Consider the following 57671-nt stretch of genomic DNA (forward strand, 5'->3'; position numbering starts at 1 on the left):
CCCAATAATTCCAAAAAGTTTTTGGCGTAGGTATTAATATACACATCACCATTATTAGCAGTAATTGTTGAACCCATGCCAGTGGCATACAAACCATTATTGGCAATTGAAGCAGTTTCCGATCCACTGGTATCCATTTCGACGAGTGAATTAATATAAACTTTACCATCGATGGTGACTTTTGACCCATCAGAGGCAATAAGTGCCGTGCTATTATGATGATGATTATCACCACCAACCTTGAGATTATTTTTATAACTGAAGTTGTTTATTGAAACTGCGTTATTACTATCAACAGCCAAACCAAAAAAAGCGGTATAAGAACTATCGGTAGTATTCTGCCCATAAATATCGACGGAATAATTCCCAATGTCATATGTTTTTTGGAGGGTTTCTATTTGACCGAAATAAACTTCGAGAGGCTTGTCTGGGTTATCTACATTGATAGTCGCATTATAATTACCATCACCGGCTATAGCATCAGATAAGGCCACTGATGACGGGCCAGAGATGGTGGCTGAATAGGTAAATTCGCGCGTTTGCGCCATAGTGAATTCAGGCCAGATTATATTGCTGATAGCGACGGTTAAAAATAATGGGCGAAATAATTTAGATGCATGTTGGGAATTATGCATTTATATACTCCGTGTCATATTAACATCATACAAATACCCTATTAGCATTTATTAAAAATAGATCAGCTCTTTTGCAATGAAGCAAATATATAATAGATGAAATTAAGTTTAAAAAATGCTGATTTATTATTTTAAAATAAAAACAAAAGTCAATATTAAAATAATCATCATGATGTGAATTTACAATTCTTTATTATCATTAAGCACTTGTGAAAATTACTGGTAGGTTTTATATTTATATAACTAATATCATTTTTATTGTTGTTGCTGGGTTAATTAATTTCTTATTTAAATATTGAAATGGCCCATTTAAGGGCCGATTATAGTAATTAAAACAATCTTATATCAATAGAAGTCACTGTAACATTCTATAACTAAAATATCTTAACGCCGCGCCAGCAATAACCCGACCACCAGCCCAACAGTGGCACTAATCCCTACACTGCACCAGGGCTTTTCGCGCACGTAATCATCGGTACAACACGCCAGCACTTTTGCCCGTTTGATATAGCACTCACTGCGGCCACTCAAACGGTTCTGTACCTCCTTTAACGCTTTCTCCGCGCGGGCTTTAATTTCCTGATAACTTTCATCGGCTGCATCACCAGAAGCACGCAGTACCTCTTCCAGCGTATCGGTTAGCATGGTCAAATCGTCGTCTAGCGAAGTTTGCTGTTCTTTATCTCGGTTCATGTGGATTCTCCATGAGTGAAAAAGGTGCATCTTTTAAGCTTAGTCGAAAAGCGCCGTGCAGTATTGATTCTGGGCGGATGGGGGAACTTTCAGGATTAATCTGGGCCGGGCTGGTGTGGTAACGATAGCAAGCTAGTTGATGAGTGAGTTTGTTGAAAATACCAACAAATACTTCTCAGGCTAATCAATTACATTGAAAAATCTTTAAGTAATTGTTAATTTATCTAAATAATTCGCTATGACCTCGCCCCTCTCGCGGCCATCGAACCTCTAAAAAACACTACAAAATATAAGAATAATTTATTTTTAGCCGCGACCACTTCGCGCAATCACCCGATCCAAGAGAAACTCTCGATGGAAAAAAACGCACCCGCCACGACCATTTTAACCGATCAAAATGGAAGCGGTTTTACCCGCAGAGAACTGTTAGTGGGCCTCGCCTCCACAATGGTTGCCACTTCCTTATTGGGCTATCCGTTTTTAACTCAAGCCGAGCAGCAGACCGCCGCCGCCAACCCACTGGCTTTTGCCCAATTCTTTACATTGTCACAAACCCTGACCGAACATCAGGATATTGACCAGGGCATGTCAGCGCGGATATTCACGGCATTGCATAACAGTGATAAACAATTCTCTTCACAAATCAGTCAGTTGACGGCTCTGATGCAAGACGGGCAAAGTGCGCAACAACTACAAGCACTGGCGCAGCAGCATCAGCTACAAAAAACTGTCAGTGCAATTGTTGCTGCCTGGTATACCGGTACTGTCGGTCATGGGCAGCAAGCGGTTTTGATTGCCTATAAAGATGCGCTGATGTACCGCCCAGCCAGTGACGCCTTGGTCGTTCCCACCTATTGCGGCAATGGCCCGCTGTGGTGGACTGCCACCCCGCCGGATATCAACCTGCCAAAACCTGTCAACGAGAGCCATTCCTGATGAAAAAACCTATTTTTACTGCCGACGGCAATGCCTCGGCAGATGTCATTATTGTCGGTTCCGGCATTGTCGGCGGCATGATGGCAGACCAACTGGTTGCTCAGGGCTACTCGGTATTGGTATTAGAAGCGGGCTTGCGTATCGATCGCGGTCAGGCGGTTGAGAACTGGCGCAATATGCCTTTCGATAATCGAGCCGGCTCTGATTACCAAGGTTTATATCCACAATCTGAATTTGCCACCGCCCCACTCTACTTCCCAGAAAATAACTATGTCGAGCTGACCGGCCCCAGTGCCAGCAGCTTTAAACAGGGTTATCTGCGCACCGTCGGCGGCACCACCTGGCATTGGGCGGCCTCCTGCTGGCGGCACGTTCCCAACGATTTTCAGATGAAAACACTGTATGGCGTCGGTCGCGATTGGCCCATATCTTATGATGAGTTGGAACCCTACTATTGCCGCGCTGAAGATGAGATTGGCGTCGCCGGGCCGAACGATCCCAAGCTGCAATCCCCGTCCGAGCGTAGCAAGCCTTATCCCATGGATATGGTGCCTTGGGCGCACGGTGATATCCGTTTTGCCGAAGTGGTGAATCCACACGGTTACCAGTCGGTGCCTATTCCACAGGGGCGCAGTACCCGCCCGTGGGAGGGCCGCCCAACCTGCTGTGGTAACAATAATTGCCAACCTATTTGCCCCATCGGCGCGATGTATAACGGCATCCATCATATAGAACGTGCGGAAATGAAAGGTGCGGTGGTATTAGCCGAAGCCGTGGTTTACAAAATTGATACCAATGAGCAAAACCAGGTCACCGCCGTCCATTGGCTGGATAACAAAAAACAGTCTCATCAAGCGACTGGCAAAGTGTTCGCGCTGGCCTGTAACGGTATTGAAACCCCGCGTCTGCTGCTGATGGCTGCGAATGAGAAAAACCCGAACGGTATTGCCAATTCATCCGATCAGGTTGGCCGCAATATGATGGATCACTCCGGTTTCCACTGTACATTTTTAGCCAAAGAGCCGCTGTGGTTGGGGCGTGGGCCAGCACAAAGCAGTTGTCTGGTCGGGCCGCGTGATGGCGAATTCCGCAAAGATTACTCCGCAAACAAAATGATCCTCAATAATATCAACCGTGTATTACCCGCCACACAACAGGCGCTGGAAATGGGGCTGGTGGGCAAAGCGCTGGATGAAGAGATCCGCCGCCGGGCTGCTTATGGCGCTGATTTGTCGATAAGCCTTGAACCGCTGCCAGATCCAGACAACCGCCTGACATTAAGTAAAACCCGCAAAGATGCTCATGGCTTACCCTGCCCGGATATCCATTACGATGTCGGTGATTATGTGCGCAAAGGTGCCGAAGCCGCACATAAGCAACTGGAGCATATCGGCCAGTTGTTTGAAGCGGATGAATTCAAAATCACCACCAGCCTGAATGCCAATAACCACATCATGGGTGGCACCATTATGGGCAGCAATCCGCAAGACTCCGTGGTTGATGGCAATTGCCGCACCTATGACCATGCCAACTTATGGTTGCCCGGTGGCGGTGCTATTCCGTCAGCCAGTGTGGTAAACAGCACATTGACCATGGCTGCATTGGGGCTGAAAGCCGCCGATGATATGGCGCGTTTACTGGCGGGCAAATGATGAAAAAATTGATCGCAACCAGCCTGTTTTCACTGTTTCTATGCGCCGCTGACGTGTGTGCATCAGAGAATGCATCACTCAGCGAACAGCAGTGGATCGAAAAAGGCGAACAAGTGGCTATCGCCTCTGACTGCCAGGCCTGTCATACCAAACCTGAGGGCGGAAAACCTTTCACCGGCGGTTATGGTATCAGCTCGCCGATGGGGATGATTTATTCCACCAATATCACCCCATCCACTGTTGACGGGATTGGCAAGTACAGTGAAGCAGAGTTTGCTCGTGCTGTTCGCGATGGCATTCGTGCTGATGGCAGCCATCTCTATCCGGCTATGCCTTATACCTCTTACACCAAGCTAAGTGATGAAGACATTCACGCGTTGTATGTTTACTTTATGCATGCGGTGCCAGCAATTGATGAAGAGAATATTCCCACCGAACTTCCCTTCCCGTTCAATATGCGCTTTGCCATGCTGGGCTGGAACATGATGTTCCTGGATAAAGGCCGCTTCGAACCGGATAGCAGTAAAAGTGGTCAATGGAATCGCGGTGCTTATCTGGTTAATGGGCCAGGTCACTGTGATACCTGCCATACACCACGTAACTTATTGATGGGTGAAGATACTGGCAACGCCTTTGCTGGTGGTATGGTCGGCCCGTGGTATGCACCTAATATTACGTCAGATGCCATCAGTGGTATTGGTGGCTGGAGTAATGCTCAACTGGTGGAATACCTGAAAACCGGGCGCGTTGCCGGTAAAAATCAGGCGGCTGGCGGAATGGCCGAAGCGGTACAAAATAGCCTGCAATATCTGCCGGAAAGTGATTTACAGGCGATCGCCCTTTACCTAAAAAGCACCACACCGGTACGTGATCCGCAAGATACTCAACCCGCCGACAGTTTTGGCAAGGCGTTGAATGTCGAGATCGGTCTACGCGGTCAGCATCCGTCTACGGCGAATAACACGCTAGACAGCGGCGCTGCATTGTTCAGTGGCAACTGCGCCAGTTGTCATCAGCCCGACGGTAGCGGCAGTAAAAATCAGGCTTATCCTTCCCTGTTCAATAACACCGCCACCGGCTCTTCCAACCCGGCTAATCTGGTTTCCGCCATATTATTTGGTGTGGATCGTAAGGTTGGTGATGAGCATATATTGATGCCAAATTTTGGCCCGCAATCTTATGTTAATCCGCTGAATGACAAACAGATCGCCCTGATTGCCAATTATGTCCTGCACAGTTATGGCAATCCGGCGGTCACCGTCAGTGAAGCTGATGTGGCAGAACTGCGTGCTGGCGGGCCTGTGCCACTGCTGGCAAGACTTCAGCCCTATATGGCTCCGGCCATGATTGCGGCGGTGATGGTGCTGTTAGCATTGATATTGGTTTTAGGCAGAAAGCGCCGTAAAACAAAGAAATAGCGGTGGTAAACAGCGGCAAAGGGGTGAGCGCCCTTTGCCGCTGAACTCTCATTAAAACCGAATACAGCACGCCCCTTGCTCTGCGCCAGTCAATTGTTCGCGCAATGCAGCAAACAATTCACGACCACATCCCACATGGAAAGCCGAGATATCAGGTAATGCTGGGTGGCGAGTGGCCAGCTCGGCTTCATCCACCAGCAGCGAAAGTTCACCGCTGACACCATCAACCCGCACCCGATCGCCATTGCGAATTTTCGCCAGTAAGCCACCACAATAAGCTTCTGGTGTCACATGAATGGCCGACGGCACTTTGCCGGATGCACCGGACAAACGACCATCAGTGACTAACGCCACCTTAAAGCCGCGATCCAATAATACCCCCAGCGGCGGCATCAATTTATGCAATTCCGGCATACCAATGGCACGTGGCCCCTGATAGCGCACCACCACCACACAATCGCGGTCCAGCGCGCCGGATTCAAACGCTGGCCCGACATCATGCTGGCTGTCAAACACTACGGCTGGCCCTTCAACAATCTGATGATCATGCGGTACGGCTGAGGTTTTCATCACCGCTCTGCCCAGATTGCCACTCAATACTTTAGTGCCGCCATGGGGTGAGAAAGGTCGGGTAAGACTGGCAATCACGCTGTCATCCAGTGAGCGCTGCGGCCCATTGCGCCATTGCAACTGCCCTGCCTCCAGATACGGCTCTTGTGTATAACGTTGCAGGCCAAACCCAGCAACAGTATGCACATCCTCATGCAACAAACCGCCTTGCAATAACTCTTGTATCAACAAAGCCACGCCGCCTGCGGCCTGGAAATAGTTAATATCCGCCGGGCCGTTAGGGTAAATGCGACACAACTGCGGAATCACTTCCGACAGTTCAGAAAAATCATCCCAATCAATGATTATGCCCGCCGAGCGCGCCATCGCCACCAAATGCATGGTGTGATTGGTCGAACCGCCGGTGGCCAGAAGCGCCACAATGCCATTTACCACCACTTTTTCATCCACCAATTGGCCGACCGGCAAATAATTGCCACTGGTTGGCGTCAAGCGCGTAACTTGCCGTGCCGCCGCGGCTGTCAGTGCATCGCGCAGTGGCGTATTGGGCTGAATAAAAGAGGAACCGGGCAAATGCAGCCCCATCACTTCCATGACCATCTGATTCGAGTTAGCTGTGCCGTAAAACGTGCAAGTACCGGCACTGTGATAAGAGGCAGACTCCGCCTCCAGCAAAGCATGTCGGTCAACTTTCCCCTCGGCATACAGTTGGCGCACCCGCACTTTTTCTTTATTGGATAGGCCGCTGGCCATTGGCCCTGCTGGCACAAAAACGGCGGGTAGATGACCAAATGACAACGCCGCCATCAGCAACCCTGGCACAATTTTGTCGCACACACCGAGATACAATGCGCCATCAAACATATTGTGCGATAAGCCGATAGCCGCCGACATAGCAATCACATCGCGGCTCATCAGCGATAATTCCATGCCATCCTGCCCTTGCGTCACGCCATCACACATCGCAGGAACGCCCCCCGCCACTTGCCCGACCGCCCCCACTTGATGCAGCGCATCTTTAAGTTGTTGCGGATAATGCTCGTAAGGCTGATGAGCTGACAGCATGTCATTGTAGGAGGTAATAATGGCGATATCGCTACGCAACATATTCTTCAGAGAGACTTTATCCTCGGGCTGGCAAGCGGCAAAACCATGAGCCAGATTGCCGCAGGCCAATTGTGAACGGTGAACGGTATTTTCTTTTGCCGCACTGATGCGTTGCAGATAAGCGGTTCGGGTCGGCGCAGAACGCGCAATAATACGCTGCGTCACACGGGTAAGAGTCGGGTTCATCGCCATTCCTTATTCAGTCAGCGGAGCCAAAAGTTCAATACTGCCCGCAGGAAGGCCAATGAAATCCGCCAGTACCTGCAACAGCAAATTGTGATCATCCAAATGTGGCGCGCCGGAGACATTTACGCTGCCAATAATACCTGCTTGCTTAACCTGTAACGGGAAACCTCCACCTAGCGCGGCATAGTCACGTAAGCTGACACCATAGCGCTCCTCAAGGGAGGTTTGGCGCTGTTGCAACATCAACCCTGCGGCATAGGAGCTGGTGCCCAGTAACTCCACCACATTACGTTTGCGCCGCAGCCAGTCAGCGTTTTCTGCGCTGGTACCCGGCATGGCGTAACTAAATAAAGTCTGCCCATTGACCCGGATATTGATAGCCAGCGCTAGCCCTTGCCGCTCTGCCTGTTGCATTATTTTTTCGCCCAACTGCCAGGCGATTTCATGATTGAAATGGGTCAATTGCAGTCGTTGCTGATGCTGCTGGCTGAGGGTCAGTTGCTGTTGTAAATTCATGAGATTCTCCGGTGAACAATGGCGGCGGTCATGCCCGTGGCAATAAAGACCGCCTGGCAGCTTAAGCGCGTTTTACTTTAGCTAAGCCTTTGTCAGCAATGCCCTTTTCCTTCGCTGCGACTTCAACATCACACTCTTTTGGTAAGGTTAAGGTAATCAGCCCGGCAATAATTAATGAGCCAGCTAACATGCAAACTGCTGCACTTTGGCCGTAGAAGAAAATCATGACACCGACCAGATACGGGCCACAGAACCCGCCCAAATTACCTAACCCATTAATCACACCGCGAGCGCCACCGGCCACTTCTGGTACCGCAATACGGCCTGGAATAGACCAGAATGGGCTGGTGGCAGCTTTGAGGAAGAATCCGCACACCACCAGAGCCAGATAAGAGACCAATACGTTGTGGCGGAAAATAACGGATGTCACCAGACCAGCGGCAAAACAGAACAGAGAAATCATTATCAGCAAACGGCGTTTACCGGTTTTATCTGATAGTGAAGAAATAACATAAATACCGGCGGTGGTGGCAATAAACGGCAGAATAGCCAGAATACCAACCGAGGCCATATTACCGCCGGTCAGATTTTTCAGAATAGTCGGCAACCACAAGGTGTAGCCATAATCCCCGGTCTGATAAAAGAAGTTCAGAGCAACCAGTTTCATCAAACCTTTATTCAGAAATACCGCTTTTAATGGCGCATTAGTGACTGGCGCATCCAGCATCCGTTCTGCCCGCTCACGTGCCAGCTCGGTGACCAGATAATCGCGCTCTTTTTTCGACAGCCATTTGGCTTCTTCAGGTCGGTCACTGATAACAAACCACCACATAATCAACACCACGGCTGACAGTGAACCTTCGAGGAAGAATAGCCAGCGCCAGTCTAACGCATTGATAATAAAACCAGATAAAGGCGCAGTGAACATGCCACCGATGGGGGCAAACATCATCACGAAAGCATTGGCGCGGCCAATTTCGCGTTCCGGGAACCAGTTGCTGACCATAGTCAGCACCACAGGCAACATGCCGCCCTCAGAAACACCCAGCACAAAACGCAGGAATAATAATTGATAATGGTTAGTCACAAAGCCCGTCAGAATCGACACCACAGCCCAGACGGCAAGGGAGTAAGCAATGAATTTTCTGCCGCTGCCATGAACAGCAATACGGCCACCCGGTACTTGTAAAAATAAATAACCAATAAAGAAAATACCGCCCGCTAAACCGGCCATTTGACTGGTAATAGCCAGATCACTTTCCATGCCACCTGGTAGTGCAAAACTAATATTTACCCGGTCCATAAAAGAAATAATACAAGCAATCATTATTGGCACAATAACGCGGAACCAACGGGCATTAGGGATCTTACTGTCCATATAAACACGCCTCTTTCTCTAGCTGAATAATTCCCACACCATTCAGAAAATAGCGTAGAGAATGCCGCCAACAAATTAGGGTAATTTGCCAGTTATTTAAAATGCACGATGTGGTCTTTTATTTTTATTATAATAATTTGAGGATCAATTTAATTAACCCTCACTTTTTCTTAATTAGTAAGTAATAGCAGTAGGTGCTTTCTCACCCGCAAAGTGAGCTTGAATATTTGAAAATACAATATCACTCATTTGAATTCTGGTTTCGATGGTGGCACTGGCGATATGGGGCAGTAATACTACATTATCCATTTCGATTAATGCCTGCGGCACATTAGGCTCATCTGCAAAAACATCCAAACCTGCCCCACCAATTTCTTTCTGTTGTAATGCACGGATTAAATCATCCTGATTGACCATACTGCCACGAGCAATATTAATCAGCAGAGCATGATTTGGCATCGCAGCAAAAATGGTTTTATCAACCAGACCAACGCTGTCTTTACCACCCGATATGGCTATAACCAGAATATCGCTTTGTCTGGCAAGGCTGATTAAGTCCGGAACATGCTGATATGGCAGGCTTTCGATGTGGGCGGTGTCGGTATAAGCAATTTGCATATCAAAACCGGCTGCGCGGCGGGCAATAGCTTGACCAATGCGGCCCATACCAAAGACACCCAGACGTTTGCCGGTCACTTTAGAGGCCAATGGTAAGCTGCTGTGTGGCCACTGACCGGCACGCAGGAATTTATCTGCCTGACAGAGACGGCGCGATGTGGCGATAATCAGCCCCAGAGCGGTATCGGCGACATCATCAGTCAGCACACCTGGAGTGGTGGTGACGATGATATTGCGCTCACGGGTATAGTCTAAATCGACCGCGTCAGTCCCTACGCCAAATATTGAGATAATCTGTACTTCAGGTAATAACGCCAATACTTTGTTGGTCACACCGATATCACCACGGGTCACAATACCCTTAATATTCTCGCCTTGTTGGGCAAAAAATTCAGCAGTGTCCGTAACTTCAAAGAGCTTATAAACAGTAAAATTCTGTTCCAGTTTCTCAGTCAAATAGTCCATTACCGGGGCAATAATTAATACGGCCTGTTTGAAAGAAGATGGTTTGCTGTTTTTCATAACGAGTACCTGATCATGTCAATAAATCAAAAACCAAAAATGGCAGTGGATAGTCATCAGATGATTAAGCCATTTAGCGAATGTCGTTATAAGACCCGTTTTCAATGTTTTATTTTGTGATGCAGGTCACTGTAAATCATGTTAAGAAAACATGTTACCGGTAACGTGATCGACCTATCATTGCTGGTGCTGAATTGTTTCAGCTAAGAAAATCAGCGTTAATGATTTATGTAATGCCTTAATGAAAATGTTATGGATTGGCATAATTTGTTATGCCAAGAATATTATTATGACAGATTATCAAAGAGGAACATTAGCTGCCATTCAATAACGCAATGGCAGTTGTGGGCAATTTAGAGGTATTTCAGCAACAGCAGAAATCTTAGATAGTTCCACCGAGTGAAATACGATAATGCAGGTCAACTTGTTCAATTGTCGGAATTTTTTTGATTTTCTTAATCAAGATTTCAGCGGCCACGTTGCCCATTTCAAAACGTGGAGTGGTAACACTGGCCAGTACTGGAGTGGTCGCCTGGCCGATATCCAACCCATGAAAACCGGAGATCGCCATTTCTGCTGGTACCGCCATGCCCAATTTCAAGCATTCTTGTAACACGCCTACCGCCATATCATCATTGGTACAGAAAATAGCATCGACTTGCGGATACATTTGTCGTGCCAATGCCAACATCCCGGCACCAATAGAGACGGATGAAACTTTATTAGGCGTAATATGTAGTGGTGCCAACCCCGCGTCCGTCATTGCCTGGCTATAGCCTTGATAACGTTTACGATCTCGCACATCAGACATTGAACCGAAATAGACAACATTTTGCTTCCCACTTGCCAGCAATGTGGCCGTCATATCGTAAGCGGCCTGATAATTATTAAAACCGACCGTAATACGGTTGAACTGAGGTTCCAAGTCCATCACTTGCGCGACCGGAAGCTCCGAGGCATTCAGGTACTTGTCCGCACGTAAGGTATGTTCAGAATCAGTCAGTATCAGCCCGGAAATCTGGCAAGAAAGCAGATTAACTATTTGTTCTTCTTCACGTTCTTTATTGTAGTTATAGTTGACTACCAGTGTTTGATAACCGCTGGTGGCAGTGACCGACTCGATACCAGCCAGTAAATCAGAGAAAATCTGGTTATTAAAGGAGGGAACCAAAATACCGATTCTCGGGCTTTTTTGATTGAGGCTAGTTTCCCCTTCTGAATCAGCACTGTAATTAACTTCAGCCATCACTTGAGCGATACGCTCACCGGTTTCTGGAGCCACTTTTTCCGGCGTGCGTAAGTAGCGGCTGACAGTCATTTTAGTCACGCCTGCTAGTAACGCGATATCCTGTAACGTAACACGCTGGTTTTTCATGGCATATACCTGGAACAAGAGTGTGGGATGGGATGAAGTGATTATGCACTGTTAGCGGAGATAATGAAAAGCATGTTACTGATTTAAAATACAATAACAATCATACTTCCTATTATTTAGTTATATTATTATCAATAAGTTAAACCACTACGCCCCCCATTGAAGAACAAACCCCACACAAATAGTCCTCTTTTATCGTCACCAAGGCGATGTCGCTCACGTAAGTGGTAACAGCTTGTCGTAACATGAATTAAAGTGATCTTCATCACAGTTTACCCAAGCGGAAAACGGTTTGATAGGCACATGTTTTCACACCGCCATTATTCAATAATATTTATTTTATAATGTCGCTTAATAAGCGCCATTTCTATCAGGAATTATTATGAAGAATTTATTTTCGTTAGAAAACCGCAAAGTATTAATTACCGGTTCCGCTCAAGGTATTGGTTTTTTATTAGCAAAAGGTCTGGCCGAATTTGGCGCAGAAATAATAATTAATGATATTACCGCAGAACGCGCAGAAAAAGCCGCTACAGAATTACGCGACAGCGGTTTTGTTGCTTATGCCGCGGCATTTAATGTCACTGACCATGATGCTGTTAATGACGCGATTACACAAATAGAAAATAATATTGGTGCCATTGACATCTTAATTAATAATGCCGGTATTCAACGCCGCCACGCCTTTACCGAATTCCCTGAAAAAGATTGGGATGATGTGATTGCGGTAAATCAGAAATCCGTATTCTTGGTTTCACAAGCGGTTTCCCGTTATATGGTTAAACGCCAACGCGGCAAGATTATTAATATTTGTTCAATGCAAAGCGAATTAGGCCGCGACACGATCACGCCATACGCTGCCTCTAAAGGTGCCGTGAAAATGTTGACGCGTGGGATGTGTGTTGAACTGGCCCGTTACAATATTCAGGTCAATGGTATTGCGCCTGGTTATTTCAAAACGGATATGACAAAAGCACTAGTGGACGATAAAGCATTCACCGATTGGCTGTGCAAACGCACGCCAGCCGCCCGTTGGGGGGATCCGGAAGAGTTGATTGGTGCCGCGGTGTATCTCTCTTCCAAAGCATCAGACTTTGTTAATGGTCATCTGCTGTTTGTTGATGGCGGGATGTTAGTTGCAGTCTGATAAGCGGCAGGGGAAAGTTATGTCTGGGAAATGCATTATTGTGATGGGCGTATCCGGTACGGGTAAATCCTGTGTAGGCCAAGCGCTGGCACAGGCACTTAACGCCAAATTTATTGATGGCGATGATCTGCACCCACGTGCCAACATCCAAAAGATGGCATCAGGTCAGCCGCTTAATGATAGTGACCGTGCCCCGTGGCTTGAACGGCTAAGTGACGTGGCATATAGCCTGCAACAAAAAAATGAAGTCGGTTTTTTAGTCTGTTCAGCGCTGAAAAAACAGTATCGCGACCGTCTGCGCGAGGGCAATCAGGGAGTTCGCTTTCTGTGGTTGACGGGCGATTACGATTTGGTATTACGCAGAATGCAGCAACGGGCGGGGCATTTTATGCCGGAGAGTCTATTAAAAAGCCAGTTCGCGACACTGGAAGCCCCTGATGCCCGCGAACCAGACATCATTCCAATTGATATATCGCCCGACATTGCTGGTGTTGTTAAACACTGTATTACCGCACTGGAGCAGGAAAATAACATCAGTCACTGTGCTTAAATCCTCGGCATGATGCATACGCAGAAATATAGGAATAGTTATGATACTTGATGAATTGAAAAGCGCGGTGAATAACCCACTTTACCCAGATGCAATCCGTCGCACACTGGCCACCATCAGCAAGATGGATTTAGCCAATTTACCCGCCGGTGAATTAGACATTGAAGGCAGTGAGATTTATCTCAATCACATTATTGCCTCATCGAAACCATTGTATGAGCAAGCACCTGAATTGCATCGTTATTACATTGATATTCATATTCTGCTGGAAGGCAGTGAGGTGATTGGTGCTTCACCATCAGCTCAGGGCCAGCGCCCAACGATGGATTTTGATAGCGAGCGGGATTACGGATTACTTGAAGGCATTACCACCGAAACTTTATTAACTCTGGCTCCGGGTGATATCGCCTTGCTGTTCCCTGGTGAGTTACACCGTCCAATGGGAACATTAGGCGAAGTTGCACCGCTGCGCAAGATAGTGGTTAAAGTGGCGAATCATCTTATCTAATTCGGTATTATTTCGGTTGATAGATACCGAATCAGGTTTCGGTTGATAGTCGTTCAGTTATCACCTTACCTCTGTCGCCTCAACCGAGCAGGAGGGCTAGCCGGCCCTCCTGCACCTGCGGCTTGCGCGAAATATTACTGCTATTCGCAGTGCCCTCCGGCAGTCGTTGGCCTTATCGAGCCAGCGCGATTCGCTCCTGCTCAAGCGCGCTTTTCGCCGCCGTATATGGACGCTCCCAATAAACCAAGTGTTTTTTCTTGAAAATAGCGCTCAGGTATTGCAGCCATATATCCGGTTTCTTTATGGGCGCGATTGCGCCCGAACCATGATGAAATCCGCCAAGTGAGTTCCTATCATCCTTACGGGCCAAATGCCCCGGCGGCTCACGGAGTTTCTCACTTGCGGTCTTACCTGTTTTGCCATCTCAATAATTACACTTGCAATTACCTGAAACGTATTCACTTTTTTTCTTGAGCCTTGTCCGTGTTTGAGATTATCTCAAACCGCGGATAAGGTTCGATATTCCGTATGATGAACCAGCATCGACCACAAAATACGTGCCGTTTTATTGGCCTGTGCCACAACGGCTACGTTATAGGCCTTTTTACTCAACAGCCTGTAAAGCCACGGCATATTGTCTTTGTGTCTCTCAATAACGGCTGCAACTGCCCGCGCACCATGGACCAGAAGATAACGGAAATAGCGGTCACCTCTTTTGCTGATTCGGCCCAATCTCTGCTTACCACCACTGGAGAACTCTCTCGGCACCAATCCCAACCAGGCAGCAAACTGTTTCGCTGAATGAAATTGTTGCCCATTCCCCACTGACGCCACAAGGTAGGTCGCCGTCATCAATCCCACACCAGGGACTTTCATGACCCGCTGGCAGGCGGGTTGTGTTTTTGCCCAACTGCTAAGTTCTTGTTCGATCAACGTGATTTGATCTTCCACACCCTGAAGGTGTTCAAGTTGACGTGCGACACTACAACGGACAAAAGGTGATAACTCGTTATCATATTCTTCCAGTATTTCAGGGACTTTCTTATACAGCTGACTTAATGTGCGAGGCATGATAATGCCAAATTCAGCCAAAATGGCCCGCATACTATTAGCACAAGCAGTGCGTTCGCGGATAAGGATATTTCGCTCGGTATGCAGCACCAGAATAGCTTGTTGCTCTGCCGTTTTAATCTGAACAAAACGCATATTAGGCCGTGCAACAGCTTCACAAATGGCTTCTGCATCAGCGGCATCCGTCTTATTCGTTTTGACATAAGGTTTCACATACTGAGGGGGAATGAGTTTAACCTCATGCCCATACTGCCGTAAAACACGCGCAAAATGATGACTGGAAGCACAGGCCTCCATGCCAATCAAGCAAGGTTCAAGTTGCATGAGAAAAGGGAGGAATTTATCGCGGGTGAGTTTCTTCTTAAGGACAGTTTGACCGTTGCAGCCGACACCATGAAGCTGGAAAACATTTTTTGCCAAGTCGATACCAAGAGTAGATACTTTCATGTGGACGCTCCTTCTTCTGAGTTTTAACACTCACATTTAGGCACTCTGATGCCGTAAAAGTTGGAGCGTCCATTTCATTATCCATGGCGGCTCACTCGGGCCATCGTCTTTGTCGGTAATATTCCTAATTGCGCTCAAGGTCAAAATCAAAACCTTGCTTTTAGGTTTTGACGTTTAAAGCACATTTGAGCTGCCGAGTGAAGAGTGTAGCAAGGGAAATCCGCCATGGACGGCGGATTTAGGCGTCACGCGGAGGGACCCGCGACAACACTGCGAAGCTGTTTTGAACAACGCTTGCGTTGGCCCGGAGGGTAGCCTCGAAGAGGCTATAATAGCCGTCCCGCCAGCGAAATGATGAGTGAGGGGACCCGCGAAGTGGGCAAGCGATACGTGCGCTAGCGCAGGGGTTCCAAGGGGGTTACGCGCTGGTAACCCCTTTGGCGGTTGAGGCGCAGGAGGTCAAGTGAACACCGATCTCATGTCAACCGAACCGATAATCTGAACGAATATACCTCGAAACCTGATCCGCTCTGCGGTTCACATGCCCGAAGCTAAGTCAGCCGTAAAGTTATATCAACCGAACCGGATCACCTAATCAATATCAACCGGCGCTCCCAAGGAACGCCTCCCTTGACTCCGCCGCGCCGCCAACCACAACCCGCTGTTCTTCATGGCGTAACCGAACACTACCCCGACTAACAGCGAGACAATCACCAGTTTCCAGTCACCATTACCGGCAAAGGTAGCGCAAGCGCCGATAAAAGTACCGGGAACAAAGGATAACCACTGCTGGCAGGCCTGAATACACATCAAAAACGCCACGATACCCGTTAGAACATAGCCAAGGATGGTCCATTCAGGTTGTATCGCACTCCCCTGAATAATCATCATCGCCCAGAATACCCCGCTCACACAGGTTAGCAGCGTAATCAGCAATCCTTTTAAACCACCTTGTGGGCAGGCAAAATAGGCGGTGCAGCCCAGAAACCCCGCCCAACTGATAAGCCCCAGGCTGACCGCAAGCCAACCCCAGATACCTGAGAGAATGCCGGTGGTAATGGCAATCATCAGAATAATGTTCATCAGTATTCACCTGCGCAAAACGTTAAAAGAGAAAATGTATTGTGTGAAAGTTGCGCAGCTTACCTGAACTGAGAGGAATTTTAGCGATTTAAATCACATTCCAAATGATATATATAATTATATTACATTTATATTGTGATACAAATCACACTAGCACTGTTATTATCGGTCAAAAACAATACCATTGCGTTTATTCTGATTCTTATTGTGATTGTGATTTCTATTTAGCAATTGCAAATATTCCAGTTGTGCCAGAGAAGGAACATTAAGCTTTAATTTCTCACGGAAAAATTCATAATAATCTTTAGCACATGATGTGATATCGTCTTCAGTGAGATTTTCATTAATACTCAGTAAATAATTCTTAACATCTTTATAAATCTGGCTACTCTTCAAATCCAATGTTTCATCTGTCAATAAATATTCTTTTTGAATCTCTATCGTGGATTTCTTCTTCCCATTATTTTCACGGTAAGTGTTAGATTGTATTTTTGACACCACCTGTTGTTCGTACATAACGCTAATGATAGGATCGAGTATGGTTTTAGAAATAATCCTATATGCGCTGGATTCTGGATCAATAGAAGATGATATACCTTGAGTTAAAATTGCACTGTTACTATAGATAGTTTCCATTATTTCATTCTGTACGCAGTCAATAAGTTCTTCACTTGGCAAATTTTCTTTCTCACTATGGCATCTATAATAAGAATCAGCGATGGTATGCGTTATATTTAAAGCCGGATTTTCCCCGCCAACCTGTTCCCGAATAGAAAGTAAATCCTTAGCCGCAAAAGAGTATATAATATTAGAAATAGGATCCATGCCTAAGCGTTCTTTAGCGCCGTCAGTTTTATCTGTAGTTAAACCTAAAATGTAAGATATTTTTGAAATAATACTTTCTTGATTTTTTTGCTCTTCATTCGCGTTCCAATTTAGTGAATGCTTCTTCTTGTCAACAATCGAGACTATTACGTTTTGTATCCCTCTGGTTACTAATTTCCTGAGAGCTTGTTCACAAAGGGCTTCCCGACAAAAATCGTCAAGAACTCGACTTTCTGACGGATATTTCGTATTTGTGTGTGTCAAGCGCCACCCATGTTCTACCAAAAAACAGCTTAATGCATTGTTGCGTTTACCTTTGCCTGCTTGAGCTTCCAATAACACATAAGTATGATTGTCTTTGCATTTATTTATTTCATCCCAAAGCTTCATATAAATAGATTTTTTTTTGTCATAATCATCGTAGTTAAACACTCGCTCTAATTCAGAAATAATCTTATTTAAGTTCTTACTTACAGAACAATTGAAATCTGTTTGTTGTGGTTGCTTGCTTTTGGATAACTTTATTTCAGCAGAGTGCTCTGGTGATTTATTCTTAATGGTCAGTTTTTGATTAGAAGAGCTAACAGACATGTTGGGCGAGGAAACACAAGGCAGTTTCATAAATATCCTTAAGAATAGAGTGAAATAATCGGCCATAACAATAACCGAACAAAACATCTCTCCCCCTCAGTGCTTCACCCTATCCAGTCTGAAACAACCTTAAATACCCCATAAAACAAAACCCCCTGCCAGAGTTGCTGACAGGGGGTTGGTATTGTCGATTTAACACCGAATTACATTAGCGGTTGCGCCAACTGAACCAGCGAAATCAGCGGTTGCGGATAGATACCCAGCACCAGTACCAAAATCGCGGAAATCAGCACCACCACACCACCGGCAGTCAATGCCCAGTTGCTTGGTGTATCACGAACCAGGGTTTCCGGCGCACTCAGATACAAGCTGACAGTCACGCGCAGATAGTAATACAGGCCGATGGCACTGCCCAATACCACGGCACCGGTCAACCACCACAGGTTGGCGCTCACACCCATTGCCACCACAAAGAACTTACCGATAAAGCCTAATGTCATTGGGATACCCGCCAGTGACAGCATCATCACCGTCATCACCGCAGAGAGAATTGGCTTGTGCCAGAACAACCCGCGATAAGAGAACAGTGATTCCGCATCCGGGCCTTTGTACGGGCTGGACATCAGGCTGACCACACCGAAAGCACCCAAGCTACTGAACAGGTAACCTGCCAGATAGACACCGGCAGTTTCCAGTGCCAATTGATGGGTTTGCACTGCCACCAACGCAATTAGCAAATAGCCAAGGTGCGCGATAGAGGAATAACCCAGCAGACGCTTGATGTTGGTCTGGCTGATAGCCATCAGGTTGCCGAACAGAATCGAGGCCACCGCAATCAGCGAGAGCACTAAACGCACCGCTTCACTGTCAGCGGCTGGCGCGTACAGGAACAAGCGCATTACCACCGCAAAGATGGCAATCTTACTGGCGGTCGCCAGGAAAGTAGATACCGGGACAGGTGCGCCCTGATACACATCCGGCGTCCACAGTTGGAACGGCACCAGCGATAACTTAAAGCCAAGACCCACAATCATCATCCCCAGACCGGCCAAAATCAGCGGTTGGTGAATCATGGAGTCGCTCAGGCTTTTACCCAGACCGGCGAAAGACAAGCTACCGGATTCAGCATACAGCAGCGCCATCCCAAACAGCAGGAATGACGATGCCGCCGCAGACAGCAGCATGTACTTGATGCTGGCTTCCAGTGAGCGCTTCTGGCGATAGGCATAGCCGATCAGACCAAACAGCGGCAAGGAAATCAGCTCGATACCAAGGAACAGCGATGCCAGATGATTGGCGCTGGCGAGCAAAATACCGCCCATAGTCGCAATCAGCACCAGCAGGTAGAACTCTTCGCGGTTATCCGGATAGCCATTGAGCCACGGATAAGCAAAGGTGCTGGTCGCCAGACTGGCCACAATCACCAGCCCGATGTAGAACATCGCGTAGCCATCAACCCGCATCAGCGGTGTGACATCCATCGGCCCGACCTGGCCGACAAAGTAGAGTGACAGCAGCGCCAGGTTAAGCCCGATAACCGTCAGAGTGGCGTTGATAAAATGATCGCGTCGCCACGCAATGGACAGCATCACAACCACCACCGTCAATCCGACGATCAACAGCGGTAGCATTGCTTGCAGTTGTTGAGGAGTTATTGTCATGGCGAATTACGGCCTTGTAGTTGTAATAGATGAAGCATTGAACCACTGCTGTACATTACTCATCGCAGCATGGGAGGTGTCAAGAATTGGCTGCGGGTAAACCCCCAGCAACACTAGCAACACCACTAACAGCAGGATGATGGACAGTTCCCTGGCGCTCATGCCCGGTAATGCTTCTTCAGATTTTGGCGCGCCGTAATAAGCACGCTGCATCATAATCAGCGAGTAAACCGAAGCAAAAACCAGCCCAAAAGTAGCAATCACGGTAATCACCGGAACCACCTGGAAGCTACCGAACAGGATCATGAATTCGCCCACGAAGTTACCGGTACCCGGCATCCCCAATGTTGCCACCGCGAAGAACAGCGATAGTGCAGGCAAGTATTTGATTCGCCCCCACAGGCCGCCCATTTGGCGCATATCACGTGTATGCAGGCGCTCATACAGCTGACCGCAGATGATGAACATACCGGCGGCTGACAGGCCGTGGGCAATCATCTGGATAACCGCGCCTTGGTAAGCCAGTTGGCTGCCGGTATAGATGGCAATCAACACAAAACCCATGTGCGATACGCTGGTGTAAGCAATCAGGCGTTTGATATCGGTCTGGCAGAAGGCCATCCACGCACCGTAGAAGATACCGATGACACCCAGCCACATGGCGATTGGCGCAAACTCATGCGAGGCATTCGGGAACAGTGGCAGGCTAAAGCGCAGCAAACCGTAAGCTGCGGTTTTCAGCAAAATCCCCGCCAGGTCGACAGAACCTGCTGTTGGTGCCTGACTGTGCGCATCTGGCAACCAACCGTGCAATGGCACAACCGGCATTTTTACCGCAAAAGCGATAAAGAATCCCAACATCAGCAGCCATTCCACATTGTGGGACATCGGGGTTTTCAACAAATCTTCATAGTTGAAAGTCCAGATACCGGTGGCGTTGTAGTGCACAAACACCAGCCCCAAAATGGCAATCAGCATGATAAGGCCACTGGCCTGGGTATAGATGAAGAACTTGGTGGCCGCCGCGATGCGGGTTTTACCGTCTGATGCTTTATGACCCCACAAAGCAATCAGGAAGTACATCGGCACCAACATCATTTCCCAGAAGAAGAAGAACAGGAACATGTCGATGGCGAGGAACACGCCGATGACCCCACCCAGAATCCACAACAGATTCAGGTAGAAAAAGCCCTGATTGCGCTGAATTTCACGCCACGAACAGAGGATAGCCAGCACACCCAACAGGCCGGTCAGCACCACCATCAGCAGTGACAAACCATCTAAAGCCAGATGGAATGAGATGCCGAACCGTGGGATCCACGGCAAGATGAATTCTGACTGCCACTGCGGGATACCCGCCGGGTTCATCAGTGAATAGTTGCCCTGCACCCACAACTGCAAGGAGAGCACCAATGTCAGCCCCATCGCGAGTAGCGCTATCCAGCGCGGTACTCTGGTACCGAAGCGCTCACACTGCCAAGACAGTAAGCCGCCGATAAAGGGGATAAGAATTAGCCAAGGTAATAGCATGGCGTTTTGTGTCCCTAATTAAACGAAAAGCAACAGAGCCAGTACAACGACTGCACCCAAACCCATAGACGCGACATACCAACGCACCTGTCCATTTTCACTGACGGTCAGACCGCGATTACTCCAGCGCGAAAGTATCGCCGGGGTATTCATCAGTGAGTTCAGCGGATCACGTTGCAACAATCTTGCAATCCACAGATACGGGCGGACAAACACGTTATGGTACAGCCAGTCGAAGCCCCACGCGTGGAACCACCAGACCGTAAAGAAGCGGCCCGGCGCACTTTGCGCGATGCTGTTGACCAGCTGACGTTTGCCCAGATACAGCATTGCTGCCAGTGCGATACCCATCACCACCAACACGCCGGAGAAGATTTCCAGCGGCATTTTGCCCTCTTCACCGAAATGAAGCTCTGGCAATACACCCGCCAGCGGCGGAGTTATCAGCGCGCCAACAAATGTCGATAGCACCAGCAACACTATCAGCGGCAGGCTGTGAGTGATCCCTTTGACCGGATGTGCTTTGGTTTTTGGCTCGCCGTGGAACACAATGAAAATCATCCGGAAGGTATACAGCGCGGTGAGGAATGCCCCAACCAGCCCGGCGACCATCAGATTGATATGGCCACTGGCCAATGCGCCCCACAGAATTTCGTCTTTACTGTAGAAGCCTGCGGTGACGATGGGCAATGCTGCCAGCGCCGCGCCACCCACCAGGAAACAGATATACACCAATGGAATAGTCTTACGCAGACCACCCATTTTGAAGATATTTTGCTCGTGGTGACAGGCCAGAATCACTGAACCCGAGGAGAGGAACAGTAACGCTTTGAAGAATGCATGAGTCATCAGGTGGAAGATAGCCGCATCCCACGCCTGAACGCCGAGCGCCAGGAACATGTAGCCAATCTGGCTCATGGTGGAATAGGCCAACACCCGCTTGATGTCGGTTTGCACCAATGCCGCGAAGCCCGCCAACACCAAGGTCACTGCCCCGATAATACCCACCAGATGAAGCACTTCTGGTGCCATCAGGAACAGACCGTGAGTACGGGCAATCAAATAGACACCGGCGGTGACCATGGTAGCCGCATGGATAAGCGCGGAAACCGGAGTTGGGCCTGCCATCGCATCGGCCAGCCAGGTTTGTAACGGCAACTGCGCCGACTTACCCACTGCACCACCGAGTAACATTAGCGTCGCCCAGGTAATGGCGGTCGAGCCCATTTCCAGTTTCTGCGGTGCCAATACCATCAGCTCGCGAATGTTCAGCGTGCCCAGTTCCTGATACAGGATGAACAGCGCGATAGCCAGGAACACGTCACCCACACGGGTCACGATAAAGGCTTTCATCGCCGCCGCGCCGTTAGCCGGATTGGTGTAGTAGAAACCGATCAACAGATAACTGCACAGACCCACACCTTCCCAACCCAAATACATCAGCATCAGGTTATCGGCCAGCACCAAAACCACCATACTGGCGATAAACAAGTTGGTGTAGGCGAAGAAGCGGGAGTAGCCCTCTTCTCCACGCATATACCAAGAGGCATACATGTGGATAAGGAAGCCCACGCCAGTGACGACAGACAACATGGTCAGCGACAAACCGTCCAGTGTCAGGGTCAACGGAATGTTGAAGGTGCCGACCGACATCCAGTTCCACAGTGTTTGGTTAAACACCTGCACCCCAGTTGCCTTCTGACTGAGGAAGTCCACGGCAACATACAGTGTCACCAGTGCCGTCAGACCAATCGATCCCACCCCGACAGTGGCTGAGGTATTTTCAGACCAACGCCCACGGGAGAATGCCAACAGCAAGAAGCCCAGCAGTGGCAGCAGAATTGTTAAATATAATAGGTTCATCCGCGCATCTCACTGACTGTGTCAATATTCAGAGTATGACGGCGACGATACAGCTGTAACAGCAGTGCCAAACCAATACTGGCCTCCGCCGCCGCCAGCGTGATCGCCAGGATATACATCACCTGACCGTCAGCCTGACCCCAATAACTGCCCGCCACCACAAAGGCGAGCGCCGCCGCGTTGATCATCACTTCAAGACTTATCAGCATAAACAGCAGGTTGCGACGAATAATCAACCCCGTCAGCCCCAGCACAAACAGAATGGCCGCTAAGATCAGGCCATGTTGTAGAGGGATCATGCTTGTTCCTCCGTTTTTCTTTTCGCGCTTTCGCTTGCGCCCAGCACTTCACCCGGCTTGTGTTCGCGCCCGATATGGAAGGCAACCACCAGACCGGCCAGCAGCAGCATTGAAGCCAGTTCCACCGCCAATACATAAGGGCCGAACAGGCTGATACCGACCGCTTTGGCATCGACCATTTCACCGCTAATACCGGAATCAGTGACTGAACTGATGGCATAAATCAGCACGGTAAGCAGTACCAATGCCAGTAAACCAGGGCCAATCCACAAGCTCGGTTTCAGCCAATCGCGCTCTTGTTGCTCGACATTGCCCAGGTTCAGCATCATCACCACGAACACGAACAGCACCATAATGGCACCGGCGTAAACAATGATTTCCAACGCACCGGCAAAGTAAGCCCCCAATGAGAAGAACACCGCCGAAATAGCCAGCAAAGAGATAATCAGGTACAGCAGCGCATGTACCGGGTTGGTGTGAGTGATAACGCGAATAGTCGCCACCACTGCCACCAATGCTGCAATATAAAATGCAAATTCCATGGACGCTGGCTCCTAAGGCATCAGACCTTTAACGTCGATCGGTTTGGCTTCATTTTCGGCTTCGCCTTTCTGCTTGCCGTCAATCGCCATACCGGACATCCGGTAGAAGTTATATTCCGGATATTTACCCGGCCCCGAGATCAACAAGTCTTCTTTCTCATACACCAGATCCTGGCGTTTGAACTCACCCATTTCGAAATCCGGCGTCAGCTGGATAGCGGTGGTTGGGCAAGCTTCTTCACACAGGCCGCAGAAAATGCAGCGAGAGAAGTTGATACGGAAAAACTCTGGATACCAACGGCCATCTTTGTGCTCGGCTTTCTGTAATGAAATACAGCCGACCGGACAGGCAACCGCACACAGGTTACACGCAACGCAGCGCTCTTCACCGTCGGGGTCGCGCGTCAGCACGATACGGCCACGGTAACGCGGCGGCAGGTAAACCGGCTCTTCCGGATACATTTGGGTTTCGCGCTTGTGGAAGGCATGAAGGCCAATCATCCACAGGCTGCGCACTTGGGTGCCGAAACCAACCACTAACTCTTTTAACGTCATGGTTCATTCACCCCTTATTGAGCGTTGTACAAAATGACCGCGGCAGTCGCCAGCAGATTCAGCAGGGTCAACGGCAGGCAAACTTTCCAGCCGAATGACATTACTTGGTCATAACGTGGGCGCGGCAAGGATGCACGGATCAGAATGAACATCACCATGAAGAAAGCCGTTTTCAGCGCAAACCAGATAAATGGCGGCAAGAACGGGCCTTGCCAGCCGCCGAAGAATAAGGTGACTATCAGTGCAGAGACAGTCACGATACCGATGTATTCACCGACGAAGAACAGACCGAATTTCATACCGGAATATTCAATGTGGTAACCATCGGCCAGTTCTTGTTCAGCTTCTGGCTGGTCAAAGGGATGACGGTGACAGACGGCAACCCCCGCAATAGCAAAGGTCACAAAACCAAAGAACTGCGGGATAACATTCCAGACGTGCTCTTGAGAGTTAACAATATCCTGCATGTTAAAGGAGCCAGCTTGCGCCACTACGCCCATCAAGGATAAGCCGAGGAACACTTCGTAGCTTAGGGTTTGCGCTGAAGCACGCATCGCCCCTAACAGAGAATATTTGTTATTACTCGACCAACCGGCGAACAGCACCGCGTATACCGCCAGCCCCGCCATCATCAGGAAGAACAAAATACCGATATTCAGATCCGCAACCGCCCAGGTCGGGCTGACCGGGACGATGGCAAAGGAGAGCAGCAGCGAGGTAAAGGCAATCACCGGAGCCAGGGTAAAGATAGCCCGGTCGGAGAAGCGCGGTACCCAGTCTTCTTTGAAGAACATTTTGATCATGTCAGCCACCAGCTGCAATGACCCGCCCCAACCGACACGGTTTGGCCCATAACGGTTCTGGAACAAGCCCAGCAAGCGACGCTCGCCGAAGCTCATAAATGCACCGCAAGTCACCACGACCAGCAGAATCACTACCGCTTTCAGGACAGAGATTAAAATCTCAATCAATTCAGGGGTAAACCAGCTCATAGTACTGCCTCCCGCAGATTCTCAACGCGCGCACCCACCATAATCGGCGGAATACCCGGTAAGCCAAGCGGCAAGCCGACCTGACCCTGAGCCAAGGTTTCACTCAAACGCACTGGCAGACGCAAGGTCTGACCGGCACAGTTGAACTCCACCAACGTACCGAGGTTTACCCCGAGACGGGCCGCATCAGCAGGATTGACCATCACATAAGGTGCTGGCATGCGCTGCTGGATGACATCTGAACGCTGAGACATCTCTTCACTACCAAACAGATGATAGTAAGGGGCAATCTGCCAGTTTTCGCCGTTGGCGGTAAAGGCGGCAGGTATAGAATCAAAGTAACCGAGCGTTCCCTCCCCTGCTTCAATCAAACGGATACCCGGATCACCAAAGCGCAGCTTGCCGCCCACTTCAGCCTGGAATTTATTCCATGCTTGCGGTGAGTTCCAGCCCGGTGCCCAGGCAAATGGGATCTGCTGACGGTCAGCCAGTGGGCTGTTGTTCCCTTCCATTGAGAAGGCAAACGGCGTGTCGATATCCTGCGGTTGGCGCGGTTCGTGCACACTGATATCCGCACGCATGGCAGTACGGCCACTGTAACGGATTGGTGAACGAGCCAGTTTCTGACCACGGATACGGAAGCTGGCATCGGGTGCGGCTTCAACAATCCCTTCCAACTGCGGCAATGCTGCAACACAGGCCGCAATCACATGGTCAAGTTGTGTCCAGTCCACGTGGCGGCTGGTATAAGTTGAGTGCAGCGAATGCAGCCAACGCCAGCTTTCCAGCATGATGCTGCGGCTTTCTGGTTTTTTCGGGTCGTCATAATAAGTTGGGTCATAAACCTGGAAGAAGCGCTGAGCGCGGCCTTCCTGATTGACCAGCGTACCGTCACTTTCAGCAAAACTGGCCGCTGACAGAATTAAGTTCGCTTTATCCATAATGGCGGTGCGCTGATGATCAACCACAATCAGGTTAGCCACTTTATCCAGCGCCACATCAACTTTATCTTGCGCCGCGTGGCGATAGAGATCGTTTTCCATCACGATAACGCTATCAGCGTCACCTTGAGTCAACAACTCCAGCGCTTGATCCAGTGAACCACCACCGATCATAGCAAGACCGATGCTATTAGCTGCACTGGCAACGAAAGTAATACCGACATCCGAACCACGGCCTTTCAGGGCTTTTGCCACGTTAGCGGCGGCTTCAATAATGGCATCGCTGCCAGCACTGCTGCCGGTAATAATCAGTGGTTTCTTCGCACCCGCCAAGGCTTGCACGATGATATCCACTTTACCTTTCAGATTACGATCCAGGTCAGCTACCGCAGGGGCAGATTCATCCAATGCATGCGCAATGGCAAAACCTAACCGAGCCTGATCATCCACTGGCGCACGATAGTTCCATGCCGCGATATCATCCATGCGGGTGTTATCAACATTGGTGATAAACAGCGGATGTTTAGCGTGTTGGCCGATGTTCATAATCGCCGCAATCTGCCAGTCAGCCACTTTTTGTGCTGCCGCCATTTCACGGGCTTTGCCTTTCACTGCCTGACGAACAGACAGCGCGATACGAGCACCGGTCTGAGTCAAATCTTCACCCAAAATCAGCACGGCGTCGTAGCTTTCAATTTCACGTAATGCTGGCGTGTAGATACCGCCTTCGCGCAGCACTTTCAGCATCAGTTGCAGGCGTTGTTGTTCGCTTGCGGCGATGCCGGTATAGAAGTTTTCCGCACCCACCAGTTCACGCAACGCAAAGTTGCTTTCCAGACTGGCACGCGGTGAACCGATACCGATGGTTTTCTTCGCCTGACGCAGAATATCCGCCGCACCTTGCATCGCCTGCTCGGCGTTGAGGTGGATCCAGTCATTGCCACGCAATTGCTGCGGCTGACGTGGGCGGTCTTTGCGGTTGACGTAGCCATAACCAAAGCGGCCGCGGTCACACATAAAGTAATGGTTCACGCTGCCGTTGTAGCGGTTTTCGATACGGCGCAATTCACCATAACGTTCACCTGGGCTAGTGTTACACCCTACACTGCACTGCTGGCAGATACTTGGCGCGAACTGCATATCCCATTTACGGTTATAACGCTCGGAATGGGTTTTATCGGTGAATACACCGGTCGGGCACACTTCTACCAGGTTACCAGAGAACTCGCTTTCCAGCGTGCCGCTCTCGGTGCGACCAAAGTAGACGTTATCGTGCGCACCGTAGACACCAAAGTCAGTGCCATCAGCATAATCTTTGTAATAACGTACGCAGCGATAACAGGCGATACAGCGGTTCATTTCATGAGAGATGAACGGGCCGAGATCCTGATTTTGGTGAGTCCGTTTGCTAAAGCGATAGCGGCGGAAACTGTGGCCGGTCATCACTGTCATATCTTGTAAATGACAGTTACCCCCTTCTTCACAGACCGGGCAATCGTGTGGGTGGTTAGTCATCAACCATTCAACCACACTCTCACGGAACGCTTTGGCTTCACCGTCATCAATGGAAATAAAGGTTCCATCGGTGGCTGGCGTCATACAGGACATCACCAAACGCCCACGCGTGTCATCTGCGTTTTGGTATTGCTTTACCGCACATTGGCGGCAAGCGCCGACGCTTCCCAGCGCCGGATGCCAGCAAAAGTAAGGAATATCGAGTCCCAGGGAGAGACAAGCCTGTAACAGGTTGTCGGCCCCGTTTACGTCGTATTCTTTGCCGTCTACATGAATCGTAGCCATAGTCAGCATGCTTCCAAGTGGCTTGCCATAAGGCAAGCGTTAATCAAAAATTCTGGCGGGATGAATGACCGGTTCCGGATAAACGGGACAGATGCATTCATCAGGGCTACCAACGTTGCTTCAATAGGTTATTCGGTTGAATACCGGCTATGGCTCGGGTGTTGCCATAGTCTTTGCTTGCGATCCCGGCTTCGAATTCTTCCCGGAAATATTTGATCGCACTTTGTAGTGGTTCAACCGCGCCCGGCGCATGAGCACAGAAGGTTTTGCCCGGCCCTAAGAAGCGGCAAAGCTGCTCCAGCGTCTCGATGTCGCCCGGCTGACCTTCGCCGCGCTCCAGTGCACGCAGGATCTTCACGCTCCACGGCAACCCATCGCGGCAAGGGGTACACCAGCCACAGGATTCACGGGCGAAAAACTCTTCCAGATTACGCACCAGCGGAACCATACCGATTTCGTGGTCTACCGCCATAGCCAATGCCGTCCCTAAACGGCTGCCAGCTTTAGCGATATTTTCAAAATCCATCGGCAAATCAAGGTGGTCGGCGGTCAGGAAGTCAGTCCCTGCCCCGCCCGGCTGCCAGGCTTTGAATTTCAAGCCATCGCGCATGCCACCAGCGTAATCTTCCAGAATTTCGCGAGCGGTGATACCAAACGGCAATTCCCACAGACCTGGATTTTTCACCCGGCCAGAGAAGCCCATCAGTTTGGTACCCGCATCGTTACTTTTACCGGCGGTAATTCCCTGATACCACTCCACGCCATGCTCAAGAATGGCCGGAACGTTACACAGAGTTTCAACGTTGTTAACGCAAGTTGGTTTGCCCCAAACACCAGAAGATGCCGGGAAAGGTGGCTTAGAACGTGGGTTGGCACGGCGGCCTTCCAGCGAGTTAATCAGTGCAGTTTCTTCACCGCAAATATAACGACCCGCCCCGGTATGAACAATCAGCTCAAAATCAAAACCGCTGCCCATGATGTTTTTGCCAAGCAAACCCGCTTCCGTTGCTTCAGCGATGGCACGACGCAAGTGCACGGCGGCTTCGATATATTCGCCACGCAGGAAGATGTAACCGCGGTAAGCTTTCAGCGCGAACGCACTGATCAGCATCCCTTCCACCAGCAAATGCGGCAATTGCTCCATCAGCAGGCGGTCTTTATAGGTACCCGGTTCCATCTCATCGGCGTTACACAGCAGATAGCGGATGTTCATGCTTTCGTCTTTTGGCATCAGGCTCCACTTCAAACCGGTGGAGAAGCCAGCTCCGCCACGCCCTTTCAGGCCGGCGTCTTTGACTAAGCTAACAACATCAGGTGCTGCCATGCTTTTTAAGGCTTTTTCCGCGCCGACATAGCCGTTTTTGCTGCGATATTCATCCAACCATACTGGCTGTTTATCATCGCGCAAACGCCAGGTCAGCGGGTGCATTTCCGGCGTGCGCACAATCTCTTTGGTAAAACCTGAGTGGACTGTCATGGATATTGCTCCAGTAACTTCTCAATATCTTCAGGCTTCAGGTAGCTGTGCGTATCGTCATCGATCATCATCGTCGGGCCACGATCACAGTTACCCAAACAGCAGGTCGGCAGCAGCGTAAAGCGGCCATCAAAAGTGGTTTGACCTGGTTGGATGCTGAGTTTTTTCGAAATCGCGGCTTGGATCCCCTGATAACCGGTGATGTGGCACACCACGCTGTCACAGTAGCGGATCACATGACGCCCAACCGGTTGGCGGAAGATCTGGCTGTAGAATGTCGCCACACCTTCAACATCACTGGCTGGGATACCCAACACTTCAGCAATAGCGTGAATCGCCCCATCCGGCACCCAACCGCGTTGTTTTTGCACAATTTTCAGTGCTTCAATTGACGCGGCGCGGGCATCTTCGTAATGGTGCTTTTCATGTTCGATAGCATCACGTTCTTCAGCACTCAACTCGAAAACTTCTGCTGTGGTCGCCGGTTCAGCCGCATTGACTGCCAGGTTCGCCACATTTTGGCTTTCGTTACTCACCTGAGTATCTTTTTGGTTGCTCATAATTAGCGGTCCACATCAGACATTACAAAATCGATACTGCCCAGATAGACGATCAAGTCAGATACCAGGCTGCCACGGATAACTGATGGAATCTGCTGTAAATGGGCATAGCTTGGCGTACGTATCCGGGTGCGATAGCTCATGGTGCTGGCGTCACTGGTCAGATAGTAACTGTTGATCCCTTTGGTCGCTTCAACCATCTGGAATGATTCGTTAGCTGGCATCACTGGGCCCCATGAAACTTGCAGGAAGTGAGTGATCAGCGTTTCGATATGTTGTAGCGTGCGTTCTTTCGGCGGTGGAGTCGTCAGTGGGTGGTCTGCCTTGAATGGGCCTTCTGGCATGTTTTTATAACATTGCTCCAGAATGCGCAGGCTTTGACGCAACTCTTCCACTTTCAACATCACACGGTCATAACAGTCGCCATTGTTACCGACTGGCACTTCGAAATCGAAGTTTTCATAGCCGGAGTACGGACGCCATTTACGCACGTCAAACTCAACACCAGTAGCACGTAAGCCAGCTCCAGTCACCCCCCATTCCAATGCTTCTTTGGCATTGTAGGCAGCAACACCAATAGAACGGCCTTTCAGGATACTGTTCTGCAGTGCCGCTTTGACGTAGGAATCCAGGCGTTTTGGCATCCAGTCAAGGAAGTCACGCAGCAGACGTTCCCAGCCACGCGGCAGGTCGTGTGCCACACCACCAATACGGAACCAGGCCGGGTGCATACGGAAACCAGTAATCGCTTCTACCAAATCGTACACTTTCTGCCGGTCGGTAAAAGCGAAGAACACAGGAGTCATTGCACCGACGTCCTGGATAAAGGTACTGATGTACAGTAAGTGGCTGTTGATGCGGAACAATTCAGACAGCATGACGCGAATGGTTTTAACGCGATCCGGCACTTCAATGCCCGCCAGTTTTTCAACTGCCAGCACGTAAGGCATTTCGTTAACACAGCCACCAAGATATTCAATACGGTCGGTATAAGGGATGTAGCTGTGCCAGGACTGGCGCTCGCCCATCTTCTCCGCACCACGGTGGTGGTAACCCACATCTGGCACGCAGTCGACAATCTCTTCACCATCAAGCTGCAACACGATACGGAACGCACCGTGTGAAGAGGGGTGGTTCGGGCCGAGGTTAAGGAACATAAAGTCCTCATTTTCGGTGCCGCGCTTCATACCCCAATCTTCTGGTTTGAAAGTCAGTGATTCCATTTCCAGATCTTCTTTCTGCTTGGTCAGCACAAAGGGATCGAACTCTGTTGCACGGGCTGGGTAATCTTTACGCAGCGGGTGACCTTCCCAAGTCTGCGGCATCATGATGCGCGTCAGATGAGGGTGACCATCGAAGGTAATACCGAACATTTCCCAAGTTTCGCGCTCATACCAGTTGGCATTAGGGAAAATCTTGGTCGCTGTGGACACGTGCAAGTCTTTTTCAGACAGTGCCACTTTCAGCATGATGTCGCGGTTACGCTCGATGGAAAGCAGATGATAGAAAACAGAAAAATCCGCGTCAGGCAAGCCCTGGCGGTGGGTACGAAGGCGTTCATCTACACCATGCAAGTCAAACAGCATGACATACGGCTTCGGTTGTTTTCTCAGAAACGACATTACTTCCAGTAATTGTTCACGCTTCACCCATACCACGGGCATACCGGTACGAGTTGCTTGAACAACAAAGGCCTCTGGCCCAAAACGGTTCGACAGTTCACCAATCACCGGATCATCAAGATGATCGCGGGTCTGCCATGCTGGCTGGGTGCTGTCGGACGTCGTTAAATCGGTCATTATTTATTCACCACACTGTTTTTTCACCACACTGAATGTGTCATTTTGTGGTCATTTGCCGCACACATGTTCTGGAAGAAAAACGGTTCTCTCCAAAAACAAATCACTTACGCACCAAAATCTTATGCCTAAAGGCACATTAGATTTCGTCAGGTGTACGCAGGTTAGTTACTGCAATTCGTTCAGCATGCTTACGTTCTCTTTCTGGCTGCATATTGGCGCGGTAAACACCTTGATCACCCACAACCCAAGAGAGAGGACGGCGCTCTTTACCGATAGATTCCTGTAGCAGCAACAATGCTTGCATATAGGCTTCCGGACGCGGTGGACAGCCAGGGATATACACATCTACCGGCAAAAATTTATCCACGCCTTGTACGACAGAATAGATATCGTACATGCCGCCGGAGTTAGCACAGGCACCCATGGAAATAACCCATTTTGGTTCCAACATTTGTTCATACAAACGCTGAATAACTGGGGCCATCTTGGTAAAGCAGGTACCGGCCACCACCATAAAGTCAGCCTGGCGCGGAGAGGCACGCAATACTTCTGCACCGAAACGTGCCACGTCATGCACGGCGGTGAACGAGGTCACCATCTCCACATAACAGCAGGAAAGACCGAAGTTATACGGCCAAAGAGAGTTCTTACGCCCCCAGTTCACCATGTCATGCATGGCGTTCTCAAGTTTACCCATGTAAACACTACGGTGGACATGTTGCTCGAGAGGATCGCCGCTGACGGTTTCCTGAGTTTGCAGGGGGTAACGGTCGTTCTCACCGTTAGGGTCTATGCGGGTGAGCGTATAGTCCATGTTAATGCCTCGCTGTATTTATTGACCACTATACCCTTTGTACTTAAAGCCGCAGGGTTGTTAGCTGTGCGCGTTCACCCCAATCACTTACCTGTTTTAACTATAGATAAGTTCATCGGGATTTATTTGCTGGTAGCCGTACTTTCAACGCCACGATCTTTGGGTATAGCTTGCGGATGATTGCTGGCGTATTTAACTATGCTCGGTTTGCTCACGCGGCGATTAGAACGCACAGGAGTCCAATCCAGAGCGCCAATACGCACCAGATAAACCAAACCAGCCAAGAGCACCAAAATGAAAATGGTTGCTTCGATGAAGCCTATCCAGCCACTCTCACGGATGGAGATTGACCATGCATACAGATATAAGGCTTCAACATCGAAAATAACGAAGAACATGGCGACCAGGTAGAATTTCGCAGACAGGCGCATGCGCGCGGAGCCTACTGAATCAATACCCGACTCATAAGGGACGTTTTTGGCACGGGCCCGAGCTCTCCCACCCAGGAAGAACGCACCTAGCAGCATCAAACCGCACAGCCCGATTGCGCCGATCAGGAATACAGCGAACGCCCAATGATGAGCGATAACTTCAGTGGTTGTTGACATACTCATTGCTTACTCATCAAAAGTGGCGTCGGACATCCTGCTCTTGTATTGGCAGTTAGTGCACCACATCGATTCAAAGGGAAGGATAAAAACCACACAAAACACACTGTCTTAACAACTGTTTAGCCAGTGTTTTACTGTGGGCTTTTTACTCCTTTCAGTAACCTTTTGTCAACTTTGACAAAAGTAACTACAGATTAATTTACAAACGCACGATCTTACTTAACATTTGATGCGAACCTGCAAGCTAAATCGAGTCAGTAATTTGTTAAGTCAGAACATACACATATAAACCAACATGAATAGCTCTTACCAACTATACCATTGTCTCAGGAATAACCGGTTCTTCCACTCACTAACCAGGGGTATTTTTTTGATCCAGAACACGTTTTGAGTGTTATTTCATAAATATTCGGCACTAAAAGTTGCTCTTAATTATTTACAAATAATGAAACGGTGTTTTAATAAAACTTATATTAACCACTAAGTTAATCAGGTTTATTAGAAATAATGTGATCTTGAAAAATAGCTTTAAATAAGTAAAACGACGTTTTGATCACAAAATTAAGCTGAATAGGATAAAAAGAAGCTTTAACAAAGAATGGGAACAAAAAAGCCCCTAAAACAAGGGGCTTCAGACTGCTGACAAACCTCGGCAATCCAATTTTGCAAGGTGAGGACTGGCAGAAGAGTAAAGCGTCCGCGCCACGGATGGCGCGGCTCGAGCCCCCAGGGAAGGGTTTACGGCGTCTTTACGATCTGCCTGTTTTCACCGCTACGGGCACTTTGTCATTAACCTCAAGCCCCTAAAATAAGGGGCTTCAGACTGCTGACAAACCTCGGCAACCCAATTTTGCAAGGTGAGGACTGGCAGAAGAGTAAAGCGTCCGCGCCACGGATGGCGCGGCTCGAGCCCCCAGGGAAGGGTTTACGGCGTCTTTACGATCTGCCTGTTTTCACCGCTACGGGCACTTTGTCATTAACCTCAAGCCCCTAAAATAAGGGGCTTATCATGTTTTATACCAGTAACGGGTTAACTTTGATCATCAATTAAAAAATCAGAACCCAGGGTTAAATCCGTACCGGACTGCAAACCGTGTTGATGACCTGTCTGCATAGCATCGAAAATAGCCAAGGCCAATTCATTGCTACACCGGCTGTCTTTACATAATGAATAATGAGTTTCAGGCAGGCGAGGTAGCCCTTCTGTTTCACCCAATACCCGTAAATCAGGACTCATCATCTCAATCGGTCTGGCAGTAATACCCAGCCCTGCCCTCACTGCCGCACGAATGGCAGAAAGAGAAGAGGCGACATAGGCAATACGCCATGCGATACCGGCTCTGGTCAGATGCTCTATTGCCATATCACGAAATGGACTTGGCTCATCCATAACAACTAAAGGTACTGATTCGCCGGGTTGGAATTGGTAATCGGCGGAGCAATACCACAGCGTCGGTGATGTTCTTAAAATCACATGAGGATGGTTGTCGACCTTGGCGGTGGTGATCGCCAGATCCGCTTCGCCATGACTCAGCATGTCAGCAATGAGTGGGCTACGTTTTACCCGCACATCGATGGCCAGCCGAGGATATAGCGTCGCCACTCGGTTTAGCAAGAAAGGCAACAGTGTATCGGCAGTATCATCAGATGCGCCGATAATGAGTGAACCTTCTACATTGCTATACATCAGCGATGTACAAGCTTCGTCGTTAAAACGCAAAATTTTTCTGGCATAGCCAAGTAACTGGAGACCATGTTCAGTGAGCAATTTGTTACGCCCGTGACGGGCAAATAACTCCTTACCTACTAACTGTTCTAACCGTTGCATTTGTTGGCTAACTGCTGACTGAGTTCGACAAACCGCTGCCGCAGCAGAGGCAAACGTATTCAAGTCAGCAACAGCTACAAAGGTTCTAAGCAGATCGAGGTCGAGATTAATTATCGGACGATTTGCATTTGTCATAGTGTATTCTTCACTTTTTTGAATTCTAATTACAAACTACCCTGGTGTTTATGTATTAGCGCCATCAATAAGGGACAACGCTAAGTATGACAGTACCCCACTCATTCGAGTAGGGCAAAAAATTTACTTATATTTCGTTACCGCTATCTCTTTTTAAAAAAAACTATTGGCTGAATTCTGTCTCTGTTTGTGAGTACGGTCATAAAAAAGTGCTAAATCTTCGATAAATGAAGATTTTTTCCTTTAGAAATCCTGATTTTTTGTAGCCTTTATAAAGCAGCTTATCTCTTATTTTAATTAAATCAACGAGACCAACTCATCGATAAATATTAAAAATAATCAATATTTCTCTTGCGGATTTTTTATCTAATTGAGTAATTTCAAGTGGTAAGATTTGATAATCGATAAGCATTTTTAAGATTAACATTAGCTAATCTTAATAGTTTTCCTATTTACAAACTTGCCTCTTTTCGTCCTTCTATATATGTATGATGATATAAACTGTTGAATCCAGATTCTCAGCTTAAAACGCAACGTAATTGGACATCGATACTCTCACTTCCTTTCTGGTTTCTATCGTGCAGAAAATGGGGCTTAATTTTTATCAAAATCTATTTTTTACTAATGCGCACGTACGATGAAATCTGGCAGAAGAAAACTTCAGACAAACTCATCAATCACATAGCGCCCGGTAGGTTTGAGAGCAAAAACACGGGTAAAAACACCTATACTTTACGCCCCACAGTCATTTGCACTAAAGATGTGCATATAACTTCAAAAATCAGCGGCGTCGGAGTACATTGAACACCTTGCAGTGTTCCACGCTGAGGACACGCTTTTACCAGCAAAAGGCTCAATTTTTTATGTCCCCCATTGAGAAATCCAGCAAACTGGACAACGTCTGTTACGACATTCGTGGCCCAGTGCTAAAAGAAGCTAAGCGTCTTGAAGAAGAAGGTAACAAGGTTCTGAAACTCAACATCGGCAACCCTGCCCCGTTTGGTTTCGATGCACCGGATGAGATTCTGGTGGATGTGATCCGTAATTTGCCGACTGCACAGGGCTATTGCGACTCCAAAGGCCTTTTTTCGGCGCGCAAAGCCATTATGCAGCACTATCAGGCACGCGATATGCGCGATCTGACGGTAGAGGATATCTACATTGGGAATGGCGTTTCTGAGCTGATCGTGCAATCCATGCAAGCATTGCTAAACCTTGGCGATGAAATGCTGGTACCGGCCCCGGACTATCCGTTATGGACGGCGGCAGTATCACTTTCGAGCGGTAAAGCTGTGCATTATATGTGTGATGAAGAATCAGGCTGGTTCCCTGATTTGGACGATATCCGCAGTAAAATCACCCCACGCACCCGCGGGATAGTGATTATCAACCCGAACAACCCGACTGGCGCGGTCTACAGCAAAGAGTTGTTGCTGGAGATTGTCGAAATCGCTCGCCAGAATGATCTGATTATTTTCGCCGATGAGATCTACGATAAGATTTTATATGACGAATCTCAGCATCATTCGATTGCTGCACTGGCACCTGATTTACTGACGGTGACCTTCAATGGTCTGTCCAAGACTTACCGTGTCGCCGGTTTCCGTCAGGGCTGGATGGTGCTGAATGGGCCGAAGAAACACGCGAAAGGTTATATTGAAGGTTTGGAAATGCTGGCATCCATGCGCTTGTGCGCTAACGTGCCAATGCAGCATGCAATTCAGACTGCATTAGGTGGCTATCAGAGCATCAGCGAATTTATCCAACCTGGCGGGCGTTTGTACGAACAACGCGACCGTGCCTGGGAGTTGATTAACCAGATACCGGGGGTTTCCTGTGTGAAACCACAGGGCGCGCTCTATATGTTCCCGCGTATTGATCAGAAGCGTTTTAACCTGAAAGACGATCAGAAATTGGTATTAGATCTTCTGTTGCAGGAAAAAGTCTTGTTGGTACAGGGCAGTGCCTTTAACTGGCCATATCCGGATCATGTGCGTATCGTGACGTTACCGCGTGTGGATGAGCTGGAGATGGCGGTTGGGAAGCTGGGGCGGTTTTTGGAGACCTACCACCAGTAGGGTTTGGTTTTTTATTTGGTTAGTAGCCTTGGTGACTGATTCGGTTGACATAAGATCAGCGATCACCTTGTCTCTGAAGCTTCAACCGCCAAAGGGGTTACAAGCGCGTAACCCCCTTGGATCCCCTGCGCTAGCGCACGTATCGCTTGCCACTTCGTGGGTGCCCTCAATCATCGTTCCGGCTGACGGACTGGGCCGATTCACTCCTGTTCAAGCGGCCCTCGCTCGGCATCCATGCCTCGCGTCCTACCTCCACTCTTCACTCGGCAGCTCAAATGTGCTTTTAACATCAAAATCTAAAAATGGGTTTGGTTTTGAATTGTTTTTTGACCTTGAGCGCAATCAGGAATATTACCGACAAAGATTGCAGGCCGAATGAGCCGCATGGACGCGGCGAAAGGGGCTGTCGAGCTGGGAGCGAGTCAGCCCCGGTTCGAACAGCCAGCAAGCTGCCGGAGGGCACTGCGACAGCAGTAATATTTCGCGCAAGCCGCAGGTGCAGGAGGGCCGGCCTGCCCTCCTGCTCGGTTGAGGCCGCGAAGGTAAGGTGATAACTGAACGAATATCAACCGAAACCTGATCCGATCAAATCAAACATCAACCCAAACCCAAACCCAATCTGATATGCTATCCCCCAGTTCTGCCTTTAAAAAGTAAAAAAGAGAGAAACTATGAGTCACTTCTTCGCCCACCTATCCCGCTTGAAACTGATCAACCGCTGGCCGCTGATGCGTAATGTCCGCACTGAGAATGTTTCTGAGCACAGTTTGCAGGTGGCATTTGTCGCTCATGCATTAGCTATTATCAAAAACCGGAAATTTAATGGCAATCTTAATGCCGATCGTATCGCGCTGCTGGCGATGTACCACGATGCCAGCGAAGTGATAACCGGTGATTTACCCACCCCTATCAAGTATTACAATCCTCAGATTGCTCATGAATATAAAAAGATAGAAAAAGTCGCGCAGCAGAAGCTAATTGAAATGCTACCCGAAGAGTTACAGCACGATTTTCGTTGTCTGCTGGATGAGCATTATTATAGCGAAGAGGAAAAAGCATTGGTTAAACAAGCTGATGCGCTATGCGCTTATCTCAAATGTTTAGAAGAATTATCTGCCGGTAACAATGAGTTCATCCAAGCCAAAGTGCGGCTGGAGAAGACCCTCGCCATGCGTCAAAGCCCGGAAATGGATTATTTTATGGAAGTTTTCGTCCCCAGCTTTAGCTTGTCTCTGGACGAAATCAGCCTCGACTCACTGGATTGATGAGCAGCCTATCTTTTAGATAGCGGCAAGGCCGAAGCACATTATCCAAAGTCATTGCCGTTACAGGTAGGCAGCCAGTGCACGAATCCCGATGAGCTGACGTTTTTGTCAGTGATTCGGGTGAGTAAGCGCAGCTAACACCCCTGTAGCGGCAAGGCCGAAGGATAAATTAGAAGGGGAATAATAATGGCACTACCATCACACTCACGATCATCACCAACAGGGTAAACGGCACCCCTATTCGGATAAAATCACCAAATTTATAGCCACCGGGGCCTAAAACCAAGGTATTAACCGGGGATGAGACCGGAGTCATAAAGGCCGCTGATGCAGCAATACCGATAATCATCGCGAATGGATACGGGGAAAGCGACATCTCACGAGCGGCCGCTATGGCGATCGGTGCCATCAACACCGCCGTCGCTGTATTGGAAATAAATAGCCCGATGGTGGCGCACAGCACAAATAAGCACAGCAACATCACTCTTGGCCCCATACCACCAGCGACATCCATCAAACCACGGACTATCAAATCTACCCCGCCAGTTTTTTGCAGCGCTTGTGCAAAGGGCATCATCCCGATAATTAGAATCAAACTTGGCCAATGGATTGAGCGATAAGCACTTTCCATATCAATACAGCGAAATTGCCCCATCAACAAACATGCCACTAACGCCGCTATCACATTCGGCACTTCGTCAGTTAGCATCATCGCCACCATCAGCGCCAGACAGAACAAAGCATGGGGCGCTTGTGAAATTGCCGGTGCCACTTCATCAACTTCAGCCGGTAAATTCAGCACAATAAAATCACGGGTTTTCTGCTGCAATTGACGAATCAATTTCCAGTCGCCGATCACCAATAAGATGTCGCCAAACTGTAATTTATCATCGACTAGTTTACCTTCCAGGGTCTTACCATTGCGACGAATACCCACAACATTCAGGCCATAGCGGGTACGGAAGGTGACTTCACGTAAACTTTTTCCCAGCAGGGAAGAGTCTGGAATAAGAGAAACTTCGGCCATCCCGACGTTACGCGCCTGTTCAGAGAAATACTCACCACGCAACACCATCGGCTCTAGCATCTGCTCAGTACAAAATTCGCGTAAATCCACATCGCAATCAGACATATCAATCAGCAAAACATCATTTTCGTGCAGCTCAGACGAGCCGGTCGCACTGACCATGACCCGCCGAAAACGTTTCCAGCGCTCAATCCCGACCACATTCGCCCCATAGCGGGCGCGCAAATGTAGCTCATCAAGAGAACGGCCAATCAAAGGAGAATCGTGGCGAATAGCCAAACGGCGGGCGCGGCCGGTGAGTTTATAATCGCGGATAAGATCACGGAAGGTACGGCGCTTCCATTGCTGCTCTTTTTCTGAACTTTCCGGCTTTCCGCCCAACCAGTGGCGGGCAACCAACATGTAGCCAACCCCCATCAACAAGATGATAAAGCCAATCGGCGTCACGCCGAAGAAACCAAAACCTTTAATACCTTCGCGCAGCAACTCACTGTTCACCACCATATTGGGTGGCGTCGCGACCAGCGTCATCATGCCACTGATAAGCCCGGCAAAACTTAGCGGCATCATTAATCGCCCGGGCGAAATCTTCATCCGACTGGCGACACTTAATACTACCGGGATAAAAATCGCCACCACGCCGGTTGAGCTCATAAAGGCTCCCAACCCCGCCACAGTCACCATCAGTAACGCCAGCATTTTGGTTTCGCTGTGGCCAGCAACTTTTACCAGCCAATCCCCCACCTGATAGGCGACGCCGGTTCTCACTAACCCTTCACCAATGACAAACAATGCCGCAATCAAGATGACATTAGGGTCACTGAAGCCGCTGGTCGCCTCCCCTAATGACAGCGTGCCGCTCATGACAAAGGCAATAATGACCAATAATGCCACGACATCCATCCGCAGTTTATTGGTGGTAAACAGCACAATAGCTATCAGAAGTAGCGTCAACACCCACAATAGTTCGCTGTTCAAAATGGCCTCGTTGGCAAAAAGTGAAAAGGAATATCCAGCTATACCCAAAATAATTCGAGTTGCAGGAAGGCGGCCAACGCATATGCAATTTGAAGTATGAAGGGTATAGGGTAGTAAATCATCAAATTAAGACACTACCGCTGTTTGAGATCAATAATGACTGTAAATTTATGCGCTTACCATCCCACAACGGCATTAATTGTATTTTTTTCTGAAAAATAATTAACCAATTTGTGATGCAGTATTCAGCGATTAAAAAAACAGGCTCGGAATTCTCAGATATTCAGTGCCGTTTAACTGACTGACTATACTGAGAATACTGTCTTTCGAGCAGTCAAATTGAAAACTGGCGGCAGGAGCACTGAATGGGCACCATCACGGATTATCCGCTCGTCCTTTTTATTTTATCATTCACTACGTTGTGGTGTTCGGCTTATGCCGGTCAGGCATATTTTCGGCGTGGACAAATTTTGGACGAGAATATCCGTGAGAATTTTACTGTTATTCAAGGAGCTACCCTGACACTGCTTGGCCTGATTATCGGTTTTAGCTTTTCGATGGCGATCAGCCGCTATGATTTGCGTAAAAATTACGAAGAGGCAGAGGCCAATGCAATTGGGACAGAATATTTGCGTGTCGATTATTTGCCAGCCGCATCCGCTGTCACCACCAAGGCATTGTTAATACGCTATCTTGATCAACGGATACTTTTTTATACCACACGCAATGACAGCCATCTGACAGAGATTAATGACCAAACTAATCAATTGGAGAATGCCCTATGGGCTGAATTGATTGTACCAGTCAATCAAAAACCAGATCCAGTACGCGCTTTGGTGGTTTCCGGTATGAATGATGTATTGAATTCAGCCGGTTACACCCAAGCAGCTTGGTGGAATAGAATACCAATGGCGGCATGGCTATTGATGTTTCTCATCGCAATTGGTAGTTGTATTTTGGTCGGCTATGGTTCACGGCAGGGTAAAAATGGCAAAATAATGACGCTGATATTGCCCTTGATTATTTCATTCTCTTTTATGCTTATCGCCGACATTGATAGCCCGCGCGGGGGGATTATTCGGGTAAAACCACAAAATCTTCACAGCCTGGAAGGCAGCTTAGCGCCGCTCCCCTCAGTGCCATCACATCCCCTGTCGCGCTAAAAGCAAAAGAGCGCCATCAGGCGCTCTGAGGTTAATGACAAAGTACCCGCAGCGGTGAAAACAGGCAGATCGTAAAGACGCCGTAAAATCGTCCCTGATGGCTCGACCCGCGCCCTCCCTGGCGCGGACGCTTTACTCTTCTACCTGTCTTCACCTTACAAGATCGAGTTATCGAGGTTTGTCAGCAGTCTGAGAGCGCCATCAGGCGCTCTCAATAAAATACTCACCAAAGTGATTAGCCGATAAAGCGAACTGCCGCACCATTTGCTGTCTTTTCAACAGCGATATGTTCAAGTGAGCTGAGAACTAAATTAACTTGATCCAGTTTTGGTGTATCAGCAGGTGCATTCACGGCGATCACCTGGCAACCCGCCGCCAGCCCTGACAATATTCCCGCTGGTGCATCTTCCACCACAATGCAATCCGCCGGAGCCAAACCTAAACGTTCAGCACCCAGCAGGTAAGCATCAGGCATAGGTTTGCCATGTTTCACCTGTTCAGCAGTGACGAACACTTTTGGCTCGGGTAAATGGCCCGCCGCACGGCGCGCAGAAGCAACGGGTACCGAACCTGAGGTCACAATCGCCCACGGAATAGACAAACTGTTCAGCCGCTCTAGCAATGACACCGCTCCCGGCAGAGCAGTTACACCATCAGTGTCATTGGCTTCAATGTGCTCTAAAGCCAAAAATTCTGCTTGAAGTTCTGCATCACTCGCACCCGGCATAAAATGACGAAGAGAGGTAATTGCTTGTTTCCCGTGGATAAATTCTAGAACTTCCGATGGATCAATGCCACGACTTTGCGCCCAGCCAATCCAGGCTCGCTCCACAGCAGGTAATGAATCAACCAGAGTCCCATCCAAATCAAAAAGAAAACCTTTACACTCCACAAGCACATCCTCGTTAGTCAATTCAGGTCTTGATCATTACGCACTATCAGGCATTGATAATTTGCGAAATCTCAACAGCACTCAAGTGGTACTGGCGCGGGCATGATTGCCAGATAGCCAGCATACGTTGGTATTTGTCCCACATTGGGGTTTGGGAATTGAAACCGTGTGTTCCTGAGTCAAAATGGGTATAGCGGCCTTCGGTATTCACCATAAAGCGCACATAACTCAGGTAACGCGATTCAGTAGCAGCATCAAAACCAAGGAACGCAATACGGCGCTCATCTAAATCTTGTTTGTCTTTCAGGTTATCCCAAGAGACTTGCAGTGCGTGATGCATCTCCATGATATTAATGATAGTACGGCAAGTATCTTCGCTCATTTCACCAAAATCACGGTCCAGTTCACGCATCTGCAAACCAAAGCCACGTTCGACAATCGTTTGCTGGCGGCGATAGCGCTCAGCGTTTTCCGGATCCAGCATGGTCATCATTTTGTACTGATTCGACAGAATCAGTCGTTGGGCGTTTGTCATATCCATCACTAAACTCCTAAGACATAAATAATGAGGAAATCATCGCATACAGAGTTGGGCCATACTTTGATTTGACAGGGGATTTTACGCTGCTGTTTATCAGATACATAAAAAGCCCCGGTTGCAGATAAAGCCCGGTATGGATTCCCGACATTGCCCAATCAAAGGCTACACTTACAAATCATCAAGAAATGTTTTATCCAACTGCTTGAAGGCGCGTTTAAGCACATCAGCCAAAGATTGGTAGGTCGGCGTTTGCTCAACAGGTGCGACGGCTTGCCCGGCTTCAGCCAGTTTATTTCGCACCTCGTGGAACCACTGCAATAATGTCGGTGGTAACGGTGTAATAGCACGTTTACCTAACCACCATAACCCTTGCAGCGGTAAACCGCAGGCAAACAATGCCGTGGCAATGGCTGGCCCTAATTGCCCGCCAAGAGCTATTTGCCAGGTTAATGTAAAGATGGCCAACGGCGGCATAAAGCGGATACCAAAACGGGTCGCGGTCGCCACACGATTCTCGGGAAACACCGGTGCCAGGCGTTTATCAGCAGGCCAGGTCTTCATATAATGCTGCCCGCGCTGGAGTACCTGAAACCAACTTACGGAATCAGAGGGTTTTGTTGTCATGGCTCACCTCAACTTCACAAACAAAGATTAAAATTTTTTTTGTAATCCACTAACTAAAAATTAGTCTGTTAAATATATTTTGTTTTTAGGCGGCGCTATCGGTATCCTAGTCCGGCCTTTTGGCCGCTAGAAGATGACGCTAAATATGTCAACTTTTTGCAGCATTTAAATCAATTTTGTTAAATCGCGCGGGCTTTTACCACCAGGCGTTAACGTTTGTTCTTAATACTAAATCGGCGATTTTTCCTTCATCATGCATTTTTCGCTATCGCATGATGTTAATCATTAATGTCGACGCCAATATGCGCTACGCTTTTGGATAGATTGACGTTTTATTAACCACGTGTTTTCGCTGTTTTTGTTCCCCGATACATTATCTGTATCGATCATGCAAAAAACACATGTCGAACACGACTATAAATAGGTACTTCCATGTCGAGTAAGCTAGTACTGGTTCTTAACTGCGGTAGCTCTTCCCTAAAATTTGCTATCATCGACGCGACCAATGGTGAAGAACACCTCTCTGGTTTAGCCGAATGCTTCCATCTGCCGGAAGCCCGTATCAAATGGAAACTGGACGGCAGCAAACAGGAAGCAGCATTGGGTGCTGGTGCAGCACACAGCGAAGCACTGAATTTCATTGTTAATACTATTCTGGCACAAAAACCAGAGCTTTCCGCTCAACTGACGGCTATCGGTCACCGTATTGTTCATGGCGGCGAGAAATTCACTGCATCAGCTATCGTTACCGAAGAAGTTATTCAGGGTATCAAAGATTCCATCCCGTTTGCACCTCTGCATAACCCAGCTCACCTGATTGGTATCGCTGAAGCATTGAAATCCTTCCCGAATCTGGCTGATAAAAATGTTGCAGTCTTTGACACTGCCTTCCACCAGACCATGCCGGAAGAGTCTTATCTCTACGCCCTGCCGTACAGCTTATACAAAGAAAACGGTATCCGTCGCTATGGCGCGCACGGTACCAGCCACTTCTACGTGAGCCAGGAAGCAGCAAAAACTCTGAACAAACCACTGGAAGAACTGAACGTAATTACTTGCCATTTGGGCAACGGCGGCTCAGTTACTGCGGTGCGTAACGGTAAATGTGTTGATACTTCTATGGGCCTGACGCCACTGGAAGGTCTGGTCATGGGCACCCGTAGTGGTGATATTGATCCAGCTATCATTTTCCATCTGTATGATGCGATGGGCATGACCATGGAACAGATCAGCAAACTGTTGACCAAAGAATCTGGCCTGTTGGGCCTGACTGAAGTCACCAGCGACTGCCGTTATGTTGAAGACAACTACGAAACCAAAGCCGATGCACGTCGCGCAATGGATGTGTTCTGCCACCGTCTGGCGAAATACATCGGCGCTTACACTGCACTGATGGATGGTCGTCTGGACGCCGTGGTATTCACCGGCGGTATCGGTGAGAACGCAGCAATGGTGCGTGAACTGACCCTGGACAAACTGGGCCTGTTAGGCTTTGAAATTGACCATGAACGCAACCTGGCAGCACGCTTTGGTAAATCAGGCACCATCACCAAAGATGGCAGCCGTCTGGCTCTGGTTATTCCAACCAACGAAGAGCTGGTCATCGCACAAGACGCCGCTCGTCTGACCGCGTAAGAGTTTTGACATATACCCAAAGTCACTAGAGTTGCAGGTAGGCGGCAAGCAAATAAATTCCGATGAGTTGGCTCAGGTCAGTGATTCGAGTGCATGAGCGTAGCCAACAACCCTGCGGCTTTAAGGACGAAGGATGTTCCCAAAGTCATTGAAGTTGCAGGTAGGCGGCAAGCAAATAAATCCCGATGAGCTGACTTAGGTCAGTGATTCGGGTGCATGAGCGTAGCCAACAACCCTGCGGCTTTAAGGACGAAGGGCATAACCGTAAAGAGGTTTAGCCGTGTCCCGTACAATAATGTTGATCCCTACCGGCACCAGCGTTGGTTTAACCAGCGTCAGCTTGGGTGTCATCCGTTCCATGGAACAAAAAGGTGTACGCCTGAGCGTATTCAAGCCAATCGCGCAGCCACGTGCTGGTAACGATGCACCTGACCAAACCACCACTATCATTCGCGCAAACTCTAGCATCACTGCTGCTGAGCCGCTGAATATGAATCATGTGGAAAACTTGCTGAGTTCTAACCAGCAAGATGTGTTGATGGAAGAAATTGTTGCCCGTTACCACGAAAACACCAAAGACGCCGAAGTGGTTCTGGTTGAAGGTTTAGTGCCAACACGTAAACATCAGTTTGCTAATGCACTGAACTACGAAATTGCCAAAACGCTGAACGCGGAAATCGTGTTTGTCATTGCGCTGGGTAATGATTCACCAGATCAATTGAAAGAGCGGATCGAACTGGCTCGTTCCAGCTTCGGTGGCAGCAAAAACAAAAATATCACTGGCGTTATCATTAACAAACTGAATGCGCCAGTTGATGAGCAAGGCCGTACCCGCCCTGACCTGTCTGAAATCTTTGATGATTCCACCAAGGCCAGTGTCGCGAGCATCGATCCAAAACAGCTGTTTGCCAACAGCCCGCTGCCGGTTCTAGGTTGCGTACCATGGAGCTTCGAGCTGATTGCGACCCGTGCGATTGATATGTGTAAGCACCTGAATGCGCGCATTATTAACGAAGGTGATATCAGAACCCGCCGCGTTAAATCGGTGACATTCTGTGCGCGCAGTATCCCACACATGCTGGAACACTTCCGCCCAGGCTCTCTGCTGGTGACCTCCGCAGACCGCCCAGACGTGTTGGTTTCTGCTTGTTTGGCAGCCATGAATGGCGTTGAAATCGGTGCCATTTTGCTGACTGGCGGTTATGCGATTGATGAGCCAATCAAAAAGCTGTGTGATCGTGCCTTCCAAACTGGCCTGCCAGTATTTATGGTTGATACCAATACTTGGCAGACTTCTCTGAGCCTGCAAAGCTTCAATCTGGAAGTGCCAGCAGATGACCATGAACGTGTTGAGAAACTGCAAAACTACGTTGCCAGCCATATCAGCAGTGAGTGGATTGATTCTCTGAGCGCCACATCCGAACGTTCACGTCGCCTGTCTCCTCCAGCATTCCGCTATGAGCTGACCGAGTTGGCACGTAAAGCCGGCAAACGCATCGTACTGCCAGAAGGTGATGAGCCACGTACAGTTAAAGCTGCGGCTATCTGTGCTGAACGCGGTATTGCGACTTGTGTGCTGCTGGGTAATCCGGAAGAAATTCAACGTGTTGCTGCGGCTCAAGGTGTTGAGCTGGGTAAAGGCGTTGAAATCATCGATCCAGTTGCAGTGCGTGAGCAGTATGTTCCACGTCTGGTTGAACTGCGTAAGAGCAAGGGCATGACCGAAGTGGTTGCTCGTGAGCAACTAGAAGACAACGTAGTTCTCGGCACACTGATGCTGGAGAAAGGCGAAGTTGATGGTCTGGTATCTGGTGCTGTTCATACCACCGCAAACACTATCCGCCCACCGTTGCAGTTAATCAAAACCGCACCGGGCAGTTCACTGGTCTCTTCTGTGTTCTTCATGCTGCTGCCTGACCAGGTTCTGGTTTACGGTGACTGCGCGATTAACCCGGATCCAACAGCTGAGCAATTGTCAGAAATTGCTATCCAATCAGCTGATTCTGCGGCGGCATTCGGTATCGAACCGCGTGTAGCGATGATCTCTTACTCCACCGGTAACTCTGGTGCAGGTAGCGACGTAGAAAAAGTGCGTGAAGCAACTCGTCTGGCACAGGAAAAACGCCCAGACCTGATCATTGATGGTCCGTTGCAGTATGATGCGGCAATCATGGCAGATGTGGCTAAATCCAAAGCGCCTAACTCGCCAGTTGCCGGTAAAGCGACAGTATTCATCTTCCCTGATCTGAACACCGGTAACACCACCTATAAAGCGGTACAACGTTCTGCCGACCTGATTTCCATCGGGCCGATGCTGCAAGGCATGCGCAAGCCAGTTAACGACTTGTCTCGTGGTGCATTGGTAGACGATATCGTCTATACCGTGGCGTTGACGGCAATTCAATCAGCTCAGGCTGACGCTAGCGCATCTTAATTTCACGATTAAGTATGTATAAGAAACACCAACGCCAGCCTCGTGCTGGCGTTTTTATTGTGCATAGAAAACCCCCAGCTAGGCTGGGGGTTCCGTAAAGCTTCCAGCTTTGAGCCGGATATAAAAACCCCTTTTGATTTGTTAAAACACCTTGCGGTCTGGCAACTGCAATGGTCAAACAAGAAATCAAAAGGGGGTCCCAATGGGGGACGAAAAGAGCTTAGCGCACACGCGATGGAACTGTAAATATCACATAGTTTTTGCGCCGAAGTACCGAAGAAAGGTGTTCTACGGGGAAAAGCGCAAAGCGATAGGCAGTATCTTGAGAAAGCTGTGCGAATGGAAAAACGTGAATATTCTGGAAGCAGAATGCTGTGTGGATCACATCCATATGCTTCTGGAAATCCCGCCCAAAATGAGTGTGTCGGGTTTTATGGGATACCTGAAAGGAAAGAGCAGCCTGATGCTTTATGAGCAGTTTGGCGATTTGAAGTTCAAATACCGTAACAGGGAGTTCTGGTGTCGAGGGTATTACGTTGATACGGTTGGGAAAAATACAGCCAGGATACAAGAATACATAAAGCACCAGTTGGAAGAGGATAAAATGGGTGAGCAACTCTCGATCCCCTATCCGGGGAGCCCGTTTACGGGCCGTAAGTAATCCATAAATGCAAATGTCAGATCGCGATGCGCCTGTTAGGGCGCGGCTGGCAACAGAGCCTTACAGGCGCATATGAAAAACCTCCGGCTATGCCGGAGGATATTTATTTGCCGGATTTTTATTGTGTTAGGGCAAGCGCGGACACAAAAAAACCGCCATAAAGACGGTTTTTCTGCGCTGGTCCGGTAAGCGGCCTTTCCAGCAGGTTTGTATTGCCGTTGTAACGCAAGCACACTCTCGTGCTGAGTATATTGTCTCGCTTGTGGTTGATTGTCAAATGCTGAACAACTCAATATTGGTGTACAATCGCGCTGGGCCTTTTCGCCGCCCTAAGCAAGCGGGCATCGGTTTAAGGAAAGGAGTTCCAACGGCCGTAAACACAGGCACACTCTCGTGCTTGTATTCACGGCAGTGTCGCCGATGGTGCTGGCGTGAAGCGGTCTAAGCATGGACCGCACAATGAAACGATACTTTTGTATTGTGCTCGTTGTATTTGGTGCGTTGTTAACATCCTGGAATGGGGGTTGGAGTATTTTCAACAACTCAATCACGGTAATCATCAACACATCAGGCAAGTAAAATAGGTAGCCGTCCTTCGGGGCGGCTTTCCTTCAAAGCTTGGTTCTATCTTCAAGTGCTTTGCCGCGGTTCAAATTTATAGCTGAAATTCTGGCTTACCGGCTCGCCATCTTCATCATTATCCAGCATATCAATCAGCATCTTACCGGCTTCTTTCCCCATTTTTTTGTAATCAATGCGCATTGAAGTCAATGTTGGATAGGTTTGATCACAACTATCAGAGCCATCTAAACATGCCACCGCAATGCCGCTTGGGATTCTCAACAACCGGCGCTGACATTCAAATAATACGCCGAGTGCAATATCTTCGTGACTGCATATCACCGCATCCAATTCTGGCTGGCGCTGGAGTATTTCTGTCAGTGCATAGCGGCCAAACTGTAAACTGGCCGTCTCAGGCGTAGTGACCGTCTGGTCCGCATTTTTATAATGCTCTAACATCGCCTTATGCCAACCATTCAGCTGTTGGCGTTGCAGGCGGTTATCCATATGAGCACCGATAAAACCAATATGGTGATAACCCCGTTCCAATAAATGGCGACTTAATTCATAGGCCGACTCAAAAAAAGCCGCCTCAAGAGTAATTTTAGCCCCTTTGAAATAAGAACCGACCACGTTGACCGTCGGGATATTAGCGCGTTCCAGCAATTGATAGGTTTTTTCTGCCAGTTGAGAGCCAAATATCACTACCGCTGCGGGGTTACTTTGCAGCAATGTCATCAATATTTCCGCTTCTTTGCGCTGGTTATATTCATGGCAGCCTAGTAATAACTGAAACTCATTTTTATTCAGAATCTGTTGCAGCGCCTGCATAAATCGGGAACTGGCTTTGTCCGTTAATGATGGAATTAAAACAGCGACAGTATCACTGTGACCGGATGCTAATGCCCCAGCAGCGCGGTTAGGAATATAACCAAGAGTTTCAACCGCTTGTTCTATTTTTTCACGTAATTTATCTGAAACCTGCTCCGGCGTTCGCAGCGCTCTGGAAACAGTCATCGACCCTACCCCGGCGTAATTCGCCACATCGGATAGCGTGACCCGCCCGGTATTACGGCGCTTGCGCGTTTTTTCCATGCTGATTTCCTGCCTGATTAAAATTCTTGCCTGAGTACAACCTTCCCACACTGGCCCTCGGCAATACATTGCATTGTATATGGCTTATTTGGAGATAGCCAAAGCCCTTGGTGTGACAAATGATAGCGCTATCACAAATTTTGATAGCGCTATCAGGTAGCGCTATCAAATGAGAGATCCATCACATTAATGCCAGTGATAACTATCTACTCTCACGTTAACAGTCATCGGGAGTCATATATATCATGTTAAAAACACTGTTAACGCCAGACGTCATTCAGGTAGTCAGCCAGGCGAAAGACTGGCGTGATGCTATCGCGATTTCATGTCAGCTTCTGATTGATAATGGCTCGATTGAAGCCCGTTATGTCGAGGCAATTTATCGCTCCCATGAGGCTATTGGTCCTTATTACGTGGTCGGGCCGGGCATTGCCATGCCGCATGCACGCCCGGAAGAAGGTGCCAATAAACTCTCTCTGGCCTTAACCGTCATCACCGAGGGCGTCACTTTCCATGCTGAAGGTAACGATCCGGTAAAACTGCTCATAGTGTTAGCGGCGACAGACAGTACTAGCCACATCGAGGCTATTTCTCAACTCGCTCAGTTGTTCGATAACGATAACGATGTACAAGCCTTACTTAATGCCAAAACGCAGCAGGATATCCTATCCGTTATTGCGCGTTATTAATCTCAGCATTGAGTTTGGATAATAATTTTAAGGGGAAAGAAAATGAAAATTACAGTGGTTTGCGGTAACGGTTTAGGTACCAGCCTGATGATGGAAATTAGCATCAAAAATATTCTGAAAGAATTAGCAGTCAGCGCTGAAGTGGATCATGTGGATCTGGGATCTGCCAAAGGAACACCCAGTGACATTTTCATCGGTACTAAAGATATCGCCGAACAATTAGTTGCTCAGGCCGTGGGCGGAAAAATCGTGGCACTGGACAATATGATCGACAAGAAAGCCATGAAAGAGCGTTTGTCTGTGGCATTAACCGAACTAGGCGCTTTGTAACAGGAGGCTGGCATGGATTTCTTTCGTTTTTTAATGAGTGATGTTCTTTCCGAACCAGCGGTGCTGGTTGGTTTGATCGCTTTAATCGGCCTGATTGCACAGAAAAAACCGGTCACGGAGTGCATTAAAGGCACCGTAAAAACCATTATGGGTTTTGTGATTTTAGGTGCCGGTGCTGGCCTGGTGGTTTCATCTCTGGGTGATTTCGCCAACATCTTCCAACATGCATTTGGTATTCAGGGTGTTGTGCCAAATAATGAAGCCATTGTGTCCGTGGCACAAAAGAGTTTCGGTAAAGAAATGGCGATGATTATGTTCTTCGCTATGGTTATCAATATTCTGATTGCTCGCTTTACGCCGTGGAAATTCATCTTCCTGACCGGTCATCACACGTTATTTATGTCGATGATGGTAGCTGTAATTCTGGCGACCGCCGGGATCAGTGGTGTCACTTTGATTGTGATCGGTTCTCTGGTTGTTGGGGTTGCGATGGTGTTCTTCCCGGCCATTGCCCATCCTTACATGAAGAAAGTCACCGGTTCAGATGATGTAGCAATCGGCCACTTCTCTACTCTGTCTTATGTATTAGCTGGCTTTATCGGCAGTAAGTTTGGCAATAAAGAACATTCGACTGAAGACATGAATGTGCCAAAAAGTCTGTTGTTCTTACGCGATACGCCGGTCGCCATCTCCTTTACCATGTGTATCATTTTCATCGTCACCTGCCTGTTCGCTGGGCCGGATGTGGTGAAAAGCCTGAGCGGTGGTAAAAACTGGTTCATGTTCTCACTGATGCAATCCATTACTTTCGCTGCGGGTGTATACATCATCTTGCAAGGTGTGCGTATGGTTATTGCCGAGATAGTTCCAGCCTTCAAAGGGATTTCCGACAAGTTAGTGCCAAATGCTAAACCTGCATTAGATTGCCCGGTCGTGTTCCCTTACGCACCCAATGCGGTATTGGTTGGTTTCCTGAGCAGCTTTGCCGCCGGTCTTATCGGTATGTTTGCGCTGTATATGATGAACATGACCGTCATTATTCCAGGTGTTGTGCCTCACTTCTTCGTCGGCGCCGCCGCAGGAGTTTTTGGTAATGCTACTGGTGGGCGTCGTGGTGCTATCTTGGGTGCCTTTGCTCAAGGTTTACTGATTACCTTCCTGCCAGTATTCCTGCTGCCAGTACTGGGTGATATCGGGTTCGCCAACACGACGTTTAGCGATGCGGACTTCGGTGCTCTGGGTATTTTACTGGGTATTATTGTAAGATAATCAGTTAGATAAGAAAAGCAGGCGCAAAAGCCCCTGAAAAGGGGCTTGAGGTTAATGACAAAGTGCCCGTAACGGTGAAAACAGGCAGATCGTAAAGACGCCGTAAAATCGTCCCTGATGGCTCGACCCGCGCCATATATGGACGCTCCCAATAAACCAAGTGTTTTTTCTTGAAAATAGCGCTCAGGTATTGCAGCCATATATCCGGTTTCTTTATGGGCGCGATTGCGCCCGAACCATGATGAAATCCGCCAAGTGAGTTCCTATCATCCTTACGGGCCAAATGCCCCGGCGGCTCACGGAGTTTCTCACTTGCGGTCTTACCTGTTTTGCCATCTCAATAATTACACTTGCAATTACCTGAAACGTATTCACTTTTGTTCTTGAGCCTTATCCGTGTTTGAGATTATCTCAAACCACGGATAAGGTTCGATATTCCGTATGATGAACCAGCATCGACCACAAAATACGTGCCGTTTTATTGGCCTGTGCCACAACGGCTACGTTATAGGCCTTTTTACTCAACAGCCTGTAAAGCCACGGCATATTGTCTTTGTGTCTCTCAATAACAGCTGCAACTGCCCGCGCACCATGGACCAGAAGATAACGGAAATAGCGGTCACCTCTTTTGCTGATTCGGCCCAATCTCTGCTTACCGCCACTGGAGAATTCTCTCGGCACCAATCCCAACCAGGCGGCAAACTGTTTCGCTGAATGAAATTGTTGCCCATTCCCCACTGACGCCACAAGGTAGGTCGCCGTCATCAATCCCACACCAGGGACTTTCAAGACCCGCTGGCAGGCGGGTTGTGTTTTTGCCCAACTGCTAAGTTCTTGTTCGATCAACGTGATTTGATCTTCCACACCCTGAAGGTGTTCAAGTTGACGTGCGACACTACAACGGACAAAAGGTGATAACTCGTTATCATATTCTTCCAGTATTTCAGGGACTTTCTTATACAGCTGACTTAATGTGCGAGGCATGATAATGCCAAATTCAGCCAAAATGGCCCGCATACTATTAGCACAAGCAGTGCGTTCGCGGATAAGGATATTTCGCTCGGTATGCAGCACCAGAATAGCTTGTTGCTCTGCCGTTTTAATCTGAACAAAACGCATATTAGGCCGTGCAACAGCTTCACAAATGGCTTCTGCATCAGCGGCATCTGTCTTATTCGTTTTGACATAAGGTTTCACATACTGAGGGGGAATGAGTTTAACCTCATGCCCATACTGCCGTAAAACACGCGCAAAATGATGACTGGAAGCACAGGCCTCCATGCCAATCAAGCAAGGTTCAAGTTGCATGAGAAAAGGAAGGAATTTATCGCGGGTGAGTTTCTTCTTAAGAACAGTTTGACCGTTGCAGCCGACACCATGAAGCTGGAAAACATTTTTTGCCAAGTCGATACCAAGAGTAGATACTTTCATGTGGACGCTCCTTCTTCTGAGTTTTAACACTCACATTTAGGCACTCTGATGCCGTAAAAGTTGGAGCGTCCATTTCATTATCCTTGGCACGGACGCTTTACTCTTCTACCTGCCCCCACCTTGCAAGATCGAGTTATCGAGGTTTGTCAGCAGTCTGAAGCCCCTGAAAAGGGGCTTTTTTGTGCACAGAAAACCTCCAGCTAGGCTGGAGGTTCCGTAAAGCTTTCAGCTTTGAGCCAGTTATAAAAACCCCTTTTGATTTGTTAAAACAGTTTGCGGTCTGGCCACTGCAAATGTTCAACAAGAAATCAAAAGGGGGTCCCTATGAGGGACGAAAAGAGCTTAGCGCACACGCGATGGAACTGTAAATATCACATAGTTTTTGCGTCGAAGTACCGAAGAAAGGTGTTCTACGGGGAAAAGCGCAAAGCGATAGGCAGTATCTTAAGAAAGCTGTGCGAATGGAAAAGCGTGAATATTCTGGAAGCAGAATGCTGTGTGGATCACATCCATATGCTTTTGGAAATCCCGCCCAAAATGAGTGTGTCGGGTTTTATGGGATACCTGAAAGGAAAGAGCAGCCTGATGCTTTATGAGCAGTTTGGCGATTTGAAGTTCAAATACCGTAACAGGGAGTTCTGGTGTCGAGGATATTACGTTGATACGGTTGGGAAAAATACAGCCAGGATACAAGAATACATAAAGCACCAGTTGGAAGAGGATAAAATGGGTGAGCAACTCTCGAACCCCTATCCGGGCAGCCCGTTTACGGGCCGTAAGTAATCCATAAATGCAAATGTCAGATCGCGATGCGCCTGTTAGGGCGCGGCTGGCAACAGAGCCTTATAGGCGCATATGAAAAACCTCCGGCTATGCCGGAGGATATTTATTATGGCTGAATGAGATTAATCTTCGCGCGGGGTAATTTTACCGTAATCCTGCTCGTTGTTACGGGTTAACCACAACGATAGTGCTTTCAGAGAATCCGGCGTGAACTCGTCGCACCGCGCGGTAATTTCCTCCGGCAGCATCCAACGGACTTCGTCTATTTCTTCCGCCTGCAATGCAAATGGACCGTGTGAAACACAGCTGAATAAAGCTCCCCACACGCGGCAACACTCTTCTTCAAAGTAGAACTGACCATGTTCAGCAAAAGGCACGCCAGCAATGCCCAACTCTTCTTCCGCCTCGCGCCTTGCAGACTCAAGGTAGTTTTCACCACTTTGCACCACACCACCGGCAGTTGCATCCAGTTTCCCGGGATAGAAATCTTTATTCTCAGTACGGCGTTGTACCAGTATTTTGCCCATTCCGTCGTGCACCACAATATAGGTAGCACGGTGGCGTAGTCGTTGAGCTCTCATTTGTTGACGACTGGATTGAGCAATCACTTCATTTTGCTCATCAACAATATCAACCCACTCGATGACTGCTGCTGGATTTTGCTCCACCATCCTCTGAAACCTTCTATCTGGGCGCGGTTAGATACGCGCAATTGTTAATCAAGAGTTTGTAACTCGTTATATTATTTAGTTTTTAATGACAATTGGGTGACAGGCTGATCATTTTGTAGGGCCAGAACCTGTAAAACTCCCCCATCCAACATGCCATAGCTCGCCGGATATCCCCCTTTTGGGATGCTGACTGAACCGGGATTAAAGCATATGACGTCATCTTGCCACTCTGCTTGTGGTAGATGAGTATGACCATAGACTAAGACATCTCCCTTGCGCAATGGGGGAAGCGCAGCCGGGTGATAAAGGTGACCATGCGTCAAAAATAAACGTGTTTCTGGCATAATAATCTGCTGCCAGCCATAATAGGGAACTGTAATAGCATCTGATCGACTTCGCTATCGCAATTACCCCGCACAGCAATAATCTGGTTTTTATAGGGATTAAGATATTCTGCAACCGCTGCCGGCTGATAACCTGCCGGTAACGCATTGCGTGGCCCGTGGTTGAGTAAATCCCCCAATAGCACCAGCCATTGCGCCCCACTGCGGTCAAAAATTTCCAACGTTTTTTTAGTGGCCGGTAGCGACCCATGCAGATCAGAAGCAAACATTAACTTCATGGTATCGTCGTCTCTTAGGTCTAATCTCAGTCAGTCTGGCAACACCTGCCGCCATAATACGTAATGAGAACTCAATGTGGCTTCATTCTATCATCCAATCCGTCAGATTAATCCGAGAAAAGCCACTATCCACCATAAGAAAATTTTATCGTAAAATACTTTTATCGTAAAAAAATGCAATGCCGACATAAAAGAATAATGTCAGCATTGCGCAAGATAGAATGGAAGAGGGATCGTTAGAGCGAGGATTGCGATACCAATTCATCCAATGTCAACTGATTGAATAGATATCCCTGCATAGCATCAATATTACTGCCTTTAAGTTGCTCCGATTCATCCTGATTTTCTACGCCAACCACAATCACCCCGAGACAATATTTCTTAATGTTATTAATCAAAATCGGGAAGGTATGCTTATTGTGCTGCCAGAAGAAATGCTTATCAATCTTCACATATTCGAAAATATTGGCAGTTACCGCATTTAAGGTAGAGCCACCGCTGCCAAGGTCATCCAGCCATAGCGGATAGCGCTCAGCCAGATCGCGTAATAATGGGTTATTCATTCCATCAGATAAATTGGAAAATGTCTCCATTATTTCCAAACGCAAGAAAGGTAATTCATCCAGCATTTGACGAGTTGATTGATCTGTAACAATCACACTTGCCAGGTCAAAATCAATATTAATTGAAAGCAGAACGTTATGAGTGATAAACCAATCTTTATAAGCCTTCACTGCACGTAATTGGTCATGGAATAAATCAGTCTTTCCATCGACATCTAACTTATTAATAAAATTTTCAACATCGATGGGTAAATCTACCGACTTAGCTGAAAATCGGCTCAATAGCTCCACAGCTAATAAGCTACCGTCTTGCTTATGTATAGGCTCACACACATAAGAACAATTAACTTCAATGTTTAGCTTCATGCGCACCTGAAAAGTGTATGGACAACAATGAGGCAGCAACCTGACCTCAATCGCAGGATTCATCAGCCGCCGTGAGTTTTTATGAAATACTCAGCTTTTATTTATAAAATATCCAACATGACAAGGTGAAAGAGGCAAGTGGCCTCTTTTCCATACCGATGAGTATATTGGCTCTGGCAGAAAAGCGCGAATCCAGAGTTTTGTCGTCATCAAGATGGCTTATAACCTTGTTCGCGTTCAGAAACAATAAGGTAGATAGTCCTAACAGTTCTACTACATAATGGGTAATAGCCGAGTATTCAGTACTGTATTAATCGGATAGATCAGCAAATTTATTTAGTTATTATTTTTTATTTTGTTAAAAATTTCACTCAGGATGTGCTCAGCGTCGTGGGAGAAGAGCGCAAGTTAGCCTATGCTGAAAAGAAAACAGGCTACCGCTATCCCCAAAGAACGTGGAGTTGCAGGTAAGCATCAAGTCAGAAGGGCATATGCTCTAAATAATTCGAGTTGCAGGAAGGCGGCAAGGGAAAGAATCCCGATGAGCTTACTGTGTTGTAAGTGATTCGGGTTATTGAGCGTAGCCAACGCACATGCAGCTTGAAGTATGACGAATATAAACGGAGATAGGCTATGCGTATTATAATCACTGGAGCTACAGGACTGATCGGGCGCAGTCTGACCGCATTCCTTCTATCGCAAGCCCATCAAATAACAGTTTTAACCCGCGATCCACAGCGAGCAAATGATGTTCT

The 57671-nt window shown here is 48.3% G+C and carries 48 protein-coding genes and 3 pseudogenes (2 of these 51 running past the window's edge); 18 read left to right on the forward strand and 33 right to left on the reverse strand.

The features are described from left to right. Positions 1–635: pseudogene (locus tag FGL26_RS08420) on the reverse strand (autotransporter outer membrane beta-barrel domain-containing protein); it reaches 1656 nt to the left of the window's first position. A 384-nt stretch (positions 636–1019) separates the two neighbouring features. Beyond that, complete coding sequence (locus FGL26_RS08425) at positions 1020–1328, reverse strand: ElaB/YgaM/YqjD family protein (protein ID WP_005171638.1); 309 nt, start codon at positions 1326–1328, stop codon at positions 1020–1022. 354 nt (positions 1329–1682) lie between these two features. Between FGL26_RS08425 and FGL26_RS08430 the strand changes: the two genes are divergently transcribed. The 3 genes from FGL26_RS08430 to FGL26_RS08440 are packed head-to-tail and all read left to right on the forward strand — an operon-like array spanning position 1683 to position 5334. Then, on the forward strand, positions 1683–2264 hold the full coding sequence (locus tag FGL26_RS08430; protein WP_005171640.1) for a sugar dehydrogenase complex small subunit: 582 nt from the start codon (positions 1683–1685) through the stop codon (positions 2262–2264). Beyond that, positions 2264–3916 (forward strand): GMC family oxidoreductase, encoded by a 1653-nt coding sequence (locus tag FGL26_RS08435; protein WP_005171647.1) that lies wholly within the window; start codon positions 2264–2266, stop codon positions 3914–3916. Before FGL26_RS08430 ends, FGL26_RS08435 begins: the two co-directional genes overlap by 1 nt. Beyond that, on the forward strand, positions 3916–5334 hold the full coding sequence (locus tag FGL26_RS08440) for a c-type cytochrome (RefSeq protein WP_005171653.1): 1419 nt from the start codon (positions 3916–3918) through the stop codon (positions 5332–5334). Before FGL26_RS08435 ends, FGL26_RS08440 begins: the two co-directional genes overlap by 1 nt. A gap of 51 nt (positions 5335–5385) precedes the next feature. Here the strand turns inward: FGL26_RS08440 and edd are convergent, their stop codons facing one another. From edd to FGL26_RS08465, 5 genes are all read right to left on the reverse strand, one after another. After that, entirely contained in the window at positions 5386–7197 is a 1812-nt protein-coding gene (edd, locus tag FGL26_RS08445; RefSeq protein ID WP_005171655.1) for a phosphogluconate dehydratase, read from the reverse strand. Positions 7198–7206: 9 nt separating this feature from the next. Then, positions 7207–7713, reverse strand: a complete 507-nt coding sequence (locus FGL26_RS08450; protein ID WP_005171657.1) for a heme-degrading domain-containing protein — start codon at positions 7711–7713, stop codon at positions 7207–7209. A 61-nt stretch (positions 7714–7774) separates the two neighbouring features. Further along, entirely contained in the window at positions 7775–9091 is a 1317-nt protein-coding gene (locus tag FGL26_RS08455) for an MFS transporter (protein ID WP_005171659.1), read from the reverse strand. 174 nt (positions 9092–9265) lie between these two features. After that, complete coding sequence (locus FGL26_RS08460) at positions 9266–10231, reverse strand: 2-hydroxyacid dehydrogenase (RefSeq protein WP_005171661.1); 966 nt, start codon at positions 10229–10231, stop codon at positions 9266–9268. Positions 10232–10613: 382 nt separating this feature from the next. After that, positions 10614–11606: a substrate-binding domain-containing protein gene (locus FGL26_RS08465; protein WP_005171663.1), complete on the reverse strand. Its 993-nt coding sequence runs from the start codon at positions 11604–11606 to the stop codon at positions 10614–10616. A gap of 382 nt (positions 11607–11988) precedes the next feature. Here FGL26_RS08465 and idnO point away from each other — a divergent pair, with 382 nt between their 5' ends. The 3 genes from idnO to FGL26_RS08480 are packed head-to-tail and all read left to right on the forward strand — an operon-like array spanning position 11989 to position 13811. Next, positions 11989–12753: a gluconate 5-dehydrogenase gene (gene idnO, locus FGL26_RS08470; RefSeq protein ID WP_005171664.1), complete on the forward strand. Its 765-nt coding sequence runs from the start codon at positions 11989–11991 to the stop codon at positions 12751–12753. A gap of 19 nt (positions 12754–12772) precedes the next feature. Next, entirely contained in the window at positions 12773–13303 is a 531-nt protein-coding gene (locus FGL26_RS08475; RefSeq protein ID WP_005171665.1) for a gluconokinase, read from the forward strand. 40 nt (positions 13304–13343) lie between these two features. Beyond that, entirely contained in the window at positions 13344–13811 is a 468-nt protein-coding gene (locus tag FGL26_RS08480; RefSeq protein WP_032912769.1) for a NanQ anomerase/TabA/YiaL family protein, read from the forward strand. Positions 13812–14309: 498 nt separating this feature from the next. Here FGL26_RS08480 and FGL26_RS08485 read toward each other — a convergent pair whose 3' ends face one another. The 17 genes and pseudogenes from FGL26_RS08485 to rovM all read right to left on the reverse strand — a co-directional run bounded on the left by FGL26_RS08485 (position 14310) and on the right by rovM (position 35238). Then, entirely contained in the window at positions 14310–15329 is a 1020-nt protein-coding gene (locus tag FGL26_RS08485; protein ID WP_080287090.1) for an IS110-like element ISYen1 family transposase, read from the reverse strand. Between the two features lie 591 nt (positions 15330–15920). Then, on the reverse strand, positions 15921–16412 hold the full coding sequence (locus tag FGL26_RS08490) for a DUF1097 domain-containing protein (RefSeq protein ID WP_005171678.1): 492 nt from the start codon (positions 16410–16412) through the stop codon (positions 15921–15923). A 162-nt stretch (positions 16413–16574) separates the two neighbouring features. Then, positions 16575–17858 carry a hypothetical protein gene (locus FGL26_RS08495; protein ID WP_227745795.1) on the reverse strand — a complete coding sequence of 428 codons (1284 nt, stop codon included), beginning with the start codon at positions 17856–17858 and terminating at the stop codon, positions 16575–16577. Positions 17859–18031: 173 nt separating this feature from the next. Continuing rightward, positions 18032–19489, reverse strand: a complete 1458-nt coding sequence (gene nuoN / locus FGL26_RS08500; protein WP_032912772.1) for an NADH-quinone oxidoreductase subunit NuoN — start codon at positions 19487–19489, stop codon at positions 18032–18034. A gap of 6 nt (positions 19490–19495) precedes the next feature. After that, positions 19496–21019, reverse strand: a complete 1524-nt coding sequence (nuoM, locus tag FGL26_RS08505) for an NADH-quinone oxidoreductase subunit M (RefSeq protein ID WP_005171684.1) — start codon at positions 21017–21019, stop codon at positions 19496–19498. 18 nt (positions 21020–21037) lie between these two features. Next, positions 21038–22882, reverse strand: coding sequence for an NADH-quinone oxidoreductase subunit L (gene nuoL / locus FGL26_RS08510; RefSeq protein WP_005171685.1), 1845 nt, complete (start codon positions 22880–22882; stop codon positions 21038–21040). Beyond that, complete coding sequence (gene nuoK, locus FGL26_RS08515; protein ID WP_005159229.1) at positions 22879–23181, reverse strand: NADH-quinone oxidoreductase subunit NuoK; 303 nt, start codon at positions 23179–23181, stop codon at positions 22879–22881. The genes nuoL and nuoK overlap by 4 nt, the downstream gene beginning before the upstream one ends. Continuing rightward, positions 23178–23723: an NADH-quinone oxidoreductase subunit J gene (gene nuoJ / locus FGL26_RS08520; protein ID WP_005159228.1), complete on the reverse strand. Its 546-nt coding sequence runs from the start codon at positions 23721–23723 to the stop codon at positions 23178–23180. Before nuoJ ends, nuoK begins: the two co-directional genes overlap by 4 nt. Before the next feature lie 12 nt (positions 23724–23735). After that, positions 23736–24278, reverse strand: coding sequence for an NADH-quinone oxidoreductase subunit NuoI (nuoI, locus tag FGL26_RS08525; RefSeq protein ID WP_005171687.1), 543 nt, complete (start codon positions 24276–24278; stop codon positions 23736–23738). 14 nt (positions 24279–24292) lie between these two features. Continuing rightward, positions 24293–25270, reverse strand: coding sequence for an NADH-quinone oxidoreductase subunit NuoH (nuoH, locus tag FGL26_RS08530; RefSeq protein WP_005159221.1), 978 nt, complete (start codon positions 25268–25270; stop codon positions 24293–24295). Beyond that, on the reverse strand, positions 25267–28011 hold the full coding sequence (nuoG, locus tag FGL26_RS08535; protein WP_005171689.1) for an NADH-quinone oxidoreductase subunit NuoG: 2745 nt from the start codon (positions 28009–28011) through the stop codon (positions 25267–25269). The genes nuoH and nuoG overlap by 4 nt, the downstream gene beginning before the upstream one ends. A gap of 106 nt (positions 28012–28117) precedes the next feature. Beyond that, complete coding sequence (gene nuoF, locus FGL26_RS08540; RefSeq protein ID WP_005171695.1) at positions 28118–29488, reverse strand: NADH-quinone oxidoreductase subunit NuoF; 1371 nt, start codon at positions 29486–29488, stop codon at positions 28118–28120. Beyond that, positions 29485–29984 (reverse strand): annotated as a pseudogene (gene nuoE, locus FGL26_RS08545) (NADH-quinone oxidoreductase subunit NuoE). The gene nuoF and the pseudogene nuoE overlap by 4 nt, the downstream one beginning before the upstream one ends. 66 nt (positions 29985–30050) lie before the next feature. Further along, positions 30051–31847: an NADH-quinone oxidoreductase subunit C/D gene (gene nuoC / locus FGL26_RS08550; RefSeq protein WP_005171718.1), complete on the reverse strand. Its 1797-nt coding sequence runs from the start codon at positions 31845–31847 to the stop codon at positions 30051–30053. Positions 31848–31986: 139 nt separating this feature from the next. Continuing rightward, positions 31987–32664, reverse strand: a complete 678-nt coding sequence (locus FGL26_RS08555; RefSeq protein ID WP_002210278.1) for a NuoB/complex I 20 kDa subunit family protein — start codon at positions 32662–32664, stop codon at positions 31987–31989. A gap of 122 nt (positions 32665–32786) precedes the next feature. Beyond that, a complete protein-coding gene (nuoA, locus tag FGL26_RS08560; protein WP_005159212.1) occupies positions 32787–33278 on the reverse strand; it encodes an NADH-quinone oxidoreductase subunit NuoA in 492 nt (163 codons plus the stop codon). 1027 nt (positions 33279–34305) lie between these two features. After that, entirely contained in the window at positions 34306–35238 is a 933-nt protein-coding gene (gene rovM, locus FGL26_RS08565) for a virulence transcriptional regulator RovM (protein ID WP_005171734.1), read from the reverse strand. A gap of 863 nt (positions 35239–36101) precedes the next feature. Here rovM and FGL26_RS08570 point away from each other — a divergent pair. Both FGL26_RS08570 and yfbR read left to right on the forward strand, forming a co-directional pair. After that, on the forward strand, positions 36102–37316 hold the full coding sequence (locus FGL26_RS08570) for a pyridoxal phosphate-dependent aminotransferase (protein WP_005171737.1): 1215 nt from the start codon (positions 36102–36104) through the stop codon (positions 37314–37316). 671 nt (positions 37317–37987) lie between these two features. Beyond that, complete coding sequence (yfbR, locus tag FGL26_RS08575) at positions 37988–38581, forward strand: 5'-deoxynucleotidase (protein ID WP_005171739.1); 594 nt, start codon at positions 37988–37990, stop codon at positions 38579–38581. Positions 38582–38750: 169 nt separating this feature from the next. Here yfbR and FGL26_RS08580 read toward each other — a convergent pair whose 3' ends face one another. Then, the gene (locus tag FGL26_RS08580; RefSeq protein ID WP_005171743.1) at positions 38751–40586 is read right to left on the reverse strand and encodes an SLC13 family permease; all 1836 of its coding nucleotides are present in this window, start codon (positions 40584–40586) and stop codon (positions 38751–38753) included. Between the two features lie 365 nt (positions 40587–40951). Between FGL26_RS08580 and FGL26_RS08585 the strand changes: the two genes are divergently transcribed. Then, entirely contained in the window at positions 40952–41749 is a 798-nt protein-coding gene (locus tag FGL26_RS08585; protein WP_005171747.1) for a bestrophin-like domain, read from the forward strand. 235 nt (positions 41750–41984) lie between these two features. Here the strand turns inward: FGL26_RS08585 and FGL26_RS08595 are convergent, their stop codons facing one another. The 3 genes from FGL26_RS08595 to yfbV all read right to left on the reverse strand — a co-directional run bounded on the left by FGL26_RS08595 (position 41985) and on the right by yfbV (position 43806). Further along, complete coding sequence (locus FGL26_RS08595; protein WP_005171750.1) at positions 41985–42641, reverse strand: sugar phosphatase; 657 nt, start codon at positions 42639–42641, stop codon at positions 41985–41987. A gap of 46 nt (positions 42642–42687) precedes the next feature. Then, the gene (locus tag FGL26_RS08600) at positions 42688–43182 is read right to left on the reverse strand and encodes a YfbU family protein (protein ID WP_005159196.1); all 495 of its coding nucleotides are present in this window, start codon (positions 43180–43182) and stop codon (positions 42688–42690) included. A 168-nt stretch (positions 43183–43350) separates the two neighbouring features. Beyond that, a complete protein-coding gene (gene yfbV / locus FGL26_RS08605) occupies positions 43351–43806 on the reverse strand; it encodes a terminus macrodomain insulation protein YfbV (protein ID WP_005171754.1) in 456 nt (151 codons plus the stop codon). 432 nt (positions 43807–44238) lie between these two features. On the opposite strand from yfbV, the gene ackA reads away from it, so the two are divergent. The 4 genes from ackA to FGL26_RS22010 all read left to right on the forward strand — a co-directional run bounded on the left by ackA (position 44239) and on the right by FGL26_RS22010 (position 49115). Next, positions 44239–45441 carry an acetate kinase gene (gene ackA / locus FGL26_RS08610; RefSeq protein ID WP_005171756.1) on the forward strand — a complete coding sequence of 401 codons (1203 nt, stop codon included), beginning with the start codon at positions 44239–44241 and terminating at the stop codon, positions 45439–45441. Between the two features lie 295 nt (positions 45442–45736). Further along, positions 45737–47875 (forward strand): phosphate acetyltransferase, encoded by a 2139-nt coding sequence (gene pta / locus FGL26_RS08615; RefSeq protein ID WP_019082007.1) that lies wholly within the window; start codon positions 45737–45739, stop codon positions 47873–47875. A gap of 202 nt (positions 47876–48077) precedes the next feature. Further along, the gene (tnpA, locus tag FGL26_RS08620) at positions 48078–48536 is read left to right on the forward strand and encodes an IS200/IS605-like element IS1541C family transposase (protein ID WP_032908551.1); all 459 of its coding nucleotides are present in this window, start codon (positions 48078–48080) and stop codon (positions 48534–48536) included. Positions 48537–48995: 459 nt separating this feature from the next. Then, positions 48996–49115 carry a small toxic inner membrane protein TimP gene (locus FGL26_RS22010; protein ID WP_487251796.1) on the forward strand — a complete coding sequence of 40 codons (120 nt, stop codon included), beginning with the start codon at positions 48996–48998 and terminating at the stop codon, positions 49113–49115. A 51-nt stretch (positions 49116–49166) separates the two neighbouring features. On the opposite strand, the gene FGL26_RS08630 is transcribed toward FGL26_RS22010, so the two are convergent. After that, the gene (locus FGL26_RS08630) at positions 49167–50192 is read right to left on the reverse strand and encodes a LacI family DNA-binding transcriptional regulator (protein WP_005166809.1); all 1026 of its coding nucleotides are present in this window, start codon (positions 50190–50192) and stop codon (positions 49167–49169) included. 245 nt (positions 50193–50437) lie between these two features. On the opposite strand from FGL26_RS08630, the gene FGL26_RS08635 reads away from it, so the two are divergent. Genes FGL26_RS08635 through ulaA form a run of 3 tightly spaced genes read left to right on the forward strand, consistent with a single transcriptional unit; the run spans position 50438 to position 52480 of the window. After that, entirely contained in the window at positions 50438–50881 is a 444-nt protein-coding gene (locus tag FGL26_RS08635) for a PTS sugar transporter subunit IIA (protein ID WP_032912773.1), read from the forward strand. Positions 50882–50923: 42 nt separating this feature from the next. Continuing rightward, a complete protein-coding gene (locus FGL26_RS08640) occupies positions 50924–51211 on the forward strand; it encodes a PTS sugar transporter subunit IIB (RefSeq protein ID WP_004714840.1) in 288 nt (95 codons plus the stop codon). Positions 51212–51223: 12 nt separating this feature from the next. After that, on the forward strand, positions 51224–52480 hold the full coding sequence (ulaA, locus tag FGL26_RS08645; RefSeq protein ID WP_011815933.1) for a PTS ascorbate transporter subunit IIC: 1257 nt from the start codon (positions 51224–51226) through the stop codon (positions 52478–52480). A gap of 411 nt (positions 52481–52891) precedes the next feature. On the opposite strand, the gene FGL26_RS08650 is transcribed toward ulaA, so the two are convergent. Beyond that, positions 52892–53911 carry an IS110-like element ISYen1 family transposase gene (locus FGL26_RS08650; protein WP_050316646.1) on the reverse strand — a complete coding sequence of 340 codons (1020 nt, stop codon included), beginning with the start codon at positions 53909–53911 and terminating at the stop codon, positions 52892–52894. Between the two features lie 324 nt (positions 53912–54235). On the opposite strand from FGL26_RS08650, the gene tnpA (FGL26_RS08655) reads away from it, so the two are divergent. Continuing rightward, a complete protein-coding gene (tnpA, locus tag FGL26_RS08655; protein ID WP_032908553.1) occupies positions 54236–54694 on the forward strand; it encodes an IS200/IS605-like element IS1541C family transposase in 459 nt (152 codons plus the stop codon). A gap of 122 nt (positions 54695–54816) precedes the next feature. On the opposite strand, the gene yfcD is transcribed toward tnpA (FGL26_RS08655), so the two are convergent. The 3 genes and pseudogenes from yfcD to FGL26_RS08670 all read right to left on the reverse strand — a co-directional run bounded on the left by yfcD (position 54817) and on the right by FGL26_RS08670 (position 56916). Continuing rightward, positions 54817–55365 carry an NUDIX hydrolase YfcD gene (yfcD, locus tag FGL26_RS08660; RefSeq protein WP_004708824.1) on the reverse strand — a complete coding sequence of 183 codons (549 nt, stop codon included), beginning with the start codon at positions 55363–55365 and terminating at the stop codon, positions 54817–54819. A 71-nt stretch (positions 55366–55436) separates the two neighbouring features. Beyond that, positions 55437–55987: pseudogene (gene yfcE, locus FGL26_RS08665) on the reverse strand (phosphodiesterase). 236 nt (positions 55988–56223) lie between these two features. After that, positions 56224–56916, reverse strand: a complete 693-nt coding sequence (locus FGL26_RS08670) for an EAL domain-containing protein (RefSeq protein WP_005158449.1) — start codon at positions 56914–56916, stop codon at positions 56224–56226. 633 nt (positions 56917–57549) lie between these two features. Here FGL26_RS08670 and FGL26_RS08675 point away from each other — a divergent pair. Further along, on the forward strand, positions 57550–57671 hold the 5' end (the start) of the coding sequence (locus tag FGL26_RS08675) for a TIGR01777 family oxidoreductase (RefSeq protein WP_005171781.1). 787 nt of this gene lie beyond the right edge of the window; only the first 122 of its 909 coding nucleotides appear in the window; its start codon is at positions 57550–57552; its stop codon lies beyond the right edge, outside the window.

Source organism: Yersinia enterocolitica subsp. enterocolitica (genome assembly GCF_901472495.1).
GTDB classification, from domain to species: Bacteria; Pseudomonadota; Gammaproteobacteria; order Enterobacterales; family Enterobacteriaceae; genus Yersinia; species Yersinia enterocolitica.

Coding starts and splice junctions, on each gene's coding strand:
- FGL26_RS08425 (WP_005171638.1), bottom strand. CDS start 1,328: ATGAACCGAGATAAAGAACAGCAAACTTCGCTAGACGACGATTTGACC.
- FGL26_RS08430 (WP_005171640.1), top strand. CDS start 1,683: ATGGAAAAAAACGCACCCGCCACGACCATTTTAACCGATCAAAATGGA.
- FGL26_RS08435 (WP_005171647.1), top strand. CDS start 2,264: ATGAAAAAACCTATTTTTACTGCCGACGGCAATGCCTCGGCAGATGTC.
- FGL26_RS08440 (WP_005171653.1), top strand. CDS start 3,916: ATGAAAAAATTGATCGCAACCAGCCTGTTTTCACTGTTTCTATGCGCC.
- edd (WP_005171655.1), bottom strand. CDS start 7,197: ATGAACCCGACTCTTACCCGTGTGACGCAGCGTATTATTGCGCGTTCT.
- FGL26_RS08450 (WP_005171657.1), bottom strand. CDS start 7,713: ATGAATTTACAACAGCAACTGACCCTCAGCCAGCAGCATCAGCAACGA.
- FGL26_RS08455 (WP_005171659.1), bottom strand. CDS start 9,091: ATGGACAGTAAGATCCCTAATGCCCGTTGGTTCCGCGTTATTGTGCCA.
- FGL26_RS08460 (WP_005171661.1), bottom strand. CDS start 10,231: ATGAAAAACAGCAAACCATCTTCTTTCAAACAGGCCGTATTAATTATT.
- FGL26_RS08465 (WP_005171663.1), bottom strand. CDS start 11,606: ATGAAAAACCAGCGTGTTACGTTACAGGATATCGCGTTACTAGCAGGC.
- idnO (WP_005171664.1), top strand. CDS start 11,989: ATGAAGAATTTATTTTCGTTAGAAAACCGCAAAGTATTAATTACCGGT.
- FGL26_RS08475 (WP_005171665.1), top strand. CDS start 12,773: ATGTCTGGGAAATGCATTATTGTGATGGGCGTATCCGGTACGGGTAAA.
- FGL26_RS08480 (WP_032912769.1), top strand. CDS start 13,344: ATGATACTTGATGAATTGAAAAGCGCGGTGAATAACCCACTTTACCCA.
- FGL26_RS08485 (WP_080287090.1), bottom strand. CDS start 15,329: ATGAAAGTATCTACTCTTGGTATCGACTTGGCAAAAAATGTTTTCCAG.
- FGL26_RS08490 (WP_005171678.1), bottom strand. CDS start 16,412: ATGAACATTATTCTGATGATTGCCATTACCACCGGCATTCTCTCAGGT.
- FGL26_RS08495 (WP_227745795.1), bottom strand. CDS start 17,858: ATGAAACTGCCTTGTGTTTCCTCGCCCAACATGTCTGTTAGCTCTTCT.
- nuoN (WP_032912772.1), bottom strand. CDS start 19,489: ATGACAATAACTCCTCAACAACTGCAAGCAATGCTACCGCTGTTGATC.
- nuoM (WP_005171684.1), bottom strand. CDS start 21,019: ATGCTATTACCTTGGCTAATTCTTATCCCCTTTATCGGCGGCTTACTG.
- nuoL (WP_005171685.1), bottom strand. CDS start 22,882: ATGAACCTATTATATTTAACAATTCTGCTGCCACTGCTGGGCTTCTTG.
- nuoK (WP_005159229.1), bottom strand. CDS start 23,181: ATGATCCCTCTACAACATGGCCTGATCTTAGCGGCCATTCTGTTTGTG.
- nuoJ (WP_005159228.1), bottom strand. CDS start 23,723: ATGGAATTTGCATTTTATATTGCAGCATTGGTGGCAGTGGTGGCGACT.
- nuoI (WP_005171687.1), bottom strand. CDS start 24,278: ATGACGTTAAAAGAGTTAGTGGTTGGTTTCGGCACCCAAGTGCGCAGC.
- nuoH (WP_005159221.1), bottom strand. CDS start 25,270: ATGAGCTGGTTTACCCCTGAATTGATTGAGATTTTAATCTCTGTCCTG.
- nuoG (WP_005171689.1), bottom strand. CDS start 28,011: ATGGCTACGATTCATGTAGACGGCAAAGAATACGACGTAAACGGGGCC.
- nuoF (WP_005171695.1), bottom strand. CDS start 29,488: ATGACAGTCCACTCAGGTTTTACCAAAGAGATTGTGCGCACGCCGGAA.
- nuoC (WP_005171718.1), bottom strand. CDS start 31,847: ATGACCGATTTAACGACGTCCGACAGCACCCAGCCAGCATGGCAGACC.
- FGL26_RS08555 (WP_002210278.1), bottom strand. CDS start 32,664: ATGGACTATACGCTCACCCGCATAGACCCTAACGGTGAGAACGACCGT.
- nuoA (WP_005159212.1), bottom strand. CDS start 33,278: ATGAGTATGTCAACAACCACTGAAGTTATCGCTCATCATTGGGCGTTC.
- rovM (WP_005171734.1), bottom strand. CDS start 35,238: ATGACAAATGCAAATCGTCCGATAATTAATCTCGACCTCGATCTGCTT.
- FGL26_RS08570 (WP_005171737.1), top strand. CDS start 36,102: ATGTCCCCCATTGAGAAATCCAGCAAACTGGACAACGTCTGTTACGAC.
- yfbR (WP_005171739.1), top strand. CDS start 37,988: ATGAGTCACTTCTTCGCCCACCTATCCCGCTTGAAACTGATCAACCGC.
- FGL26_RS08585 (WP_005171747.1), top strand. CDS start 40,952: ATGGGCACCATCACGGATTATCCGCTCGTCCTTTTTATTTTATCATTC.
- FGL26_RS08600 (WP_005159196.1), bottom strand. CDS start 43,182: ATGGATATGACAAACGCCCAACGACTGATTCTGTCGAATCAGTACAAA.
- yfbV (WP_005171754.1), bottom strand. CDS start 43,806: ATGACAACAAAACCCTCTGATTCCGTAAGTTGGTTTCAGGTACTCCAG.
- ackA (WP_005171756.1), top strand. CDS start 44,239: ATGTCGAGTAAGCTAGTACTGGTTCTTAACTGCGGTAGCTCTTCCCTA.
- pta (WP_019082007.1), top strand. CDS start 45,737: ATGTTGATCCCTACCGGCACCAGCGTTGGTTTAACCAGCGTCAGCTTG.
- tnpA (WP_032908551.1), top strand. CDS start 48,078: ATGGGGGACGAAAAGAGCTTAGCGCACACGCGATGGAACTGTAAATAT.
- FGL26_RS22010 (WP_487251796.1), top strand. CDS start 48,996: ATGAAACGATACTTTTGTATTGTGCTCGTTGTATTTGGTGCGTTGTTA.
- FGL26_RS08630 (WP_005166809.1), bottom strand. CDS start 50,192: ATGGAAAAAACGCGCAAGCGCCGTAATACCGGGCGGGTCACGCTATCC.
- FGL26_RS08635 (WP_032912773.1), top strand. CDS start 50,438: ATGTTAAAAACACTGTTAACGCCAGACGTCATTCAGGTAGTCAGCCAG.
- FGL26_RS08640 (WP_004714840.1), top strand. CDS start 50,924: ATGAAAATTACAGTGGTTTGCGGTAACGGTTTAGGTACCAGCCTGATG.
- ulaA (WP_011815933.1), top strand. CDS start 51,224: ATGGATTTCTTTCGTTTTTTAATGAGTGATGTTCTTTCCGAACCAGCG.
- FGL26_RS08650 (WP_050316646.1), bottom strand. CDS start 53,911: ATGAAAGTATCTACTCTTGGTATCGACTTGGCAAAAAATGTTTTCCAG.
- tnpA (WP_032908553.1), top strand. CDS start 54,236: ATGAGGGACGAAAAGAGCTTAGCGCACACGCGATGGAACTGTAAATAT.
- yfcD (WP_004708824.1), bottom strand. CDS start 55,365: ATGGTGGAGCAAAATCCAGCAGCAGTCATCGAGTGGGTTGATATTGTT.
- FGL26_RS08670 (WP_005158449.1), bottom strand. CDS start 56,916: ATGAAGCTAAACATTGAAGTTAATTGTTCTTATGTGTGTGAGCCTATA.